This window comes from Arthrobacter sp. P1_H7 (assembly GCF_056405215.1).
In genome coordinates this window covers 56,930-112,589 of record NZ_JBFUCO010000018.1, presented here as the reverse complement: position 1 = coordinate 112,589, position 55,660 = coordinate 56,930, and the positions used below count along the sequence as shown (strand labels likewise).

General features: G+C 66.2%; 52 protein-coding genes and 1 pseudogene (2 of these 53 cut by a window edge). 29 read left to right on the top strand and 24 right to left on the bottom strand.

Going from position 1 to position 55,660, the window contains the following annotated elements; translation table 11 throughout:
- Positions 1 to 89: the end of a signal peptidase I gene (locus AC1DXI_RS17845; RefSeq protein ID WP_476939719.1), read on the top strand. The gene continues 574 nt to the left of window position 1, outside the view; only the last 89 of its 663 coding nucleotides appear in the window; its start codon lies off the left edge, out of view; it ends in the stop codon at positions 87 to 89.
- Here AC1DXI_RS17845 and AC1DXI_RS17840 read toward each other — a convergent pair.
- Positions 86 to 1,102: a response regulator transcription factor gene (locus AC1DXI_RS17840; protein WP_476939718.1), complete on the bottom strand. Its 1,017-nt coding sequence runs from the start codon at positions 1,100 to 1,102 to the stop codon at positions 86 to 88. The genes AC1DXI_RS17845 and AC1DXI_RS17840 overlap by 4 nt on opposite strands.
- A 203-nt stretch (positions 1,103 to 1,305) precedes the next feature.
- On the opposite strand from AC1DXI_RS17840, the gene AC1DXI_RS17835 reads away from it, so the two are divergent.
- Positions 1,306 to 1,776 carry a hypothetical protein gene (locus AC1DXI_RS17835; RefSeq protein ID WP_476939717.1) on the top strand — a complete coding sequence of 157 codons (471 nt, stop codon included), beginning with the start codon at positions 1,306 to 1,308 and terminating at the stop codon, positions 1,774 to 1,776.
- A gap of 28 nt (positions 1,777 to 1,804) precedes the next feature.
- Here the strand turns inward: AC1DXI_RS17835 and AC1DXI_RS17830 are convergent, their stop codons facing one another.
- Positions 1,805 to 2,701, bottom strand: a complete 897-nt coding sequence (locus tag AC1DXI_RS17830; protein WP_476939716.1) for an MSMEG_6728 family protein — start codon at positions 2,699 to 2,701, stop codon at positions 1,805 to 1,807.
- A 245-nt stretch (positions 2,702 to 2,946) separates the two neighbouring features.
- Between AC1DXI_RS17830 and AC1DXI_RS17825 the strand changes: the two genes are divergently transcribed.
- On the top strand, positions 2,947 to 3,474 hold the full coding sequence (locus AC1DXI_RS17825; protein WP_018773880.1) for a hypothetical protein: 528 nt from the start codon (positions 2,947 to 2,949) through the stop codon (positions 3,472 to 3,474).
- A 105-nt stretch (positions 3,475 to 3,579) separates the two neighbouring features.
- Here the strand turns inward: AC1DXI_RS17825 and AC1DXI_RS17820 are convergent, their stop codons facing one another.
- Positions 3,580 to 4,230, bottom strand: coding sequence for a transglycosylase family protein (locus AC1DXI_RS17820; RefSeq protein ID WP_476939715.1), 651 nt, complete (start codon positions 4,228 to 4,230; stop codon positions 3,580 to 3,582).
- 269 nt (positions 4,231 to 4,499) lie between these two features.
- Entirely contained in the window at positions 4,500 to 7,133 is a 2,634-nt protein-coding gene (locus tag AC1DXI_RS17815; protein ID WP_476939714.1) for an excinuclease ABC subunit UvrA, read from the bottom strand.
- Positions 7,134 to 7,181: 48 nt separating this feature from the next.
- Here AC1DXI_RS17815 and AC1DXI_RS17810 point away from each other — a divergent pair, with 48 nt between their 5' ends.
- A complete protein-coding gene (locus AC1DXI_RS17810; protein ID WP_476939713.1) occupies positions 7,182 to 8,234 on the top strand; it encodes an adenosine deaminase in 1,053 nt (350 codons plus the stop codon).
- Between the two features lie 90 nt (positions 8,235 to 8,324).
- Here the strand turns inward: AC1DXI_RS17810 and AC1DXI_RS17805 are convergent, their stop codons facing one another.
- Together AC1DXI_RS17805 and trxA are read right to left on the bottom strand one after the other, a co-directional pair.
- The gene (locus AC1DXI_RS17805; RefSeq protein WP_476939712.1) at positions 8,325 to 9,299 is read right to left on the bottom strand and encodes an aldo/keto reductase; all 975 of its coding nucleotides are present in this window, start codon (positions 9,297 to 9,299) and stop codon (positions 8,325 to 8,327) included.
- A gap of 394 nt (positions 9,300 to 9,693) precedes the next feature.
- The gene (trxA, locus tag AC1DXI_RS17800) at positions 9,694 to 10,059 is read right to left on the bottom strand and encodes a thioredoxin (RefSeq protein ID WP_230007315.1); all 366 of its coding nucleotides are present in this window, start codon (positions 10,057 to 10,059) and stop codon (positions 9,694 to 9,696) included.
- A 281-nt stretch (positions 10,060 to 10,340) separates the two neighbouring features.
- On the opposite strand from trxA, the gene AC1DXI_RS17795 reads away from it, so the two are divergent.
- The 4 genes from AC1DXI_RS17795 to AC1DXI_RS17780 all read left to right on the top strand — a co-directional run bounded on the left by AC1DXI_RS17795 (position 10,341) and on the right by AC1DXI_RS17780 (position 13,150).
- Positions 10,341 to 10,643 carry a rhodanese-like domain-containing protein gene (locus AC1DXI_RS17795; protein WP_476939711.1) on the top strand — a complete coding sequence of 101 codons (303 nt, stop codon included), beginning with the start codon at positions 10,341 to 10,343 and terminating at the stop codon, positions 10,641 to 10,643.
- Between the two features lie 155 nt (positions 10,644 to 10,798).
- Complete coding sequence (locus AC1DXI_RS17790; RefSeq protein WP_476939710.1) at positions 10,799 to 11,407, top strand: rhodanese-like domain-containing protein; 609 nt, start codon at positions 10,799 to 10,801, stop codon at positions 11,405 to 11,407.
- Positions 11,404 to 12,168 (top strand): sulfite exporter TauE/SafE family protein, encoded by a 765-nt coding sequence (locus tag AC1DXI_RS17785; RefSeq protein WP_476939709.1) that lies wholly within the window; start codon positions 11,404 to 11,406, stop codon positions 12,166 to 12,168. Before AC1DXI_RS17790 ends, AC1DXI_RS17785 begins: the two co-directional genes overlap by 4 nt.
- Before the next feature lie 538 nt (positions 12,169 to 12,706).
- Entirely contained in the window at positions 12,707 to 13,150 is a 444-nt protein-coding gene (locus tag AC1DXI_RS17780; protein WP_476939708.1) for a universal stress protein, read from the top strand.
- Here AC1DXI_RS17780 and AC1DXI_RS17775 read toward each other — a convergent pair.
- Positions 13,147 to 14,358: pseudogene (locus AC1DXI_RS17775) on the bottom strand (MFS transporter); the annotation flags it as partial. The gene AC1DXI_RS17780 and the pseudogene AC1DXI_RS17775 overlap by 4 nt on opposite strands.
- Before the next feature lie 68 nt (positions 14,359 to 14,426).
- Entirely contained in the window at positions 14,427 to 15,836 is a 1,410-nt protein-coding gene (locus AC1DXI_RS17770; protein WP_476939707.1) for an MBL fold metallo-hydrolase, read from the bottom strand.
- A 190-nt stretch (positions 15,837 to 16,026) separates the two neighbouring features.
- Here AC1DXI_RS17770 and AC1DXI_RS17765 point away from each other — a divergent pair, with 190 nt between their 5' ends.
- The 5 genes from AC1DXI_RS17765 to AC1DXI_RS17745 all read left to right on the top strand — a co-directional run bounded on the left by AC1DXI_RS17765 (position 16,027) and on the right by AC1DXI_RS17745 (position 20,731).
- Positions 16,027 to 16,284 carry a metal-sensitive transcriptional regulator gene (locus tag AC1DXI_RS17765; RefSeq protein ID WP_476939706.1) on the top strand — a complete coding sequence of 86 codons (258 nt, stop codon included), beginning with the start codon at positions 16,027 to 16,029 and terminating at the stop codon, positions 16,282 to 16,284.
- Positions 16,285 to 16,311: 27 nt separating this feature from the next.
- Positions 16,312 to 16,737: a DUF302 domain-containing protein gene (locus AC1DXI_RS17760; protein WP_476939705.1), complete on the top strand. Its 426-nt coding sequence runs from the start codon at positions 16,312 to 16,314 to the stop codon at positions 16,735 to 16,737.
- A 225-nt stretch (positions 16,738 to 16,962) separates the two neighbouring features.
- Entirely contained in the window at positions 16,963 to 18,696 is a 1,734-nt protein-coding gene (locus AC1DXI_RS17755) for a SulP family inorganic anion transporter (protein ID WP_476939704.1), read from the top strand.
- 165 nt (positions 18,697 to 18,861) lie between these two features.
- Positions 18,862 to 19,776: a pullulanase X25 domain-containing protein gene (locus AC1DXI_RS17750; protein WP_476939703.1), complete on the top strand. Its 915-nt coding sequence runs from the start codon at positions 18,862 to 18,864 to the stop codon at positions 19,774 to 19,776.
- 157 nt (positions 19,777 to 19,933) lie between these two features.
- On the top strand, positions 19,934 to 20,731 hold the full coding sequence (locus AC1DXI_RS17745) for an alpha/beta fold hydrolase (RefSeq protein WP_476939702.1): 798 nt from the start codon (positions 19,934 to 19,936) through the stop codon (positions 20,729 to 20,731).
- Between the two features lie 305 nt (positions 20,732 to 21,036).
- On the opposite strand, the gene AC1DXI_RS17740 is transcribed toward AC1DXI_RS17745, so the two are convergent.
- Both AC1DXI_RS17740 and AC1DXI_RS17735 read right to left on the bottom strand, forming a co-directional pair.
- Positions 21,037 to 22,908, bottom strand: a complete 1,872-nt coding sequence (locus AC1DXI_RS17740; RefSeq protein WP_476939701.1) for an alpha-glucosidase — start codon at positions 22,906 to 22,908, stop codon at positions 21,037 to 21,039.
- Positions 22,909 to 23,030: 122 nt separating this feature from the next.
- Complete coding sequence (locus tag AC1DXI_RS17735; protein WP_476939700.1) at positions 23,031 to 24,284, bottom strand: mechanosensitive ion channel family protein; 1,254 nt, start codon at positions 24,282 to 24,284, stop codon at positions 23,031 to 23,033.
- A 164-nt stretch (positions 24,285 to 24,448) separates the two neighbouring features.
- Between AC1DXI_RS17735 and AC1DXI_RS17730 the strand changes: the two genes are divergently transcribed.
- Entirely contained in the window at positions 24,449 to 25,135 is a 687-nt protein-coding gene (locus tag AC1DXI_RS17730; RefSeq protein ID WP_476939699.1) for a hypothetical protein, read from the top strand.
- Positions 25,136 to 25,329: 194 nt separating this feature from the next.
- Here AC1DXI_RS17730 and AC1DXI_RS17725 read toward each other — a convergent pair whose 3' ends face one another.
- Positions 25,330 to 25,494: a hypothetical protein gene (locus AC1DXI_RS17725; RefSeq protein WP_476939698.1), complete on the bottom strand. Its 165-nt coding sequence runs from the start codon at positions 25,492 to 25,494 to the stop codon at positions 25,330 to 25,332.
- A gap of 88 nt (positions 25,495 to 25,582) precedes the next feature.
- Between AC1DXI_RS17725 and AC1DXI_RS17720 the strand changes: the two genes are divergently transcribed.
- Positions 25,583 to 26,074 (top strand): hypothetical protein, encoded by a 492-nt coding sequence (locus AC1DXI_RS17720; protein ID WP_476939697.1) that lies wholly within the window; start codon positions 25,583 to 25,585, stop codon positions 26,072 to 26,074.
- Between the two features lie 20 nt (positions 26,075 to 26,094).
- On the opposite strand, the gene AC1DXI_RS17715 is transcribed toward AC1DXI_RS17720, so the two are convergent.
- Positions 26,095 to 26,370, bottom strand: coding sequence for a YegP family protein (locus tag AC1DXI_RS17715; protein WP_476939696.1), 276 nt, complete (start codon positions 26,368 to 26,370; stop codon positions 26,095 to 26,097).
- 230 nt (positions 26,371 to 26,600) lie between these two features.
- Between AC1DXI_RS17715 and AC1DXI_RS17710 the strand changes: the two genes are divergently transcribed.
- The 3 genes from AC1DXI_RS17710 to AC1DXI_RS17700 all read left to right on the top strand — a co-directional run bounded on the left by AC1DXI_RS17710 (position 26,601) and on the right by AC1DXI_RS17700 (position 28,833).
- Entirely contained in the window at positions 26,601 to 26,918 is a 318-nt protein-coding gene (locus AC1DXI_RS17710; protein WP_043436330.1) for an acylphosphatase, read from the top strand.
- 133 nt (positions 26,919 to 27,051) lie between these two features.
- Positions 27,052 to 27,387, top strand: coding sequence for a cupin domain-containing protein (locus AC1DXI_RS17705; protein ID WP_476939695.1), 336 nt, complete (start codon positions 27,052 to 27,054; stop codon positions 27,385 to 27,387).
- Between the two features lie 69 nt (positions 27,388 to 27,456).
- Positions 27,457 to 28,833, top strand: coding sequence for a diacylglycerol/lipid kinase family protein (locus tag AC1DXI_RS17700; RefSeq protein WP_476939694.1), 1,377 nt, complete (start codon positions 27,457 to 27,459; stop codon positions 28,831 to 28,833).
- A 37-nt stretch (positions 28,834 to 28,870) separates the two neighbouring features.
- Here AC1DXI_RS17700 and AC1DXI_RS17695 read toward each other — a convergent pair whose 3' ends face one another.
- Positions 28,871 to 30,526 (bottom strand): PucR family transcriptional regulator, encoded by a 1,656-nt coding sequence (locus tag AC1DXI_RS17695; RefSeq protein ID WP_476939693.1) that lies wholly within the window; start codon positions 30,524 to 30,526, stop codon positions 28,871 to 28,873.
- A gap of 107 nt (positions 30,527 to 30,633) precedes the next feature.
- On the opposite strand from AC1DXI_RS17695, the gene AC1DXI_RS17690 reads away from it, so the two are divergent.
- The 6 genes from AC1DXI_RS17690 (at position 30,634) to AC1DXI_RS17665 (ending at position 36,932) form a co-directional block, all read left to right on the top strand.
- On the top strand, positions 30,634 to 31,908 hold the full coding sequence (locus AC1DXI_RS17690) for an alpha-hydroxy acid oxidase (RefSeq protein ID WP_476939692.1): 1,275 nt from the start codon (positions 30,634 to 30,636) through the stop codon (positions 31,906 to 31,908).
- A gap of 78 nt (positions 31,909 to 31,986) precedes the next feature.
- Positions 31,987 to 32,889, top strand: coding sequence for an ABC transporter substrate-binding protein (locus AC1DXI_RS17685; protein ID WP_476939691.1), 903 nt, complete (start codon positions 31,987 to 31,989; stop codon positions 32,887 to 32,889).
- Between the two features lie 6 nt (positions 32,890 to 32,895).
- A complete protein-coding gene (locus AC1DXI_RS17680) occupies positions 32,896 to 33,915 on the top strand; it encodes an amino acid ABC transporter permease (RefSeq protein ID WP_476939690.1) in 1,020 nt (339 codons plus the stop codon).
- Entirely contained in the window at positions 33,912 to 34,679 is a 768-nt protein-coding gene (locus AC1DXI_RS17675) for an amino acid ABC transporter ATP-binding protein (RefSeq protein ID WP_018773900.1), read from the top strand. Before AC1DXI_RS17680 ends, AC1DXI_RS17675 begins: the two co-directional genes overlap by 4 nt.
- Positions 34,680 to 34,763: 84 nt before the next feature.
- Entirely contained in the window at positions 34,764 to 35,366 is a 603-nt protein-coding gene (locus AC1DXI_RS17670; protein WP_476939689.1) for a class I SAM-dependent methyltransferase, read from the top strand.
- A gap of 204 nt (positions 35,367 to 35,570) precedes the next feature.
- On the top strand, positions 35,571 to 36,932 hold the full coding sequence (locus AC1DXI_RS17665) for an MFS transporter (RefSeq protein WP_476939688.1): 1,362 nt from the start codon (positions 35,571 to 35,573) through the stop codon (positions 36,930 to 36,932).
- On the opposite strand, the gene AC1DXI_RS17660 is transcribed toward AC1DXI_RS17665, so the two are convergent.
- Positions 36,835 to 38,022 carry a sigma-70 family RNA polymerase sigma factor gene (locus tag AC1DXI_RS17660; protein ID WP_476939687.1) on the bottom strand — a complete coding sequence of 396 codons (1,188 nt, stop codon included), beginning with the start codon at positions 38,020 to 38,022 and terminating at the stop codon, positions 36,835 to 36,837. The genes AC1DXI_RS17665 and AC1DXI_RS17660 overlap by 98 nt on opposite strands.
- 302 nt (positions 38,023 to 38,324) lie before the next feature.
- On the opposite strand from AC1DXI_RS17660, the gene AC1DXI_RS17655 reads away from it, so the two are divergent.
- Positions 38,325 to 38,744, top strand: coding sequence for an ester cyclase (locus AC1DXI_RS17655; protein ID WP_018773913.1), 420 nt, complete (start codon positions 38,325 to 38,327; stop codon positions 38,742 to 38,744).
- A 143-nt stretch (positions 38,745 to 38,887) separates the two neighbouring features.
- Here the strand turns inward: AC1DXI_RS17655 and AC1DXI_RS17650 are convergent, their stop codons facing one another.
- From AC1DXI_RS17650 to AC1DXI_RS17635, 4 genes are all read right to left on the bottom strand, one after another.
- On the bottom strand, positions 38,888 to 40,132 hold the full coding sequence (locus AC1DXI_RS17650; RefSeq protein ID WP_476939686.1) for a flavin-containing monooxygenase: 1,245 nt from the start codon (positions 40,130 to 40,132) through the stop codon (positions 38,888 to 38,890).
- Positions 40,133 to 40,304: 172 nt separating this feature from the next.
- The gene (locus tag AC1DXI_RS17645) at positions 40,305 to 40,610 is read right to left on the bottom strand and encodes a hypothetical protein (protein WP_476939685.1); all 306 of its coding nucleotides are present in this window, start codon (positions 40,608 to 40,610) and stop codon (positions 40,305 to 40,307) included.
- Between the two features lie 577 nt (positions 40,611 to 41,187).
- On the bottom strand, positions 41,188 to 42,261 hold the full coding sequence (locus tag AC1DXI_RS17640) for a glycerophosphodiester phosphodiesterase family protein (RefSeq protein ID WP_476939684.1): 1,074 nt from the start codon (positions 42,259 to 42,261) through the stop codon (positions 41,188 to 41,190).
- A 183-nt stretch (positions 42,262 to 42,444) separates the two neighbouring features.
- Positions 42,445 to 42,927, bottom strand: a complete 483-nt coding sequence (locus tag AC1DXI_RS17635) for an SRPBCC family protein (protein ID WP_476939683.1) — start codon at positions 42,925 to 42,927, stop codon at positions 42,445 to 42,447.
- A gap of 379 nt (positions 42,928 to 43,306) precedes the next feature.
- Between AC1DXI_RS17635 and AC1DXI_RS17630 the strand changes: the two genes are divergently transcribed.
- Positions 43,307 to 43,687: a VOC family protein gene (locus AC1DXI_RS17630; protein ID WP_476939682.1), complete on the top strand. Its 381-nt coding sequence runs from the start codon at positions 43,307 to 43,309 to the stop codon at positions 43,685 to 43,687.
- 195 nt (positions 43,688 to 43,882) lie between these two features.
- On the opposite strand, the gene AC1DXI_RS17625 is transcribed toward AC1DXI_RS17630, so the two are convergent.
- The gene (locus tag AC1DXI_RS17625; RefSeq protein WP_476939681.1) at positions 43,883 to 44,776 is read right to left on the bottom strand and encodes a potassium channel family protein; all 894 of its coding nucleotides are present in this window, start codon (positions 44,774 to 44,776) and stop codon (positions 43,883 to 43,885) included.
- Between the two features lie 235 nt (positions 44,777 to 45,011).
- On the opposite strand from AC1DXI_RS17625, the gene AC1DXI_RS17620 reads away from it, so the two are divergent.
- Positions 45,012 to 45,710 (top strand): hypothetical protein, encoded by a 699-nt coding sequence (locus tag AC1DXI_RS17620; protein WP_476939680.1) that lies wholly within the window; start codon positions 45,012 to 45,014, stop codon positions 45,708 to 45,710.
- A gap of 162 nt (positions 45,711 to 45,872) precedes the next feature.
- Here the strand turns inward: AC1DXI_RS17620 and AC1DXI_RS17615 are convergent, their stop codons facing one another.
- Positions 45,873 to 48,194, bottom strand: coding sequence for a hypothetical protein (locus tag AC1DXI_RS17615; RefSeq protein WP_476939679.1), 2,322 nt, complete (start codon positions 48,192 to 48,194; stop codon positions 45,873 to 45,875).
- 775 nt (positions 48,195 to 48,969) lie between these two features.
- Between AC1DXI_RS17615 and AC1DXI_RS17610 the strand changes: the two genes are divergently transcribed.
- Positions 48,970 to 49,488, top strand: coding sequence for a cupin domain-containing protein (locus AC1DXI_RS17610; RefSeq protein ID WP_476939678.1), 519 nt, complete (start codon positions 48,970 to 48,972; stop codon positions 49,486 to 49,488).
- Between the two features lie 54 nt (positions 49,489 to 49,542).
- Here AC1DXI_RS17610 and AC1DXI_RS17605 read toward each other — a convergent pair whose 3' ends face one another.
- From AC1DXI_RS17605 to AC1DXI_RS17595, 3 genes are all read right to left on the bottom strand, one after another.
- Positions 49,543 to 50,703: a flavin-containing monooxygenase gene (locus AC1DXI_RS17605; protein WP_476939677.1), complete on the bottom strand. Its 1,161-nt coding sequence runs from the start codon at positions 50,701 to 50,703 to the stop codon at positions 49,543 to 49,545.
- A gap of 237 nt (positions 50,704 to 50,940) precedes the next feature.
- The gene (locus tag AC1DXI_RS17600; RefSeq protein ID WP_476939676.1) at positions 50,941 to 52,629 is read right to left on the bottom strand and encodes a LuxR C-terminal-related transcriptional regulator; all 1,689 of its coding nucleotides are present in this window, start codon (positions 52,627 to 52,629) and stop codon (positions 50,941 to 50,943) included.
- A 207-nt stretch (positions 52,630 to 52,836) separates the two neighbouring features.
- The gene (locus AC1DXI_RS17595; protein ID WP_476939723.1) at positions 52,837 to 53,565 is read right to left on the bottom strand and encodes an ArsR/SmtB family transcription factor; all 729 of its coding nucleotides are present in this window, start codon (positions 53,563 to 53,565) and stop codon (positions 52,837 to 52,839) included.
- Between the two features lie 271 nt (positions 53,566 to 53,836).
- Here AC1DXI_RS17595 and AC1DXI_RS17590 point away from each other — a divergent pair, with 271 nt between their 5' ends.
- Complete coding sequence (locus tag AC1DXI_RS17590; RefSeq protein WP_476939675.1) at positions 53,837 to 54,487, top strand: DUF4352 domain-containing protein; 651 nt, start codon at positions 53,837 to 53,839, stop codon at positions 54,485 to 54,487.
- 97 nt (positions 54,488 to 54,584) lie between these two features.
- On the opposite strand, the gene AC1DXI_RS17585 is transcribed toward AC1DXI_RS17590, so the two are convergent.
- On the bottom strand, positions 54,585 to 55,660 hold the 3' portion of the coding sequence (locus tag AC1DXI_RS17585) for an alpha-amylase family glycosyl hydrolase (protein WP_476939674.1). 547 nt of this gene lie beyond the right edge of the window; the window shows 1,076 of its 1,623 coding nt (coding positions 548–1,623); its start codon lies beyond the right edge, outside the window; its stop codon occupies positions 54,585 to 54,587.

The window sequence follows — 55,660 nt, the reverse complement described above, 5'->3', positions numbered from 1 at the left end:
AGCCGCTTGCCCAGTCGGTACTCCTCTACGGCGCTTCTGCCCTGTTCGTCGTCGTCGTAATGACGGCGATCTGGCGGAAGCCGCGCTAACCGGCGGAGGCGTGATCCTGGATTCCGCGCAGGTCGGCGGGATTGCCCGCTGCTTCCACCGGGGCCATGCGGTAGCCAACGCCGCGCACCGTGCGGATGAACCGCGGTTCGCGGCCTTTGTCGCCGAGTTTCTTGCGCAGGTTGCCGACGTGCACCTCCACGAGGTGCTCCTCCCGGGGCCATTCGTTGCCCCAGACCTGGGTCAACAGGGCCTTCCGGGTCCACACGCGACGCGGTGCCCCGGCCAAGGCCTCCAGGAGATCAAATTCGGTGCGCGTCAATTCCAGTTCGACACCATGAAGGGACGCCACCCGGCCTTCTGCCTCGACGACCAGCGGGCCGTGCCTGAGGACGCCGTTGGCATCTGAGTGCAAGCCGGAACCTGTGGCTGCAACGGACCCGGGCGACTGCTCCCCGGACGCTGCGGGCACGGCGGCGCTGGCCGGCAAGGAGACCGGGGGGACGGCGCCGACGTCGCTCGCACGACGGCGGGGAGGCCCCCCAGGAGCGCCGGGCGCCCCGGGCGTACCGGACGCTGTGTCGCGGTGGGCCGAGTCGCCGGGCGCGGGCGGTGCGAAAGCGGCCGGCATGAAATCCGTTGCGCGGCGCCGCGGCGTGGGGCGTTGCGCGGTTGGCCGGTGGCGCCGCATCACTGCCGTTACACGGGCCTGGACTGAGCGCGGGCTGAACGGCTTGCGGATGAAATCATCCGCTCCGATCTCCAGTCCCATCACCTCGTCGATCTCATCCGACCGGGCCGTGATCATGACGACGTAGGCGTCGGAGAATTTGCGCAGCCGGCGGCACACCTCCACGCCGTCCAAATCTGGAAGCTCCAGCTCCAGCGTGACAAGGTCCGGGCGGTGTTCCTGGATCTTCAGGAGGCCTTCGGCACCGGAACCGGCCTCAAAAACAGTGAAGCCCTGCAACTGAAGTGTCCGGCAGATGAGGAGTCGCACGTCGCCGTCGCCATCTACAACCACAGCGCGGAGCTGACCCTGTGAATCCAACATAACCCCAGCTTCTAAGACCAAGAGACCCGTGAGTAGCAACCACCCCATGCGTCACGGTGTGTGACACAAGCCACAGGCGTAACACTGGAGTTCAGGCTAACAGGTTTTCTTGAGCAAAAGTTGAAGTTTAACCCGGCCCGGTGTTGAAGCTCGGCTGTCAGAGTTGAAGCAACGATCAACTGCACGGAGAGAAAGTGCCACCAGTGAACCTCGCCAAGCGCTCTGCGGCAGCCCCGCGGGTCTCGCCCGGGTGGTTGGCTCATCGGTCCGGGCTGCTGGCCGCCCCTCTGGCTGTTGCCGTGGTGCTGGGGGCTCCCGGGCTGGCCTCCGCGGCGTTCACGGCCCGAACCGCCGCCGCCCTGAACGTGGGCACCTACACGGTCCCGGCCCCGGCATCCATCAACGGCACGCTGGAATGCACCACCATCCAGGGGAAGAAAGGTGCAGCCATCAGTTTCACGGGCTTCGCCGCTGTAGCCCGGGCCACGGCGTATACGGCGACGTTGACCTCTCCCACCGGGCCCCAGGCAGTGACCGAGATTGCCCCCGAGGACACGACGCATGAGGTCAAGGTTCTCAGCAAGGGCAACGGCAAGGGAACCTACACGTTCACTTTCTCCGCCCGGGTAGGCCCATGGACCGGGCCGGAACTGCAGCAATCTGTCACCTGCTGAACCGTGTGCCGGCGGTGCGGGCTTTTGGCTACCTCGCCGGGATCGGGAAGAAGGCCCGCGGGTCCTGCATCAGTGCAGGGTAATCGAAGGCGGAGCGGTCCACGATCTCGTCGACCTGGAAGTTGCGCGCGAACTGGCCATCAACCGTGATCGGGCGGCCCAGGACCTTGCCGACGGCGAAGGCGGCGCCGTCGTTGACCGGGATGGCAACCACGGAGTTGCCGGGCAGGGTGGTGAACGCCTCTTCCTGCTGCTGGCGCTTGCGGGTGGGCTTCTTGACGAGCTGCTTCGGGGGCAGCTTGCGCACCTTGCCGGGACGGCGGGAGCCCGAGTCGGCGTAGACGAACTGGTAGTCGTCGTCCGCGGGGGCCTTGCTGCGGCCAACCGGTGGCAGGCTGACAGTCTTCAGCTGCGCGGGCTCGGTGTCGCCCAGGGGCAGGCGCAGGACCCACATGCGGTCCCCGGCAGGATCCTCGGGCACCAACTCGTGCTTGGGTTCGGGCCAGATGTACTCCAGGTCCGGGTCCGTGCCCGGGAAGACCTCTGTATAGAACCGCGGATCCTTGGCGATCAGCCGGGACCGGTGGCTGAGGTGGAAATCCGCATTGCCCAGCCATGGCGGCATCGGGATCTTGGCGGCGTAGTCAGGGTGGGCCGCCTGCGGGGCGAACTCCATGATCTTCTGGCGCGTGGTGTCCTCGCCGCCGCGGGCCGTCCATTCATCCACCATGGCCAGGCCGTACATTGTCAGCGCAGGAACGTACCCCATCCACATCCGGATCGCCGGGTGTGACTGCCAGCCGTACTCCGGGATCACCAGCGCACGCAGGATCTGCAACGCTTCGACGCGCTGCTTGCCGAGCCGCACACGGTCCAAAACCGCGGCGCTCTGCTGGAAATCGGGGAAGGGGAGGAAAGTCTGCATCTTTCCAGTTTGAGGCCACGGGTCAAATGCGCCAATTGCTGGCGCAGGCCGGTGAGGGTGCTCACATGACGGAACAGGGCAGACAGGGGTGCGAGAGAGCCGCTAAAATAACATGAACCACTCCCGCCGCCACGGAAGACACGCCCATGCCTTATTCAGCAGAGCCATATCAAGCAGAGCCTTATTTAGTAGAGCCACCAACAGTAACTGACGCACCGGCGCCGTTCGTGCCCAAGTACGGACAAATGCTCAGCCCCGACGCCCACGGAATAGTGGTGCTGGAGGAATTCACGCTGGATCCGGTTGCCGCCCGCGACGAGCAGCGCGGGTTCCGCGCGGCCATGGCTGCCGTGGCCCTCACCATGCGGCGCCTGGTGGCCCTCCGCCTCTTCATCGCCGCCGTGGCGATCGCCAACCTGCCCCTGTTCCTGCTCTCGAGTGGCTGGGAGATCTACGTCATCTCACTGACCCTGGTGGTAGCCGTCCACGCCGCGGTGTCCTGGCTGAACCGCCACGAGCCAAAGATCAAGCAGCGCAGGATGCTGGAATTGCACCTGCACCGCGAGCGCAGCGCCAACTACCGCAAAGTCCGCGACGCCGTGAAGTACGTCATCGACGCCCCGGCCCGGATGAACGAAAGCCTTTACCTTGAGCTCCTCGCCGCCAAGCGGGTAGCGCTGCACCTGGCCATGGGCACGGTGGCCCTGCTGGACACGAGCGACGACGCCGCGTGGAAAGTGCGGATTATCCGCGAAATCCCACAGGCCGCCTGAGCCCGCACGGCTTACTGAAGCACCACGACGCCGGAGCGTCCCCCTTGCGGGATCGCTCCGGCGTCGTGCTGTGTGTCTTGCTGTACGCCGAGTGCCGTAACCGCCCTATGCGGGCAGTTGCAGCACTTGGCCCGGGAACACCAGATGCGGGTTGCTGATGGTCGCCGTGTTGGCGTCGGCCAGCGCGTGCCAGCCTCCGGCGATGTTGAGCTTCGCGGCGATCGTGCTCAGGGTTTCGCCGCCCCGGATGGTGTAGGTCTGGCCACTCACGGATACCGGTGCAACGTGCCGCGGTGCAGGCACGGCTGCCTTGGGGGCGTATCTGGCGGGAGCCTTGGCTGCGAAGGGAATCGCGGCGGGCTGTCGTGATGTGGCCGCACTCTGCGGAGCCGCGGCGCCGCCGCGCAGGCCGAGCTTGGCGGCACATGCTGGCCACGCGCCCCAGCCCTGGCTGGCCTGCACTTTCTCGGCGACGGCGATCTGCTGCGCACGGCTGGCGTTTGCCGGGGACCCCGTGCCGCCATGGGCCGCCCAGGTGCTGGCGCTGAATTGCAGCCCGCCCGCGTATCCGTTTCCAGTGTTGGTGGCCCAATTCCCACCACTTTCGCATTGGGCCAGTGAATCCCACGTGGAGGCAGGGGCTGTAGTTGGTACGGCCGCGTTAGCGGCCGAGGCGGACAGTGCGACGGCGGCAATCGAAACAGCCGCCAGGGAGATGCCGCGGCGCGCGGCAGTGCCATAGGTTGAGTTTTTCATGGTTCAGATGCTCCTGAGGCCCACCAGCGCTCGGTCCGTCCCCGGACGTTTTGACGCCACTGCCCGCCCCTGACAATAGAGGTCATAGCGGTGTCTACCGGTCGGGCAGTATCTGGTGGTGGTAGCACCGGGCATGCAATACCCGGTTGCCGGGCATGGACACTAGGCTAAGTCAGCCCCGGGCCGTTATCAAGACGTTACTTTGGCTGCTTCTGCCGTTATCATCTGGTCCACATTGATGCCGACGCCCTCGAACATGCTCGCGGGGATCAGCTTCCGATCATTGCGGCCAGGTACGGAGCGGTCCGGCTCGCTGTGGAGCGCGCGATGGCGGCGGGAGTCCCGATCGCCACGATCTCGCCGCCCGCGTCGCCGCCGGCCGGGCCGAGGTCGATCACCCAGTCCGCTGCGGCCACCACATCCATGTCGTGTTCCACCACAATGACGGTGTTGCCGGCGTCCACGAGCCGGTGCAGTTGGGCCATGAGGAGCTGGACATCGGCCGGGTGCAGGCCGGTGGTGGGCTCATCCAGCAGGTAGAGGGAGTGGCCGCGCTGGGAGCGCTGCAGCTCGGTGGCGAGTTTGATGCGCTGGGCCTCACCGCCGGAGAGCTCGGTGGCCGGCTGGCCGAGGCGGAGGTAGCCCAGGCCCACCTCGCGCAGCGTTTGCAGGCTGCGCGCCGCTGCCGGCACCCCGTCGAGGAACTCGGCGGCGGCATTGACCGTCAGGCCCAGCACCTCCGCCACGTTCTTGCCCTGGTACGTCACCTCAAGGGTTTCGGGGTTGTAGCGCGAGCCATGGCACTCGGGGCAAGGGCCGTAGCTGCCGGGCAGGAACAGCAGTTCGACGGCGACGAAGCCCTCGCCCTGGCAGGTCTCGCAGCGGCCGCCGGCAACGTTGAAGGAGAAGCGGCCGGCGCCGAAGCCCCGCGCCTTGGCCTCATCCGTGGCCGCGAATTCCTTGCGCACCGCGTCGAAGAGGCCGGTGTAAGTGGCGAGGTTGGAGCGCGGTGTGCGGCCGATCGGTTTCTGGTCCACCTTGACGAGCCGGTCCAGCTGGTCGAGGCCTGAGACCGGTCCGACACTGAGCGGACCGGTGGACTCGCCGGCGTCGGCCTCCAGGTCCTCGGGGGCCTTGGCAGCGTCTGGCTCCGGGTGCAGCCGGGCGCCGACCACCTCGGCCAGGACCTGGCTGACCAGCGTGGACTTGCCGGAGCCGGAGACGCCCGTGACCGCGGTCAGCACGCCGAGCGGGAAGTCGGCGTCGAGTTCGCGCAGGTTGTGGCGGCTGATGTCGCGCAGTTCCAGCCAGCCGGCAGCTTCCCGCCGGGTGCCGCGCGCGGCGGGACCGCCGCCGTCCGCGCTGCGGCGGGCACCGCCGTCGTCCGCAGTGCCGGAACCGTCAGCCGTACCAGCCGAACCGTCCGGGAACAGGAACGGCCGGGTCACGGACGCCTCCACCTCGGCGAGGCCGGCCACGGGGCCGCTGTAGAGCACCTCGCCGCCGCCTTCACCGGCGCGGGGGCCGACATCCACCAGCCAGTCGGCGCGGCGGACGATGTCCATGTTGTGCTCCACCACGAACACCGAGTTGCCGGAGGACTTGAGCTGGTCCAGGACTGCGAGGAGGGGCTCGGCGTCGGCGGGGTGCAGTCCGGCGGAGGGCTCGTCCAGCACGTAGATCACGCCGAACAGCCCGGAGCGGAGCTGGGTGGCGATCCGGAGCCGTTGCATTTCGCCGGGGGAGAGCGTGGGCGTGGACCGGCCCAGCGCCAAATAGCCCAGGCCGAGGTCCAGCAGCACGGTGACGCGCTGCAGGAGGTCTCGGGTGATGGCGACGGCCACCTCGTTGCCCTCGCCGGAGGACTGCTTGCGGGACGCGGTCCCGGCCTCCGTGAGTTCGGTGGTGGGGCGGATGATGTCCGCCAGTTCGGTCATGGGGACGGCGTTGAGGTCGGCGATGGTGTGCCCGGCGAAGGTGACGGCGAGCGCGGCCGGGGTCAGGCCGCTGCCGCCGCAGACCATGCACGGGCCGGTTTCCATGAAGCGCAGCACCTTCTCGCGCATGGTGGCGCTCTTGGAATCGGCGAGCGTATGCAGCACGTAGCTCTTGGCGCTCCAGAACCGGCCCTTGTACGGCTTGGCGACGCGGTCGCGCTGGGGCGTCACTTCCACCACGGGTTGTTCCTCGGTGAACAGGATCCAGTCGCGGTCTTTCTTGGGCAGCTTCCGCCAGGGGGTGTCGACGTCGTGGCCCAGGTGGGTCAGGATGTCGCGCAGGTTCTTGCCCTGCCAGGCTCCGGGCCAGGCGGCGATGGCGCCGTCGCGGATGCTCAGCGAGGTGTCCGGGACCAGCGAGGACTCGGTGACGGTGTGCGCGATCCCCAGGCCGTGGCACTCCGGGCAGGCGCCGGCGGCCGTGTTCGGCGAAAATGCGTCCGAGTCCAGCGGGCCGGCGCCGTCCGGATAGCTGCCGGCGCGGGAGAAGAGCATGCGCAGCGAGTTGGACAGTGTGGTGAGGGTGCCCACCGTGGACCGCGAGCTCGGCGTCCCGCGGCGCTGCTGGAGCGCGACGGCGGGCGGCAGCCCGGTGATCATTTCCACTTTGGGGTTGTGCCCCTGCTGGATGAGCCGGCGGGCGTAGGGGGCCACGGACTCGAAGTAGCGGCGCTGCGCTTCGGCATAGATGGTGCCGAAGGCGAGGGAGGATTTGCCGGAGCCGGAGACGCCGGTGAAGGCGACAATCGCGTCGCGGGGCACGTCCACGTCCACGTTGCGCAGGTTGTTCTCCCGGGCGCCGCGCACCCGGACAAAACCGTCCGTCGGATTGCCGGGAGCGAGATCAGGAATGAGGTCCCGGCCGGCCGGGCGCGGCAAATGGGAAGCATGCTGTTTACTTTGCATTGGTTCGACTCTATCCGCTCCGGGGAGCGCCGGGCATATCCTTACCGGATGGAAACACACGACGACGGGGCTCAACTTACGGAGAACGAACCGGACGAGCCGGAGGCTGGCGAACCCCACGCGCTCCCGGTCGCCGAGCTGCACTTGCATATCGAGGGAACCCTGGAACCGGAGCTGATCTTCGCGCTGGCGGAACGCAACGGGATCGCACTGCCCTATGCGGACCTCGACGAGTTGCGCTCCCGCTACGAATTCACTGACCTGCAGTCCTTTTTGGACCTGTACTACGCCAACATGGCCGTGCTGCAGACGGAGCAGGACTTCGCCGACATGACCCGGGCCTATCTGGCCCGGGCGGCGCTCGCCGGGGTCCGGCATGCCGAGATCATGCTGGACCCGCAGGCCCACCTGTCCCGCGGGATACCGCTGGAGACGTGCGTCAACGGCGTGGCCTCAGTACTTGCCGGATCCCGTGAAGAGTTCGGCATCTCCACCCTCCTGATCGCGGCCTTCCTGCGCGACCTCACCGAGGACTCCGCGCTCGAGGTGCTGGAGCAGCTGCTTGCCATGGGCGCCCCGATCGCCGGCATCGGGCTCGATTCTGCCGAGGTGGGCAATCCGCCGGCCAAGTTCGAGCGGCTCTTCGCCCGGGCCAAGGACGCCGGGCTGCACCGGATCGCGCACGCCGGCGAGGAGGGCCCGCCGTCGTACATCATCGACGCGCTGGACCTCCTCGAGGTGGAGCGGATCGATCACGGCATCCGCTGCATGGAGGACCCGGAGCTCGTGGAACGGCTCGTGGACGAGCTCATGCCGCTGACCGTGTGCCCGCTGTCCAACGTCAGGCTCCGCGCTGTGGACACCCTGGCCGAGCACCCGCTGCCGGCGATGCTCGCGGCGGGGCTGAACGTCTGCGTGAATTCGGACGACCCGGCGTATTTCGGCGGCTACGTGGACGACAACTTCGCGCAGCTGAAATCGGTGATCGGCCTGTCCGAGTTCGACTGCGTCCGGATGGCCGCGAACTCGATCCGGTCCTCCTTCGCGAGCGAGGAACGCAAGGCCGAGCTGCTCGCCGAGCTCGCCGCGTCCGGACACTAACCCACCCAAGCAACGCGGGGTCACTACGCGCCCATCCGGAGGCCCCGGACGGGCCGTAAGTGACCCCGCGTTGGCTGTCGAACGGCGTGCTTAGACGTCGATCGAGTCCATGTGCGGGTAGCGCGCTCCGGCTGCCGCCCCGGCCGGAGCCAGTTCGTCCAGGCGGTTCAGGTCCTCGGCGGAGAGTTCGACGTCGGCAGCGCCTAGGTTTTCCCGCAGGCGGTCGACCTTCTTGGTGCCCGGGATGGGAACGATGTGCTCGCCCTGGGCCAGCAGCCAGGCCAGTGCCAGTTGCCCCGGGGTGCAGCCCTTCGCATCAGCCAACTCCTTGACCCGGTCTACGAGTTGCAGGTTGCGGTCAAAGTTCTCGCCCTGGAAACGCGGGGAGTGCCGGCGGAAATCGTCTGCCGCAAAGTCCTCGGGGCTGCGGAACTGGCCGGTCAGGAAACCGCGGCCCAGCGGGCTGTAGGGCACAAAGCCGATGCCGAGCTCGGCGAGGACCGGGAAGACCTTGGTCTCCGGCTCGCGCTCCCACAACGAGTATTCGGTCTGCAGGGCGGTGATGGGGTGCACCGCGTGGGCCCGGCGCACGGTGTCGGCGCTGGCCTCGGACAGGCCAAGGTGCCGGACCTTGCCGGCCTGGACCAGCTCAGCCATGGCCCCCACGGTTTCCTCGATCGGGACGGTCTTGTCCACCCGGTGCTGGTAATACAGATCGATGTGGTCCACGCCCAGCCGCTGCAGGCTTGCATCGCAAGCGGCGCGCACGTAGTCGGGGGAGCCGTTGATGCCCACCCAGGATCCGTCGGGACGCCGTTCGTTGCCGAATTTGGTGGCCAGGACGACGTCGTCGCGCCGGCCTGCGATGGCCCGGCCCACCAGCTCTTCATTGGTGAAGGGGCCGTACATGTCCGCGGTGTCGAGCAGGCTTCCGCCGGCGTCGAGAAACGCCTGGATGGTGGCGATGGACTCGTTGTCTTCGCCATGGCCGTAGAACTCACTCATGCCCATGCAGCCCAATCCCAGGGCCGAGACGGTGAGTGAACCGAGCGTGCGGGTTTCCATACATATCTCCTCAGTGGGAACAGTGGGAACGGTGGGACGCCCAGTCCGGCACCTGATCCGGCGCTTGGTCAGCGGCGGGACGGCGCGCGGTGGGCAGACCGCAACTCTAAGCCCATCGGGCCGGGGACACAACGGGAGGCCTGCTTCGGCTCGGTGGTCCCTGGCTCGCGTAATGCCGGTCCGGCCCAGGAGCGAAAACGGCGTGTGCCATCGGACCCAGCCAGAACGGCTGCAGGCCTCCAGACCCGCGGATCGTCAGTACGAGCGTGTGAGGGCGATCGCCCAGGCAATGGCTAGGCCGATGCTGTAATGCCAAGATTTCCCGAACCGGAACTCCGTCGGTTGGTGCTTATTCCCGGAGAACCCCGGACCGGGGCTGGGGGCCTCTTGATCCCTACGACGCCGGGGCGGCTGCCATTTTCGCCCGGACCTCGTCCATGTCCAGGTCCTTGATGGCGGTGATGAGCTGTTCCAGCCCGGCCGCGTTCATTGCCCCGGGCTGCGAGAAGACGAGGATCCCGTCCCTAAAGGCCATCAGGGTGGGGATGGAGGTGATGCGGGCGGCGGCGGAGAGGCCGGGCTCGGCCTCCGTGTCCACCTTTGCGAAGACGACGTCCGTGTGGTTGTCCGATGCCTTGCTGAACGTGGGGGCGAACATCCGGCACGGGCCGCACCAGGCTGCCCAAAAGTCCACCAGCACGATGCCGTTGCCGGTGATGGTGTCGTTGAAGGTTTTCTCGGAAATATCGATGGTTGCCATGGCAAGATATTATACCCCCGGGGGTATATCAGCAAGGCGTGGCGCCGGGTTTGCATTTATACCCCAGGGGGTATCATGATGGAGGGGGAAGGTTGCCCACAAGGGCTCCCGGACACCATGGCGGCGCACGGTCCGGGCTGTCAGCCAGGAAGCCCGCCCTGGAGGAAGTCCGCACACTCTTTCTGCGCCTGGCCCAGGCCGGCGCCGGTCTCTTTCCCGGGCAACCCCTAGTCCCGTATTTTTGCCGCTCAGCAGCCCCGTCCTACCGAAAGGTCCAGCCCATGGAAATCACCCCGCAGCAGCTTGCAGAACAACTCAAGAGCGGCAGCGATGCCCAGATCGTGGATGTCCGCGAATCCGCTGAAATCGCCGAAGGCATGATCCCCGGTGCCACGCACATTGCCCTGGGCGAACTGGCCGGCCGCCTCAGCGGCCTGGACAAGTCCCGTCCGGTCATCGCCGTGTGCCGCAGCGGACGCCGCAGTGCGGCAGCCGCGGACCAGCTGGCGGCCGCAGGCTACACGGCTTACACCGTGCCCGGCGGAATGCTTGATTGGACTGCCGCGGGATTCCCGACCGCCTGACCCACCAGACTGCCTGGGCGGCGCGCCCCCAAGCGCCGCCCGGGCTTCCATTTGCCCGGACCGTGTCCCTGATGTGGCGAACCGGGCGGTGGAGGGCGGCCTCGCGCAATAGCGGGCCGCCACAAGAAATGCTCCAGGAAATACCGAAAGAGATCATGAATTCCCTGAATACGACCACTCCTGTTCATAGCGCTCCCAAGTCCATCGATGCCTCGACCCTGAAGGCCTGGGAGGATAACCACGACGATCTGATGGTCATTGACGTGCGCAGCGGCGCAGAGTTCGATGCCATGCACATCAATGGCTCGTACCATGTGCCGCTGGCCATGCTCAGCGAACACACGGAAGAGTTCGCGGCGAAAATGGGTACCCGCGTGGTCCTCGTCTGCCAATCCGGTAACCGGGCCGAGCAGGCCCGCAAGCACCTGGACGCCGTAGGCCTGGCCAGTGCCAGTGTCCTGTCCGGCGGGGTCCCCGCCTACGCGGCCGCCGGCGGGAACGTCGTCCGCGGCCGTGGCGCCTGGGCCCTGGAACGCCAGGTCCGGATGACCGCCGGCTCCCTTGTCCTTGCCGGCATGCTCGGCAGCAAGTTCATCTCGCCCAAACTGGGCCTGATTGCCGCCGGCATCGGTGCTGGCCTGACGTTCTCCGCGGCCACTAACAGCTGTGCCATGGGTCAGATGCTCTCCAGGATGCCGTGGAACCGCTCAGCGAACGAGCCCACCGCGCACCAGGCCCTGAAGAGCCTGGACGCGAAGGCATGATCATTTCCGCGGCGGCGTTCGGGCTGATCGTCGGTGGCCTGCTGGGCCTGGTCGGAGGCGGCGGATCCATCCTCGCCGTGCCCGCCCTGGTCTATGGCGTGGGGCTGCCGCTTGCGGCGGCGATCCCGACGTCGCTGGTCGTCGTCGGCGCATCCTCCGCCGTCGCGGTGCTGCCCCGGCTGCGGAACGGGGTGAACTGGAGACTGGCGCTGATCATCGGCGCCGCAGGCACCGTGACCGCGTACCTCGGCGCGGCGGTCAACCGGCTTCTGGACCCAAAGGTCCTGCTGCTGGCTTTTGCCGCGATCATGGTCTTCGCCGGCATCCGGATGCTGATGCCGTCCACATCCGTCGGCGGCGCCTGCGCGCTGCCCGGCGGCGGCGTCAACTGGCGCAGCTGCCTGCCCAAGGCAATCGCCACCGGCGCCGTCGTCGGGTTCCTGACCGGTCTGCTCGGCGTCGGGGGCGGCTTCCTGATCGTCCCCGCACTCACCCTGGTTCTCGGACTCCCGATGGCGCTGACCGTTGGAACTTCCCTCGTGATCATCGTGATCAACTCGGCCGCCGGCTTCGCCGCCCACCTGGGTGATCTGCAGATCGACTGGGCCGTCACGGCGGCCTTCGCCGTCACCGCGATGGCCGCCTCACTCGCGGCAGGGCGGATCGGCACCGGCATCCCGGACAGGGTCCTCAAGCGTGGCTTTGGAATCCTGGTGCTGGTGATCGCCGCCTACGTCGCCGTGCAGGCGCTCCTGTCCTGAGGGGCGCCAAGGAACGTCAAAAAAGCGCCGGAGGACATGCCCTCCGGCGCTTTCCCTTCCTCAACGCCTGTGCTTGGGCGCCGGCAGGGTCCACCTACCGCCCGAACAGCTTCGCGAAGAAGCCCTTGCCCGTCGACTTTTCCTGCTCGTGCCCGCGGCAACGCTGGGAGCTCGGAACCCCGCGCATGACCTGGTCGACGTGCTGGCCGCAGCCTGCCCATGTCGTCTTCTGGCATTTCTTACATGTCACCGCACGGCACATCTGGTTGCTCCCTTGCATAAGTGGATAGTCTCATCAGTATACCCCCTAGGGTATTTATCCGGATGAAGACTTCACCGCGAGATAGAGCGGCAGCCCCGCGTGCCGGCGCCAAGGCAGCCTTCGAAAGAGTGTTTTGAGGCCGCCAACGGTGCGGGCGCAGCATCGCCACCGCGTCCGGCTCCAGCCGAGTTATCCCCTTGATTCCACTGCGCAGCGGGAGGATCGTGGGCCGTGCGGCACGACGTTGTGCCCGGCAGACGCGTAGCGGGAGGCTCGATGGCGGCAGAGGCGGTCTTCCGGGTTGTTGTTGGGGTCGACGGGTCGGACTCGTCACTGGCAGCCCTGGAATGGGCCCTTCAGGAAGCCCGGCTGAGAGCCGGGCAGGTTCACGTTGTCACAGCATGGCACTACCCCCTCCTCGGGGACGCCGCTGGCAAGGCTGAGGACCATGAAGCCTTCGGCGACAACGCCCGGAACGTGCACGCTGATGCGCTGCGGCGGGCATCCGGGTCCGGTGTTGCGGTCACCGGTGAAGTGAAGGAGGGGCATACCGCGGAGCTGCTCCTGAAGGCGGCGGCCGGGGCCGATCTCCTGGTGGTCGGATCGCGGGGTCGTGGCGGCTTCGCCGAAATGCGGCTGGGGTCGGTATCGAGCCATGCGGTGCACCATGCCCATTGTCCTGTGCTGGTGGTCCGTACCGGTGCCAGGGCGGTTCCTTAGATTGCAGGTTTGTGGTCGGTGCCGCGCATCCGGACGGCCACGAGAATTCCCGACAACGCGGTGAGGGCCGCGACGACGGCGACGGCAGCGGGGATGCCGTAGGCGTCCGCGAGCATGCCGGAGAGCAGGGCGCCGACGGCGAAGCCGCCGTCGCGCCAGAGCCGGTAGATTCCCACCGAGCGTGCGCGCCACTGCGGGTGGGCGACGTCGCCGATGGCGGCAAGCAGGGTGGGGTAGACCATGGCTGTTCCGAGACCGAGGAGAGCGGCGGCGGCGAACCAGACCCCGAAGCCGGTGCCGAAGGCAACGATGCCGAGCGCTACGGCCTGGACTAGCATGCCCCCGACGATCAGCCATTTACGGCCGTATTTGTCCGACATGGCTCCGGTGACGAGCTGCGCGGCGCCCCAGACGGCAGGGTAGACGGCGGCCAGGATGCCGATCTTCTCGATGCTCAGCCCGGCGGCGGCAAAAAGGAGCGGAAACAGGCCCCAGGCGAGGCCGTCGTTGAGGTTGTTGACCATGCCGGCCTGGCTGACCGAGGACAGGGACTTGTCCCGGAAACTGGTGAGGGTAAAGATCTCCCGGTTGCTTAGTTCCCCGTGGGCGGCCGCGTGGGCGGCCGTGTGGTTGGCGGCCTCCACTCTGGCGTAGCCTTGCGTTTCCTTCACGGCCAGAACGGACAGGCCCAGTCCCAGGGCGATGTAGGCGGCGCCGAGCAGGAACGGCCCAGGGCGGAGCCCGTAGTTGGTGGCGATGTAGCCGGTGGCCAGGGCGGTCCCGGCGACGCCGAGGTAGCCGGCAGCCTCGTTCAGGCCCATCGCCAGGCCGCGCCGGGAGGGTCCGACGAGGTCCATCTTCATGACCACGGTGGTGGACCAGGTGAGGCCCTGGCTGATGCCGAGGATCACGTTGGCGGCAACGATCCAGCCCCAGGAGGTTCCGAAGATCAGCAGCAGCGGCACGGGGATGGCGATGAGCCAGCCGGTCACAAGGACGGGTTTTCGGCCGTAACGGTCCGAGAGCGTGCCGGCGAAGTAATTGGTGCCGGCCTTGGCGAGTCCGAAGGCCACGATGTAGGTCAGGGCGGACGTGTAGCGGTCAAGGTGGAAGACCTGGTCCGCCAGCAGCGGCAGCACGGTGCGTTCCTGGCCGAGGGTGCCGCCGACTAGGGCATTGACGGCGACCAGGAGTATGAACTGGGCCAGGGGGGGGGGGGCGGGGTGCCCCGGCCGCCGCCAACGCTGTCAATTAACTACTTCGGGTCCTGCCGCAATCAGTTGCTGGAAACAGATTCCCGAGCCTGCTGCCAGGCGGCCCATCCGGCGTAGCTGCCGTCGAGTTCGACGACGTCGTAGCCGGCCCGGCGCAGGGCGCTGGCCGCGACGGAGTTCCGGACCCCGCTTTGGCAGTAGGACACGATGGTGCCTTCGGAGGGGAGCTGGTCCAGGTTCCACATCACGCGGCCGCCGCTGAGCTGGTGGGAGCCGGGGATGTGTCCGGCAGCGTGTTCGGTGCGGTTGCGGACGTCCAGGACCATCGCGGCGTCGAAACCGTCCAGTTCGTCAGGCTGGATGAGCTTGGGGGTGCTGGCGGGCAGTCCCTCGACGCTGGTGACGTAGCCGGCGACGTCGTCGATGCCGACGCGGACCAGGTGGTCCCACATTTCCTGCGCAGCGGCCTGGCTGGGGGCCAGGAGTACGAGCGGGTTCTTGTCGGTTTCGGGGTTGACCACCCAGGCGCCGAAACTGGCGGTGGACTTGCCGGAGGGGATGTTCAGGGCACCGGTGACGGTGCCTTCGTGGACTTCGGCGTTCGAGCGGGTGTCCACGAACGTCATGGTGTCGGCGGCGAGGCCCTGGGCAACGGTCTCGGTGGCGAGTTCGCTCAGGGGGGCGCGTTCGCCCATCACTGCTGGGCCCTCCCGGTTCTCGCGCTTCATCCGGCCGAAGTAGGCATGCGCATCGGGCTGGCCCTCGAGGAGTTCGGCGATGAAGCCCTCCTCGTCGTTGGCGGCCAGGTAGGGGCCCCACCAGGCGTAGAGCCGTTCGTAGCCGACCGTGCTGGAGGGGATGGCGCCGAGGGCCTTGCCGCAGGCGCTGCCGGCCCCGTGGCCGGGGTGCACCTGGACGTGGTCGGGCAGGGTCAGGAACTTATCGCGCAGGCTGGCGAATAGCTGCTTGGCGCCGGCGAAGCGGGTGTCGATGCCGCCCGCGGCCTCGTCCAGCAGGTCCGGGCGCCCCAGGTCCCCGGAGAAGACAAAGTCACCGGAGAGCAGATAGCCGGGGGTATCGGCGAACGCGCCGTCGGTGATCAGGAAGGACAGGTGTTCCGGGGTGTGGCCCGGCGTGTGCAGGGCCTTGACGGTGATGTTGCCCAGGGTGATCACGTCGTCGTCGTTGAGGCGTTCGGCCTCGAAGCCGTACTGCCAGTCGTCCCCGCCCTCGCCGGAGACGTAGGCGGTGGCGCCGGTCGCGGCGGCGAGTTCGCGGGTGCCGGACAGGAAGTCCGCGTGGATGTGGGTCTCAGTGACGGCCACGATCTTCATCCCGTTGGCCGCGGCCAGGGAACGGTACACGGCGATGTCGCGGCGCGGGTCAACAACGACCGCCTCACCCTTGGCCTGGCAGCCAATGAAATAGCTGGCCTGGGCAAGGTCTTCGTCGTAAATACGCTCGATAAGCATGGGGCTCTCTTTCGCTGGGCGGGGGAGTTTCCGGGAGGGGATTCTCCGTCGGTCTACCCACAACGATAATACCCCCGGGGGTATCTTGCAAGCGGTGTGCGGCAGGCTGGTTGCCGGCTTCCCACTGCTGGCCGTTATACCCGCCGGGGTATACAATTGGCAAAGTACCCGCCCACCTTTGGAGTCCGCAATGGAACTTGATTCGACAGAACTCACCCCCGTCATCAACCGGCTCAAGCGCGCCCAGGGACAGCTCGCCGGCGTCACACGCATGCTGGAGGAGGGGAAGGACTGCAAGGACATCGTCACCCAGCTCGCCGCTGTCTCGAAGGCTTTGGACCGGGCAGGCTTCGCCATCATCGCGACCGGCCTCGAGCAGTGCCTTCTCCGCGGGGACGCGAGCATGGATACCAAGGATCTGGAAAAGCTCTTCCTGTCCCTTGCCTGATGCCGCCACTATTACCGCAGGAGCAGCATGAGCTATACGCATGCCGTCACGGTCCCGCTGGCCTGGGAAGAGGCTGTGCAGCGCACCCGCGAGGCCCTCGCCGGACAAGGATTCGGCATTCTCTCGGAGATCGACGTCCGAGCCACGTTTGAGGCCAAGCTCGGCGCCGGTGCCGCCGAGGAGATCGGCGACTACATGATCCTGGGCGCCTGCAACCCGGCCCTGGCCAGTCGGGCACTCTCCGCAGAACCGGACATGGGCGCGCTGCTGCCCTGCAACGTCGTCGTCCGCCGGGGCAAGGACGCCGCCGAGACGACCATCCAGGCCATCGACCCGCAGACCATGGTGAAGCTCAGCAACAGCCCGGCCGTCCGCGACGTCGCCAACGACGCCGACACACGGCTCCGGGCTGCTCTGCGCACACTCAGCGGTGCACAAATCCCGGGGAACTGAAGCGCTCCCTACCTCGACGGCATCAAGATGCCCGGCCGGGCCGCCCACCGGTGCTGAGGCATCAACACTACCGTTTGGATGTCAGCCTCTGGAGTTGTTCCGGGGGGACCCGAGGTAGATAAGTTGTACGTGCACACCCGCGTTGTCAGTAGACGCCGCCACGGCCGCCGCGGTTCACCCTTGCCGGGGGATGTGCCGGGCGGGGACGGGCGGCAGAGTGCAGATATGACGAAGACTCGCGAGCGGCGCAAGGGCTGGCTGCGCCGGGCGGCGCCTGGATTCGATGCCGTCGCGACGTACCAGAAGGACTGGTTCGGCAAGGACATCATCGCCGGGGTCGTCCTGACGACGTTGCTCGTTCCGCAAGGCATGGCCTATGCCGAGCTGGCCGGGCTGCCCCCGATCACCGGGCTGTACACCAGCATCCTCTGCTTGCTCGCCTACGCGGTCTTCGGCCCGTCCCGCGTCCTGGTCCTGGGGCCCGACTCTGCACTCGGGCCCATGATCGCCGCGACGGTCCTGCCCCTTGTCGCGTCCGACGGCGACCCGCAGAAGGCGATCGCGCTCGCGTCGATGCTTGCCCTCATGGTCGGCGCCATCATGGTCCTCGCATCCGTGGCCAAGCTCGGCTTCATCGCCGACCTCATCTCCAAGCCGACGATGATCGGCTACATGAACGGTCTCGCGATCACCATCCTGGTGGGCCAGCTGCCGAAGCTCTTCGGGTTCAAGGTCGAAAGCGAAAACTTCATTGGCGACCTGGTCGGATTCGTCGAGGGCGTCGCCAACGGCGAGACCGTGGTCGCCGCGGCGGCGGTTGGCATCGGCGGGATCGTGCTGATCCTGGTGTTGCAGCGGTGGCTGCCCAAGGTCCCTGCGGTACTCGTCATGGTGGTCGCCGCGMTCGCGGCGACCACTGTCTTCGACCTGGCCGCCAAGGGCGTCTCGCTGGTCGGGGAACTCCCGCAGGGCTTCCCGCCGTTCACCATCCCCCAGGTGGACTTCGCGGACCTCGGACTGATGTTCGCCGGCGCCCTGGGTATCGCGCTGGTGTCGTTGACGGACACGATCTCGACGTCGACGGCGTTCGCCGCACGCACTGGGCAGGAAATCCGCGGCAACCAGGAGATGATCGGGATCGGTGCCGCGAACCTGGCCGCGGGCCTCTTCCAAGGCTTCCCGGTCAGCACCAGCGGATCCCGGACCGCCGTCGCAGAACGTTCCGGCTCGAAGTCGCAGCTCACGGGCGTGACGGGCGCCGTGCTGATCCTCCTCATGCTGGTGTTCTTGCCCGGGCTGTTCCGGAACCTGCCACAGCCGGCCCTGGCCGCCGTGGTGATGACGGCGTCGATCTCCCTTGCCGACATTCCTGGGACGGTTCGTCTCTGGCGCCAGCGGCGCACCGAGTTCTACCTGTGCATGGCCGCCTTCCTCGGCGTCGCGTTCCTGGGCGTCCTGCCCGGCATTGGCATTGCGGTGGGGCTGTCCATCCTGAACATCTTCCGCCGGGCGTGGTGGCCGTACGAGACCGTGATCGGGCGGGTGCCCGGCTATGAGGGATTTCATGACATCAACGTCCACCCGGACGCGAAGCACCTGCCCGGCCTGGTGATCTACCGGTGGGACGCCCCGCTGTTCTTCGCCAACGTCCGGCCCTTCCGCGACAACATCCGGCACCTGGCCCATACCGAACCCAAACCGCGGTGGATCGTCATCGCGGCCGAACCGATCACGGACGTGGACACCACCGCCGCGGACGTATTGCTCGATCTGGACGTCGAACTGAACGCGCAGGGTATCTCCCTGGTGTTCGCCGAGCTCAAGCACAGGACCCGGGAGAAGATCGAACGCTACGGATTGACCCGCGAAATCGAGCCGGAGCATTTCTATCCCACCACCGAAGCAGCGGTTGCCGCCTACATGGCCCAGACCGGCGCCAAATGGAGCGCCGAGGAGTAACCCCGGTGTTGTGCTACTCGCGGGTAGGGCCGAGTTGGTCCCTCGCGCCCCCCGCTCAGCCCTGTCATAGTGGGTCACGACACACAGAGTTAACCGGATCCGCTCGCAAAAACCATCGTTTCCTTGGCAAAATGCAGGTGGATCAATTGCTTCTAAAGGAGACCCATGGGCGCGAACACCGCGGAAAACACCAACCTTCGGCTAAAGGCCGTGCTGGATGTCCTGGCAGAGGAGGTATGGACCGGCGAGAAGCCGAACGCCGGAGCCGTACTGGGCGAGGCAATCGCACGGGTGCCCCTCAACGACCACGAACGCGAGCTCCTCAGCGGCGGCATTCCCCGCGGCCACAAGACGCTGACCACGGCCACGGGAAAGCTGGTCAAGGCCGGCTGGCTGGTCAAGGGCCGCTCCGGCTGGTCCATCACCGACGACGGCCAGCGCGCCACAGTTGCCTTCGCCGAGCCTGCCGCCTTCGCTACAGCGCTCGACGCCGGCACCCCGGTTCCGGCCGGCACCCCGCTGCCGACTGCTCCCGTGGCAAAGCAGGCGAAGCCGGAGAGGGCAGCAAAGACAGCAGCAGCACCGGCCGCCGCGGCCGCGGAAGCCCCGTCGAAAACATCCAAGGTTGCCGGCAAGGCCGCCAAGATCATCGAGGAGGCCGTGGCCCCCGTGGCCAAGGCGGTGCGCAAGCGCAAGCCCGCAGCGAAGGCCGGGCAGCCTGCAGCAGCTCCGGCAGAAGCCCCGGCGGCTGCGGCCACTGCTGTCAGCGTCGACACCATCGAGCAGCCGGACGCCGTCGCGGTTGCCGGCGACTTCAGCATTCTGCTGGGCGCGCCCGCCAACTGGGCACCGCAGTATGACGAGGTCCAGATGGAACTGGACCAGGTGGATCAGCTCTGGAAGATGGCCGCGGACATTCCTGCCGGCTTCTACTCCTTCAAGATCGCGCTGAACCGCTCCTGGGACGAAAACTACGGTGCGTTTGGCGTCTTCGACGGACCCAACCACGAAGTCCACCACGGCGGCGGCCTCCTGGTTATCCAGTACGATCACCGCACCCGGGACATCGTCCTGCCGTAGCACCGACGCGCAACCGTCCTGCCGACGCGCAAATGACCCTGCGACACCCAAATTCGGGTGTCGCAGGGTCATTTGCGTATCGCGGGCGGCCTTGCGCATCCTGAACCTGCCACGCCTGAGCCTGCCACGCCTCGGCGGTCCGACCTAGCATTGCCTCATGGAGACCGTCGAGGTTGCGGGCCTGCGCATCCGGTACCAGCGTGCGGGCCAGGGTCCGCCGCTGGTCCTGCTGCACGGCGCCTACGAAGACAGCCGCATCTGGCGGCGGCAGCTCGAGGACCTGTCGGCTGACTTCACGGTCTTCGCCTGGGATGCACCGGGGTGCGGCGGCTCCGACGATCCGCCGCCGGACTTCACCGGAAAGGACCTGGGCGACGCCCTGGCAGGATTTCTGCGGGAAGCGGTGCCCGGCAGGCCGCACCTCCTCGGGCTGTCCATGGGCTCCGGCATTGCGCTGGAGCTCTACCGGGCGCACCCGTCAGTGCCCGCATCGCTGCTGCTGGTCTCGGCGTATGCCGGTTGGGCGGGATCCCTGCCGCCCGAGGAAGTCGAGCGACGCTACGCCCAGGTCCTCGCCGAACTCGAGCAGCCGGCAGAGCAATTCATCCCCGCGTGGCTGCCCACCCTGTTCACGGAACACGCCGATCCAACGGCGGTGCAAGAAACCAGCGCCATCATGGCCGACTTCCATCCGGGTGGCATGCGGGCACTGCTGAACGCGAACGCCCACGCCGACTACCGCGACGTCCTGCCCACCATCGCGGTGCCCACCCTGCTGCTGTACGGCACGGACGACGTCCGCTCGCCGCCGAGCGTGGCGCGCGAGATGAACCGGCGGATCCCGGGCTCGACGCTGGTGATGATTCCCGACGTCGGGCACATGGCGGCCGTCGAAGCGCCCGCTGCCTTCAACGCCGAAGTTAGCCGGTTCCTGCGCGGACTCTCCGCGCGGTGACGCCCGCTAAAACCGGGTCGGGTCCGGCCGTGGCGGCACCGGGCCGGGATCCGGAATCGGGAGGGGACCGGGCGGCGTCGGGAACGGCCCCGGTTCCGGGGACGGCGTGGGCGCGGGGCCGGGAACCGGCTCGGGCCCCGGAACCGGCGGCGGCGTGACCGGACCGGGTTCCGGCGGGAACGGGTCTCCGGGCTCGGGCGGCGGCGTCGTGGGGCCCGGTTCCGGCGGAAACGGATCGGGTCCGGGGGTTGGTGGAACAGTCATTGGGTGGCTTCCTTTCTTGGGCTGGCGTTCAGGATCCTCGATCAGGCGCCGCGGCGCCGGCGCAACACCCGCAGTTCCCAGGGCCGCAGGCGCACCGCGCCCGCGGAAAGGCCGTCCCGCACCGCACCCGCGGCAGAGCCGCCGTCGGAGGCGTCGGACGGATAGTTGCCCAAGACCAGCTCCACCAGCTCCGCGTCAGCCCAGGCCTCGTCCCCGAGGTCCGCGTCGCGCTCCTCGCCGGAGAAGTTGCCCAGCACCAGCAACTCCGGAATCCCGGCGCCGTCTGGCTGACTGTCTGAGGGACTGCCGGGGGAAACGGCCGAACCGGGCCCGGCCAGCGCCCGGGTGAACGCGTAGACGTGCGGGTCATCCGGCAGCAGCATGGTGAAATTCCCGTGCGAGACCACCGGCTCCGCATGCCGCAGCGCTATCACCTGGCGGTAGAAGCTGTAGACCGAATCCGGATCATCCACCTGGGCGGCGGCGTTGATGTGGTTGGCATTCGGGTTCACCGCGATCCAGGGTGCCCCGGTGGTGAAGCCGGCATGCCGGGAGGCGTCCCACTGGACCGGGGTGCGCGCGTTGTCCCGGTTCAGGGGCGCGAGGGCGGCGAGGACCTCTGCGTCGGTGTGGCCCAGGTGCGTGGTGGCTTCGCGGTGGTGGTTGAGGACCTCGATGTCGCGGTAGTCGCTGATCGCGCCGAACGTCATGTTGGTCATGCCCAGTTCTTCACCCTGGTAGACGTAGGGCGTGCCCCGGTGCAGGTGCAGGATGCCGGCCAGCATTTTGGCCGACAGCTCGCGGTATCGGGGGCTGTCGTCGCCGAAGCGGGATACGCCGCGGGCCTGGTCGTGGTTGCCCCAGTACAGGCTGTTCCAGCCGGTCTCGGCCAGGCCGTCCTGCCAGCGGCCCAGGGTCTGCTTCAGCTCGGTGAGCAGGAGCTTCTTGGGCCGCCACTTGTCGCCCTCCTCCTGGTCCAGTGCCACGTGCTCGAACTGGAACACCATGTCCACCTCGGCCCGGGCGGGGTCGGTGTACAGGATGGCGTCCGCCACGGTCACGCCGGGCATTTCCCCGACGGTGAGCAGCTCGCCGGTGCGGTTCGCGAAGACTTCCCGGTGCATCTCCTGCAGGAACTCGTGCATGCGGGGGCCGTCGATGTAGAACGGGGAGCCGTCGCCAAAGAGCTTGCCGTCGGCCACCGGCCCGTCCGGGAGCGAGGTGTCCTTGGAGATGAAGTTGATGACGTCCATCCGGAACCCGTCCACGCCCCGGTCCAGCCACCAGTTCATCATCTCGTAGACCGCCGCCCGGACCTCGGGATTCTCCCAGTTCAGGTCCGGCTGCTTCTTCGAAAAGATGTGGAGGTAGTACTCCCCGGTGGCCTGGTCGAACTCCCACGCGGGCCCGGAGAACGCCGATCCCCAGTTGGTCGGCTCCGCCGCCGTGCGCCGTGGGGAGGCTCCGGCGTCGACGTCCCGCGGCGGCCGCCACCAGTACCAGTCGCGCTTCGGGTTCTCCTTCGAGGACCGGGATTCCACGAACCAGGGGTGCTCGTCCGAGGTGTGGTTGACCACCAGGTCCATCACCAGCTTCATGCCGCGCGCGTGCAGCCCGTCGGTCAGTTCCCGGAGCTCCTCGAGGGTGCCGAAGAGCGGGTCCACGTTCCGGTAGTCGCTAATGTCATAGCCGTTGTCGTCCTGCGGGGAGGTGTAGATCGGGGAGAGCCAGACGACGTCGACCCCCAGCCGCTGGAGGTAGTCCAGCCTGCCGATGATGCCGCGGAGGTCGCCGATGCCATCGCCGTTGGAATCGGCAAAGCTGCGCGGATAGATCTGATAGACGACGGCGCGCTGGAACCAGTCGCCGGCAGTCGCCTTGGGTGGTTCCGTGGGGGCTTCTTCGACCGTCATGGGGACTCCTCAGCTGGTCCGGCAGACAATGGGGCAGCGCGTTGCTGACCCGCCAACGTCTGATTATTGACCAGTTGGCGGGGGCTGGGAAGACCTGTCCGGTCGCAACCGCCCGGCCCCGGCTAGTTCTGCGAGGCGATGGCGTTGTCGCGGTCCTCGAAGACGTCCTCGCCCGGTCCGGAGAAGGCCTTGGAGCGCTGGATCGCCTCGATGGACCCGGTGAACAGCTGGGAGTCGTGGGGATCCGGGTGCCGGGGGTGCTCGGCCGTAGCTGCAGCCTTGCCGGGGCGCGTGGACCCCGGGACGGCGTCGGACGCTGTGCCTGAGGCGGATCCGGCCAGCGCCGACGGCAGCGATTCGAGGCGGACGTGGGGGAGCGCCGTCGGGTGGTCCTGCTGCAGGAACAGCACCAGTTCCTCGCGGATCAGGCAGCGGAGGTCGAACAGGGAGGCGCTGTCGGCCGCGCTGACCAGGATGCGCACGCGGACAAAGCCGGCGGTGGCGTCCGTGATCTGCAGGATCCCCACGCGCTGGTCCCACAACGGCGTCTCGGCCAGGACCTTCTTCAGCTCACCGCGCATCGCCTCGACGGGAGCGCGCCAGTCGAGGTCGAACTCCACGGTGCCCATGACCTCGGACTGCCGCCGGGTCCAGTTCTCGAACGGGGTGGTGGTGAAGTATGTCGAGGGCAGGATCAGCCGGCGGTCATCCCAGATGTGGACCACCACGTAGGTCAGGGTGATCTCCTCGATCCGGCCCCATTCCTTCTGGACCACCACCACGTCGTCCACCCGGATCGCGTCCGTGAACGCGAGCTGGATGCCGGCGAAGACGTTGACCAGCGAGGTCTGCGCGGCGAGGCCGGCGACAATCGAGATCACGCCCGCGGACGCAAGAAGCCCGGCGCCGAGCGCCTGGATCGCGGGGAAAGTCAGCATCATGCTGCCCAGGGCCACCACCACGATCAGTGCGACGCCGATCCGCCGGGCCAGGATCACCTGCGTCCGCAGCCGCCGGGCGCGGCGGTTGTCCGCCACATCCACCCGGTACCGGGTGAGCACCATTGCCTCGATGATGAGCAGCATGGCGACGGCCAGCCAGGCCAGCGAGCCGATGAGCGCAATCAGCAGTAAATGGTCCAGGCCGTGGCGCCATTCGAGATCCCCGCCGCTGGTGGCCAGCGCGATCCGGACGGCGATCAGGCACAGCGTCAAGCGCAACGGCAACCGGGCCACGCGGGAGGTCTCGCGCAGTTCGGGCTTGCTGCGGTTGAGCCGGAGCACAATCTTGCGCACCAGCCAGGACAGGACTAGGCCGGCAACCACGGCGAGGGCCATGGCCAGGAACGGCATTGCTTGGGTGAGGAACTCTTGCATTACTTAAGCTCTAGCAAGCTTCCACGGGCAATTGAAATCGCCCGGATGTCAACGTGGGTCTCCTCACGCCGCTGCAGGAGCCGGCGGGCCCGGCAGGTTCGGGCACGTTGCGGCCGCCCATTCCGGGACTTTTGCCTCTTGATTTTGCTGACGAACGCTCCACAATGGTCGAACCACTTGAATCCCAGGGGGAGGGTGACATGCGTCGACTCGCGGCGTTTGGCACGGCAGCATCGACCGGCTTCTTGGTTGCGGGACTGCTCGGCGCCTGCGGTGCGTCGGCGCCCGGCACGCCGGTGCCGACGGCGGCGGACTGGCAGATCTTCAAGACCCCGGACGGGAAGCTCGAGTTCGATTACCCCGCCGAGTGGACCGTCAAGGACCGCGGTGCCGAGGCCGCGGCCGGCGGCGTGTTCCTCGAGGTCCTCAACGCCGGCGGCAAATCGCTCGCCACCTTGAAGACCAACGTGGCCCCTGGCGCGGAATGCACGCAACGGATCCCCTACTCGGTGCTCGATTTCGTGCCCGTTCCGGCGTTGGACCAGCAGGGCGTCACGCCGCACTTCATCTTTGAGTTGCGGCTGTATCCGGCCGAGAAGGACCCCGCGAAGGCCAACGTCATGGCCTACGGCATCAGCTCCGCGCCCAAGCCGTCCGGGCCCGATGCCTGCCCGATCTTCCAGTTCTTCACCTGGCCGCCGAGCGGAGCGTCGTTCGGGGGCGTCTATAACCCCCTCGACACCACCCCGGGCAACGAGCCCTTTGTCGACACCCCGGAGGCCTACCTGGAGACCTCCGAATACCAGGACATCCGGAAGATGATCACCTCCCTGCGCCCGGCGGGGCAGTAGGGCCGGCCCGGGCTCATGGCAGGGCGACGGCTCACACTGGCTACGGTTCTGGCTCCGTTTGTGTCAGCGCTGGTGCTCGCGGCCCTGCTGCTGGCCGGCTGCGGGTCACCGGCGGCGCCCCCTGCGACATCCGGCGCTGCGCCGGAGACAACGTCCGCAGGCCCGCCTGCCGGCGACCCTCGGTCGGGAAATGATCAGTCGGGAAACACCCAGTCGGGAGACTCTTCGCAGGGGACAGAGGGAACCACGCCGTCGGGGGCAGCCACGGACACGGCATCGGGAACGGCTCCGGGGAGCACCGCGGCGGCAACCCCGACGACGTCGGCGGTCCCGCCGTCGTCCGGCTGGAGGACGTTCACGACGTCGGACGGGACGCTGAGTTTCGACTACCCGGCCGCGTGGGCGATCAGGGACCCTGCGGGGGAGGCGCCGCTGGGCGGTGAGTTCGTGGACGTCGTGAACGCCGCCGGGAAGCAGATGGCCGCGCTGCGCACGAACATCGTGACGGGCGCCGAATGCGGCGATCAGCAGCCCTACCTGCTCATCGACTCCCAGCCGATGCAGGCGCTCGCCGAACCCGGTGCGGCGGACCAGAGCCCGCCGCGCTACGTCTTCGAGGCCCGGGGTGACTTCAGTGCGGCGGAGGCTTCGCCGCCCACTTACGCGTCGTACGGCATCACCATGATGCCGGAGGAGACCGGGACCACGTCGTGTCCGATGTTCCAGCTCTTCCTCTGGCCGCCCAGTGGCGCGTTGTTCGGCCAGGCGTACGACCCCGCGAAAAACGCGACGCCGGGGGACCCCGGGCTGCCGTACCTGGAGAAGGCGAAGCTCTACGCCACCACAGCTGAGTACCAGGACGTCCGGAAGATGATCACGTCGCTGCGTCCGGCGGACAAGGGCACGGCCACGGGCGCCGTCACGGAAACGGCGAAGTAGCTGGGTTAGACGTCGCTGGGTTAGACAGCGGGCAGGTGCCGGTGGCGATGACGGTGTTCGCGGACCGCAGGTGTCGGCGGGGCGTTCCTGCTGCCGCGCTGCCCGGTCCACGGGTTGCTGCTGACCTCCCGGATCAGCCCGGTGCCGGCGCACTCGCGCACGGCCATGATGCCGTTTGCCGCCTGGCGTTTGTCGTCGAATGCTGTGGAAATGGCCAGCACGGTTCCGTCGGCGGCGAGAAGCCGGAACCGTACATTGGATTCCGCGTCGGTGAAGATTTCGAACTGTCCAGCCATTGTCTTGTCCTTGTCTGGCGGTGGTGACCGCCGGTGGAGGGTAAGAGCACTTCTTTGTGCTGTTGCCGGGTCTTCGACAAATCGCTCCAGTGCCGGTAGCCAGCCTTCCGCGGAGGGCGGCGCGTGAAAAGAGGCAAAGGTCCCTTGGTGTCTGGCCGGTGAGACTAGGCAGGCATGACTGAATTTTGCAGGACGAAACCGGGCGCCCGGAGGGGAGCTACATTGGGAGCATGGCTGGCAAACATCCTGTGCAGTTTCCGGCGGATTCCGGCGAGCCCGTGCGACTGAACGCGCGGGTTTCCGGTGTGGTCCAGGCGGTCGGCTTCCGCTACTGGACGGTCCGGAAGGCCGAGGAACTGGGGCTCAGCGGCACGGTCCGGAACAACACCGACGGCTCCGTGGGCATTGTGGCCGAGGGACCGCAGTCCGTGGTGCTGGAGCTGCGGCGCTGGCTGCGCTCGCCGGAGGCGCCTGGCCGGGTGGAGGACGTCGAAGAGTCGGTCTCGGCCGCGACGGGGGAGTTCGGCGGATTCGACGTGGCGTACTAGGGCTGAAGCTGTCCGGCGGCCCGTCCGGAAGCCGTCCGGTGGCCCGTCCGGAAGCTGTCCGGTGGCGGTTCCGGAAGCCGTCCGGGGCGAAGGACCCTCGGCAGCGCGGCCTGAGGCGAGTAGCCTGTGGCCCATGCAGAAAATATCGATCGATGCCCTGGCCAGGCAGCAGATCGCGGTTGCCCTGGCGGCAGGGAGCGGACGGGCAGCGGACACGGTGTTCGGCGGGCATGAGAAAGTTCTGCGCCAGACCGTCATGGCGTTCAGGGCCGGGACGCAGCTGAGCGAGCACCAGAACCCCGGCGAGGCGACCGTGTTTGTGCTCCGCGGCTGTGTGCGCCTGCGGGCCGGCAACGAATCCTGGCAGGGCAAGACCGGCGATCTGCTGATCGTGCCCGAGGGGCTGCACAGCCTCGAAGCCGAGGAAGACTCGGCGATCCTCATGACCGTGGCGAAAATCAAGACCTGACGGCACAGCCGCAGGCGGGGAGACCGGTCGAAGCGACTATAGGGGCCGGATTACCGCAAGGAGCAGGACATGACTGTCATCCCTTTCGACGAGGTCCCACAAACCCGGCGGTGGTGGGCACGGGCCGCTTATCTCGCGGTCCTCTGCGCGGTGGCCGTCTCCCTGATCGCTGCGGGTTTGGTAGGCACCATTGCACTGCTCCTGACGAGCGCCGGCGGCGTCGTGGTGACTGTGGCGACGTTCTACTGGTTCCTCATCAGCCGCGGTGTGGTGCGCTGGTGTGCGCTGGCGCTGGGCGTTCTCGCCCCGCTGGTGGTCGTTGTCCTGCTAATCCAAGCCGGCCTGCTGTTGGAGGTCCTGATCAGCCTGGCGCTGGTGGTTGTTGCCCTGGCCTGTGCCCGCGCCGCACTCCGGGAGCCCCGGGAGGGCTCGGCGATGGCCGAGTATCCCGCCCCCACATGGAAGCACGCCTTTCTGGTGATGAATCCGCGGTCCGGCGGTGGCAAGGTGGTGAAGTTCGATCTGCAGCGTAAGGCGGAGGAACTCGGCGCCGAGGTGGCACTTCTTGAGGGTCCGGGACCCGTGGACGTCGATGCGTTGGCCCGGCAGGCGGTGGAGCGCGGCGCCGATCTGCTCGGCGTCGCCGGTGGTGACGGCACTCAAGCGCTGGTGGCCGGCATTGCGGCCGAGCACAACCTTCCGTTCCTGGTGATCAGCGCCGGTACCCGCAACCACTTCGCCCTGGATCTCGGGCTGAACCGGGAGGACCCGACGGGTTGCCTGGATGCCCTCCGGGACGGGGTGGAGCTTCACGTCGACCTCGGCAAGATTAACGGCCGCACCTTCGTCAACAACGCATCCTTCGGCGTGTACGCCGAGGTGGTGCAGAGCCCGGAGTACCGCGACGACAAGGCCGGTACAGTGCTGCAGATGCTTCCGGACCTGATCAGGGGCGACAAAGGCGCGCGGCTTCGCGCCCAGGCGGACGGTGTGACGGTGGACGGCCCGCAGGCGGTCCTGGTCAGCAACGGTCCTTATGGCAGCAACGACCTCGCCGGTCTGGGCCGCCGCACCCGGCTGGACCGCGGCGTCCTCGGTGCGGTGGCGATATCTGCGGCCAGCACCCGCGAAGCGGTGGGTCTGCTGCGTCGCGCGACGAAGCGTGGCCTGACCCAGGGCACCGCAGCCCAGGTGGTTGTCAGTGCCGACGTGCCCGAGATCCCGGTCGGAGTTGACGGCGAGGCTCTGCTGATGAGCACCCCGGTACGGTGCACCGTCGAACCGGGCGCTCTGCGGGTGCTCGTCCCGCGGAACCGGCCGGGCGTCCTCCAGGCCCAGCCATCCCTGGACTGGGTGCGGCTCCGCGAGTTGGCGTGGGGGCGGCACCCGGCCGCGCTGGCCGCGCCTGCATCCGCCGTTCCTCCGCCCGCCGGCGGGGGGTCGTAGCCTTGGCAGATCTGGCCTGAAGCGTGGACGACGGCGACTAGTTGTGCCGGGCCCACAACTGCAGCCACACGAGCAGGCGCGTTTCGGCGTCGTCGAAGTCTATGCCGAAGAGCGGCTCCACCCGGGATAAGCGGTACCGGACCGTGTTGACGTGCACATCCAAGGACTTGGCGGCGTCGATCGCGTTTCCGCCGCAGCTGAGGTAGGCGTAGATGGTCTCCTCAAAGGATTTCTTGTGCTGTTCGTCGTACGCCGCGATGCTGAGGGCGTGCGCCCCGGGGAGTTGGCCGGCGGCCGTCAGCGCCGAGACGAACTGGCGCAGCAGCAGACGCGAGCCGAGGGAGTCGTCGTCGGCCACGATGTCATCGGAATCGGCGGCGATGCGCCCTTCCGCGACGTTGCGCACAAGTTCGGACAGGACCAGTTCCGCGTTGACCCTGGAGTCCTCGAGCCGGTCGATCGTCGCCGCGGCGCCGAGCGCGGCCAGGACCGGGCGTGCGAGCAGCCGGCGCGCATTCTGCACAATTTTCAAAATCGCGGTCCGCTGGAATTGGCGTGAAGATTCGGTGGTTTGCGGCAGGACGATGTACACGATGTTGTCCGAGAGCCCGCAGACAGCTGAGGGCAGCCGGATGGCGCAGGCGGTCCGGATGGTGTCGAAGAGCCGGAGGCGGGACTGCAGCGTTTCGGCCGCGATGGCCTCGGACGGCCAGATGCCCAGGGCCGCAACCCGGATCGACGGCGCCGAGATCCCGAGCCTGATGGCGGCCAGTTCGGCGCGTTTGGGATCGAACAGCAGCGGCTGGACCAGATCGATCTGGCGGGTCAGGTTCGAGACGTAGGTGGTGCGTTTGTGCAGGATGTGGAGCGCGGCCACGTTGGCGGCTTCGCGCAGGATCCGGCTGGCGTCCTCGTTGTGGTGGTCCGCCAGTTCAAGGAGCCAGAGCGAGCCCAGAACGGAGTCGCCGGCCCGGATCGCGATGGCCGTGCGCCGGAGCGAGGGATCCTGCGTGGCCACATCCAGCGCATCGGTGGCGGCATGGACCCGGCGGTAATCGTTGTCCGTTTCCACCGTATGCGGCACCTGCAGGCTCAGGATGGAACTCCTGCGCGTCTCGTCAATGGGCTGGTCCGGGAGGGTCGAATACGCCAGGATCGTCTGCTCGGGATCGGCGATCGCGATGGCGCCGCCGGCCTGGGCAGCCACGGTGTTGGCGAGGTCGAACAGGTCCCCGGGCCGGATGTCCACCAGGGTCCGCCCCGATTGCCGGTGCGGGACCACGGCGGCGTCCATGATCTCCGCGAGCTGGTTCCAGGGCACCGAGTCGGAGGCCCGGAAAAGCGCCATCCCGTTGTCCCGGGCGGCTGCGCGCAGGACTTCGTCCGAGGTGCCGTTGGATTTGTACACGATCGCCACGTAGCCGGCGTCGCTGAGCTCCCGCACTTTTGCGCCCAGGCGTTTCCCGGAAAGGGACAGACCAATGGCCAGGGCCACGGCTCCCGGGAACCTGGCCGCCCGGGCCGTCGAGTCGTAGAGAACAGAGCCGGCGACAATCTGCCGGTCATCGGACGGCATTTCCACGAGGCTGAGGATTTCCGAGCCCGCCGAGCGGGCGACGTCGGCCAGCGTGGGCAGCGCGTGCGTCTCCACCTCCGCTGTCGTCACCGGGACACCGACGATGCGGTTTGGCATTCGCTACTAATGATTGGCCCCTCAATTTGTCGATAACTCCATGGTGATGCAGAGCGTCATTTCCTACGCTGAACCATAACGCAGGACAGTTCAACGGAAGGCCGTCATTGAAAATCAGCGAAGCCAGGCAACTCGTCCAGGTGAAGGCCCCCGTCCTGTCCCGCCAACGGCGCGTGCTGGCGGGCGCCTACAACGTCGAGGAATTCCGGAAAGCGGCACGCAAGGTCCTTCCGGCCGGGATTTTCGACTATCTCGACGGTGGTTCCGAAGACGAGGTGACGCTCCGCCGCAACCGGGCCGTCTTCGATGCCTGGGCCCTCATGCCCAGCTGGGGCCCGGTGTCCGGACCCGATACGACCACGACCCTGCTCGGAAAAGAAAGCGCGCTGCCGCTGACCTTGACCCCCACCGGGGCGACCCGGCTGTTCCATCCCGAGGGCGAACTGGCCGTCGCGGCCGCCGCGGACCGGGCCCGCATCCCCTATGGGCTGGCAGGGCTGAGTACCGTGCCCATGGAAACCATCGCAGAGCACCATCCCTCCCTTGACCGCTGGTTCAACTTCGGGCTCACTTCCGACGCCCAGGCGATGAAGAACAAACTGGCCCGCTGCAAGGCGGCCGGATTCAACACCTTGATTGTCGGCGTCGACACGCGGGCACTGGGCTCCAGGGAACGGGACCTCCACAACGGATTCACCGCCCCGCCCGCGCTCACGCTGTCAACCATCGCGGACATCGCCCGGCGCCCTTCCTGGTGGATCAACTTCCTTCGCGCGGACGGCATCAGCTTCCCGAACCTGGATCCGCAGAGCCCCGCCTCCTCCTCCGTGGTGACCCCGACCATGTGGCAGCACATCCTGGGCCACTCGGATGCCAGCAGCGGCTGGAAGGAACTTGAGGCCCTGCGGCAGGCCTGGCACGGCAAAATCGTGCTCAAGGGCTGCGTCAACCCGGCCGACGTCGCGAAGGCCTCACGTATTGGCCTGGACGCCGTCCAGCTGAGCAATCATGGCGGCCGCCAACTCGATCACATGCTGAGCCCCATGGACGTCCTGCAGGAATCGCGGCAGCGGGTGGGCGATTCGATCGAGATCTACGTGGACTCCGGCATCCGCCGGGGGAGCGACATCCTCAAGGCGCTGGCATTGGGAGCCGATGCCTGTTCGATCGGCCGAGCGTACCTGTACGGACTGGTGGCGGCCGGGTCGCAGGGCGTGGGACGCATCATTGACATCTTCGGGGACGAACTGCGGCGTACGATGACGTTAGTGGGCGTCTCCAGCATTTCCGAGTTGAAAGCCCGGGGCGGGGAAATTCTTCGGGACATTCGTCATTCCGGAGAGCTTCTTGAGACGAGAGCGTCGGAAAGCACGAATTCATGAGTTCTGAATAAGCAGTCACGCAGTGCCCTCCCGCAGCGTTGCGGGAGCCTAGAGAATCCCTGAACAGCTAAGGAAACCATGCGCACCCGATACCTACTTCCCGTTCTGACCATAGCCACGGCGCTCTCGCTCTCGGGCTGTGTCAACAACAGCGAACCCGCCGCTACCGGCTCGGCATCAGGTACCGCTGACGCCATCGACGTACAAAAGAATGACTCCATTGCCGCCTCGCTCCCGGAAAAAATGAAGAGCGCCGGCGTGCTCAACGTCGGCATGGCCAACAACTACCCGCCCAATGAGTTCAAGGACGATAACGGCGAACCGGCAGGCTGGTCAGTGGACCTCACCAATGCCCTGGGCAAGGTTATGGGGTTGAAGGTCAACTTCGATATCGGCACCTTCGATAACATTCTGCCGGCCGTGAAGGCAGGGAAAGATGACATGGGAATGTCGTCGTTCTCCGACACGCTGGAACGCGAAAAGCAGGTGGATTTCGTGAATTACTACTCGGCCGGCATCCAGTGGGCTTCCCCCAAGGGCAAGAATGTGGACCCGAACAACGCGTGCGGGCTTAAGGTCGCCGTCCAGGCCACCACGTATGAGGACACGCATGAGGTGCCGGCCAAGTCGAAGGCGTGCACGGATGCAGGCAAGCCGGCCATCACCATTTTCAAGTACGACGCGCAGGACCAGGCAACCAACGCCCTCGTGGTGGGGCAGGTCGATGCGATGAGCGCCGACTCTCCCGTGACTCTGTATGCGATCTCCAAGACCAAGGACAAGCTGCAGACCGCCGGCGACGCCTTTGAGGTGGCGCCGTATGGGATGCCCGTGGCCAAGGGGAGCGAATTTACCCCGGTCCTGCAGAAGGCGTTGCAGGCTCTGATCGACGACGGCACGTACAACAAGATCCTGTCCAAGTGGGGCGTCGAATCCGGTGGCGTCAAGACAGCAGCTCTCAACGTGGCAGCCAAAGGGTGATAGCAAATGAGCGAGCCGGAATCCGACCGGATGATTGAGTCGGAACCTGACAGGAAGCCTCGGACCCGGGGCGGACAGGACACGGACAACTCGCCGGCAGAGGCGATAGTCGCGATCCCGCTGCGGCATCCGTGGCGGATCGTGATTGCCGTGGTTCTGCTGCTTGGGCTGGCAGTCTTTGTCCTGGACGCTGCCCAGCGCTCGGACTATGGCTGGCCGGATGTGGGCAAGTACATTTTTGACCGCCGGATCAGCCAGGCCGCGTGGGTAACGTTGTGGCTGACCATCTACTCGATGATTGGCGCGATCGTCATCGGCCTGCTGCTGGCCATCATGCGGCTCTCACCAAATCCGGTGCTCAAGAGCGTTGCCTGGCTGTACATCTGGATCTTCCGCGGAACCCCTGTCTATGTGCAGTTGGTGTTCTGGGGCATCGTGGCCCTGATCTACCCGGTGTTCACGCTGGGGATTCCGTTCACGACGCCGTGGGTCACCGTCCCGAACGAGGTCTTCACAAACCTGTTCATCACCGCCGTGATCGGGCTGGCCTTGAACGAGGCCGCCTACATGTCTGAAATCGTGCGTGCCGGCCTGTTGTCCGTGGACGAGGGCCAGGCGGAGGCTTCCACGGCCCTGGCCATGTCCTGGGGCCAGACCATGCGGTATGTCGTGGTTCCGCAGGCCATGAAAATCATCATTCCGCCGACGGGCAACGAAGTGATTTCAATGCTCAAGACCACCTCCCTGGTGGCCGCGATCCCATTGAGCATCGACCTCTACGGGGTGTCCCGGGGCATTTCAGCCGTGACGTTCACTCCCGTCCCGCTGCTGATTGTGGCCTCGCTCTGGTACCTGCTCTTCACCTCCGTCCTGATGGTCGGGCAGCACTTCATAGAAAAGCGGTTCTCGCGCGGAACCGGACGGATCAAGTCAGGCAAAGCACCCGCCGCGCCCGAACCGGCGCCGACGGCCGGACCTGGCGCGCCGGGTACACCGCTCGGCACAGATTTTGGAGGTAAGGGATGACGGGCGTGCCAATGGTTCTTGCGGAGAAGGTTTCCAAGAATTTCGGATCCAACAGGGTCCTGCGCGGTATCAGCCTGGAGGTCGATCCCGGGGAAGTCCTCTGCATCGTGGGGCCCAGCGGCTCGGGCAAGTCGACGTTCCTGCGGTGTATCAACCACTTGGAGGTGGTTGACGGCGGAAGGCTTTCGGTCGATGGGCAGCTGGTGGGCTACCGTCAAAAAGGCGAGAAGCTCTACGAACTCAAGCTCAAGGAAGCCGCTTTCCAGCGCCAGGAAATCGGAATGGTCTTCCAGCGGTTCAACCTGTTCCCGCACCTGACCGCGGTGGAGAACATCATTCTTGCGCCCATGCGGGTGAAGAAGATTTCCAAGGCCGCTGCCACGGCAAGGGCCATGGAACTGCTGGAGCGCGTGGGGCTGGGGGACAAGGGCGACGCCTACCCGGCGCACCTTTCGGGCGGCCAGCAGCAGCGCGTGGCCATTGCCCGTGCCTTGGCCATGGACCCCAAGCTGATGCTCTTCGACGAACCGACCAGTGCCCTGGACCCGGAGCTGGTGGGCGAGGTCCTCGATGTCATGAAGGGACTGGCCAAGAGCGGCATGACCATGATTGTGGTGACCCACGAGATGGGGTTCGCCCGCGAGGTGGCCGACACCCTGGTCTTCATGGACGACGGCGTGGTGGTGGAGGCCGGGGCTCCCCGCCAGATCCTGAACGATCCGCAGCACGACCGGACCAAGGCGTTCCTTTCCAAGGTGCTGTGACATCGCGGGCTGACCGCGCGGCGGTGCGCCGTGGCCTCTCCGGCGGCGATGGCTTCACCGCCGCGCCGGTGCAACACTGAATCCGTGGAGGGACTCGAGGACAGCAAGATCTGTGCGGACTACAACGCCGCCCAGGCAACCCGAGGGGTGCGCACGCTGTGCCTCGACGCCATGGCCGTCGCCGGTCCGGGGAACGGCCGCCGTGCCATCGATCTGGGCTGCGGCGCGGGCAAGGAAACACTGGCGCTACTCGACGGCGGCTGGCGGGTCCTCGCCGTCGATTCACAGCCGGACACCCGGGACCAGCTGCTCGTAGCTGTGCCCGCCGCGCTCGCCGAACAATTGGACGTCGAGCTAAGCCCTTTCGAGGACCTTCCACCGCTCCCGGAGGCGGGGCTCATCCTGGCCAGCTATTCGCTGCCCTTCGTTCATCCGGAAAACTTCGTCCGTGTTTGGCGGATGCTGCTGGGGGCGCTGGGCCCTTCCGGCGTCATTGCCGTGAATCTGTTCGGCGAGCGCGACTCCTGGGCCGCCATTACCGAATGGAACTTCCACACCGAAGCCGAGGCCAGGACCTTGTTCAAGGGGCTGGATATCCTCACGTTCGAGGTCTACGACGCCGACGGCCAATCCTTCCGCGGTCCCAAGCACTGGCACATTTTCGACGTCATCGCCCGGAAACCCTGACGCCGGAGCCCGGCCAGATCCTGGCCCGAGTCGTCACACAGGGCATACTTTCCAGTCCGGGGCGCGTACTCATCGGCGGTTTCCATAGATTTCAGGATGGCGTGGGGGCCAAAGTGTGCCCGGCGTGACGCACCAACCGGTCCGCCACGGCGGCATGAGTCGTCTGGTTCGATTTCGGCCGGCGTCGTAGGACAGACTGTTGCCGTGAGCAACTCTCCCCGTGCAGGCCTGGCCGTCGCCGGACTCAGCCTCGGCACGTCGCTGAACCCGTTGAATTCCTCGATGATCGCCGTCGCCCTGGTGGTGCTGCGCGAGGACTTCGGGCTCGACGTCGCCACGGTCACCTGGGTGATCACGGCGTTCTACCTCACCTCCGCGGCCGGCCAGCCGCTGATGGGCCGGCTCGCGGACCGCTTCGGCCCGCGGCGGCTGTTCCTGCTGGGCATGGCCCTGGTGGCAGTGACCTGTGCGCTCGCGCCCTTTGCGCCGAACTTCGCGCTGCTCTGCGTGGCCCGCGCCTTCATGGCCCTCGGCACCGCGACGGCGTACCCGAGCGCCGTCGTCATGGTCGCCGCGCTTGCGCGGGAGGCGAACGTGAAGTCCACCCGGCCGCTGGGCCGGATCCAGATGGCGAACACCTCGGCGGCCGCCGTCGGGCCCGTGGTCGGCGGCCTGCTGGTGAGCCTGGTCGGATGGCAGGCGCTGTTCCTGATCAACGTCCCGCTCTCGCTCCTGGCGATCGTCGTGGTCCGGCGCTTTGCCCCCGCCGACGGTGTCCGGGAACGCGGTCGGGTGTCGGAGCTTCTGCGCGACTCGGACCTGCCCGGGATTGGGGCCTTCATCGGCGCCCTGGTGCTGGTGATGATGGCGATGCTGAATGTGCTGCCCGCCTACCGCTGGTGGCTGCTTGGCGGCGGGCTGGTCCTCGCGGCGCTGTTCGCGTGGCGGGAGCTGCGGTTCAGCCCGCCCTTCCTGGATCTGCGGCTGCTGGGCCGCAACCGGCCGCTGCTGCTGGTCTACTTGGGCTTCGCACTGTTCAACGGCGTCTACTACTTCGCGTTCTTCGGGCTGCCGCAGCTGCTGCAGACCGCGGGTGGCTACAATCCCGGCGTCGTGGGCCTGCTGATGCTGCCGCTCGCCGCGATCTCCGTGGTCGGGACGCCGTTCGCGGTCCGCGCGATCGACCGGTTCGGCGTGCGGCGGGTGCTGATCGCCGGCGTCGTGCTGCTCCTCGTCGCGTCGGCGGCCATGTGGCTGCTGACGGTGTCCCTGGCCGTCCCGCTGGTGCTCGCGCTGACCGCGCTGCTGGGTGTGCCGTACTGCGTGGTCGCCATTGCCTCGAGCCAGGGCATGTACGTCTCCACCCGGCCGGAGGAGCGCGGGGTGGCCGCCGGGATCTTCCAGACCTGCCGCTACCTGGGCGCGATCAGGGCCACCGTGCTGATCGGCATCTTCTACGGCAGCGGGGTCACCCAGGCGAACTGGGGGCTGATGGTGTTCGTGATGCTGGGGCTGGGCGCGGTGGTGTTTGCGGTGTCGCTGCGGTGGCGGGAGCGGCGGGGCTGAGGTCCGGCGCTGCGGGCGCCAACGACGTCTCCCCGCCGGATAGGCCCTGACAGTCCAACTGAAACTGCCGCAGGGCGTCGGACCGGGACGGGTGTTTGAGCTTCTCCATCGCGGTGACCTCAATCTGGCGGACGCGTTCCCGGGTCATGCCGAACGCTTTCGCGACGGCGTCCAGGGATTTCCCTGCCCCGCCCGTGATACCGAAGCGCATCGCGATGACCCGGGCTTCCCGGGCCTCGAGCGTGCCGAGCACGGCATATACCTGAGCCTTCATCTGTTGATGGAAGAGCGCATCGGTTGCGTCCAGGTCGGAGGAATCCAACAGCTGTTCGGCCAGGGCTTCGGTCCCGCCCTTGCCGTCGGGCACCCACGAGTCCAAGGAACAAACCGGCCGGTCCACGGAAAGCAGACACTCAACCTTCCCGATCGGAATTCCGGTCAGTTGGCTGAGATCTTCTCTATTGCAGACGGTCCCTGTCATGGCGGCCGTCCGTTGCGCTGACCGCATCTTCTGCAGTTGGTCGACAACGTTCCCCGGCAGCCGGATGAGGCGTGCCTGTTCAGCCAGCGCCCTGAGGATGCCGCCGCGGATGAACAAGGTGGCGTGGGTGGAGAATCTGAAACCCATGGTGAAGTCGAACCTGCAGACTGCTTTGAGCAGTCCCAGGTTTCCTTCCTGGATGAGGTCCTGAAAGTCGAGGCCCCGGTGGGTGCAGTGCTTGGCGATCGACACTACGAGCCGGAGGTTGGCGTGGAGCAGCGCGTCGGCGGCACGCTTGCCCAACGCGACGATGGTCCGAAGGTCAGCTGTGTCCTGGCCGGGCCGCGATGTGCCATCCGCCAAGAGCCGTTCCGCGAAAAGGCCCGCCTCGATTTCTTGCGCCAGTTCCACTTCCTGCTCGGCGGTGAGCAAATCGTATTGGCCCAGCCGGCGCAGGTAGTCAGAGGCGGCGTCGTCGGTGACACCGCCGCCGGCTGCCAGTTGTTCCGGCGCGCCAGGGTCATTTGGATCGGACGCTTCGGGGACCCAAGCACCTGCCGCGGGCAGGGAAGGTGCCCTGCCGATTGCCTCGTGGATTGGGTCAGCCATGTCATCCCGTGCCGGACGGTTCATGCTCGTGAAGGCAGACTACGTGGCCGGTGTGACAATATTCGGGGGGATGGGCTAGACCTGCAAAAGCGGTAGCCAACGCATCTTGACAGCCTTGAAACCCCGGAATATCTTCTGCCTTAACGGGTTGATTTGCCCGTTTCACACTGCTTTTTCACACTGCTTCCCAAAGCCGGCGCTGCCCGAAACGGGCAGTCTGGCGGGCGTCTGCGCGTCCGGCAGGCGCACTACGTACGCTGGGGGGATCTAAATTCCGGTCTCTCGCCTACAAGGAGTCGGAAATGTCTGAAGGTGTTGGATTGATTGAGCGGTTTTACAAGGAAGTCATAGAGAGCGGAAACCTCGCCCTCGTTGATGAGCTGGCCGCGGACAGCTATGTGGATCACGAAGAGGCCCTGCCTGGGCAACCGCCGGGCAAGGATGGCGTCAAGTTCTTCGTGAACACGATGCGGACGGCGTTCCCGGACATCAAGGTCAAAGAGATCGAGCCCAAGGTGGTCGCCGGAAACCTGGAGGCGTGCCATGTGATTCTCACGGGTACGCATCGTGGGGAACTGGCCGGCATCCCGGCAACGGGCAAGAGCGTCGAGTTCGATTGCACTGACATCATCCGTGTCGAGGACGGAAAAGTGGCCGAGCACTGGGGCACGACGGACAACCTGAGCCTCATGCAGCAGATTGGTGCCGTGGCCGTTGCCTGATCCAGGCGACAAACAACAGGGCCGGCGCGCTCGCGGCCGGACTGCGCTAAAAAAACCGCGCAGCAAAAAATGGCTGTCCACGTTCCCCTCGGGGAAACGCGGACAGCCGTTCGACGTCGACGACGGTTCGATCAGAGGGGTTGTCAGCGCCCGGCGATGTGCTCCGCAATGTACTCGGCGTCGCGTCCCACACCGGCCACGATCGCCGAGCTGTGCCCGGTGAGCCACGGCAGGCCCACGGCGTAGAGGCCCGGGTATTCGGTGACGCCGCGGCTGTGGCGGGGGTAGTTCCATTCGTCCAGTACGGGGATGTCGAGGATGCCGAAGTCGAGCCGGTGTCCGGTGGCCCACAGGACGGACGTGACGCCTTCCGCTGCCAGGTTCAGCCGCGCCGGCTCGGAGGGAAGCCAGTCGTCGGCGGGCCGGGGTTCAGCCTCCGGCGCTTCGATCCCAGCAGCGGCAATGTACGCATCGAGCATTGGTCGGAGGCGCTGGCTGAAGCCGGCCTCAATGGTGGCGAGGCGTTCGGCGAGGTCATCGCTGAAAACGAGGACGCCGTCGTCCGCTGCCTCCAGGTGGCCGTGCAGCCTGATACCGCGGCGGCCCAAATCCCGTAGATGGATGTCATGGCCGCCGTGGGCGCCGGACAACAGCGGGTTGCAGGCAAACCGAGCCGCCGGTGAGGGCAGCCGTTCCACGGTAAGTCCGTTCAGCCCGTGCTCGGGGCCGTGCAGCCCGAGCTGCATCATCCAGAAGAAGGTGTCCTTGCCGCGGTACCGCCGCGGCGCCTCCGGGCAGGTGGACACCGCCAGATGGACAACGCGGTCGGCCGCCAGCAGCTCCTCGGCGATCTGGCCGCCCGACTGGCCGGTGCCCACAATCAGCACAGCGCCGTCCGGCAGTTGGTCCGGGTTGCGGTACTCGTCGGTGTGAAGTTGCACGATGTGCCCCGGCAACCGTACGGACAACGCGGGGATTTTCGCTTTCTGGAACCCGCCGGTGGCCAGCACCACGTTGCGCGCTTGCCAGCTGCCCCGGGTTGTTTCCACGTCGAAGGCACCGCCGTCCGCGGCGGCGATGCGCGTGACGTCGGTGCCGGTGTGGACCGGAGCGCCGATGGCCTCCGCGTAGTGCCGAAAGTAGTCCACCACGGCATCGCGAGGCATAAAGGCGTCCGGGTCCGGACCGGAGTAGGGCATGCCCGGCAGGGACAGCGAGAAATTCGGGGTGTTCAGGTAGAACCCATCCCACCGGTCCTGCCAGGCACCGCCCAGGGCGGCGCGCCGTTCCAGTACCTGATGCGCGACGCCGGCCCGGTCGAGCCAGTAGCTCATGGCCAGTCCCGCTTGGCCCCCGCCCACAACGAGCGTGTCCTCTTCAGCGTCCATCTCCGCCCACCACCTTGATCAGTGCACCATGCGCGAGGAACACGATCCCGGGAGAATGCTGGCCCGCGGAGGTCTCCATGCGAGGAGCTTACGCCGGGTCCGGGTCTAATTACATGGGATTTAGGAGGCACAGAATGGCCGTGGTTCCGGGGTTGGCCGGGGCCTGACTGGCTCAGGCAAGCTCGGCGCAGATATCCCTGCTCGTTCCGGTGGTCTCCAGTGAAAGGAGCGTGGAGCCGTCGGTGTCCAAGGTGTACACGATACGGCCGTAGTACTGGGTGGTGCTCGGTCCTTGGGGGTTGTCGGTGGGAAACAGGACGATCCCGGCTGTTCCGGTCTCGGTGACGGTGGAAGTTCCATCTGCGTTTCCGACTATGCTGCGGTTCGAGCCGGTGGGCCGGATGGTCACGGATTTCAGGGTCGTCAGGTTGGTGTACGTCAGGGTGTATCCCCTGCCCGTCTGGAAAATGCGCACCACCTCGCCGTTTCTATCTATAAATGTTCTGACGTTCGCATTCGAACCGGTTCCTTCAACGCGCAGAGGGAAGTCTGCGCAAGCTTGTCCCGCGGGCAAGTCAAATGGCCCGAGATCCGGAACAGGGCCCCCTTTTTCCGGAGGGGCCGCAATTGCTGCCGGCGACACGGCGAGCAACCCGACGGCAAGGAGAATGGATGGTGTGATTCGACGAGTCGTGGTGAGTTTCATGGGTATCTCCCCAGGTTGTTGTCGGCCGGCTTTGGCCGCAGATAATACGGAAGATGCGTACCAAAAGGGTCCGCTTTTTCGTCGCGTTACGTCGGTGTGCTTTTTCACGGCCGTAAGGAGGCCCAAATTACAGGGGCTGTCGGTTAATGTGAAAGGTCCTGGGCCCCTTGATGTGTTGCCGTTAATGTGTAATGGCACCAGGCAAAGCGGTACCGGAAGAAGCCGGTGACGTATTGAAAAAATGAACGGGAAATCACTGGATCCTTCGCACTCCGGGGGCTCCTGTAACCGGTCCAATTAAAGGCAAACGGGGCGGCCACAAAGAGTGGCCGCCCCGTTTATCGAGGTGCTAGCTCGCAGCCGCGTACGCCTTGGGGAGCTTCAGGCCGCGCTCGTCCATGACGGTGCGCAGGCGGGTGGGGTAGTCGGTAATGATGCCGTCCACGCCGAGGTCCATCAGCCGCGTCATGTCCGCCGTGGTGTTGACAGTCCAGGGGATGACGGGCAGGCCCAGTTCGTGGGCTTCCTTGATCATGCCCGGGGTCACGGAGGCGAAGGCGGGCGAGATGACGTCGTAGCCCTGGGCAGCCGCGGCTTTGGCGAGCGAGCCGCCATAGGTGTCGATGTCGATGCCGCCGAGGTTGGGGCTGGCGCCGGGCTGGCCGACCTCGAGCCAGGCGTCGCCGCTGGACAAGGCGACGAGCGGCAGCTGCGGGGCGATTTTCTTGGTCAGGTTCAGCGAGGACCAGTCGAACGACTGCACGGTGCTGCGCCCGGCCATCCCGGCGGTGGAGATTTCCGTGACCACGGCCTTGGTCAGGGCCACCATGCCCTCGCCGCCGGACTTCCCGTCCTCCACCTTCGTCTCGATGTTGAAGCGGACCTTCTTGGCGTCGGCGTCGCGCACCAGCCCGAAGACGTCCTTGAGCTCGGCGATCCGGTTGCCCTCGATGACGTCCTGCTCCGGGTATCCCTTGAGCTGGGTGAACCCGCAGTCCAGGGTCTTGATCTGCGCGAGCGACAGCTCGGCCACCCGGTCACCGACATACGGGAAAGCCGTGTCGCCGGGAGTCACCGGAGCGGTGTCGCGGCACTTGTCCGCCTGGATGGTGTCGTCATGCCAGACGATCACCTTGCCGTCGGAGGTCAGGTGGGTGTCCAGTTCCAGGGTGGTGACGCCGAGCTTCAGCGAGTTGGCGAACGCGGCCAGGGATTCCTCAGTCCACTCGCCGCGGCCTCCGCGGTGCGCCTGCAGGTCAAAGGAGCCGTTGCTCTCGTTGGTCTTGATTGCCGTTGTTGCGGCAGCCGTTCCGGCAGCGTTCGACGACGGCGAGCCAGCTTCGGGGTTTGAAGCGGCGACGGCGGGGCTCGCCAGCGAGGCGATGAGCGCGGCAGCGGCCACGGCTGTCAGGGGTGTGCGCATGGTGATGGTTCCTCCCGGGTGACGTTACCGGCGTCGTGCCGGCGACCCGACCACCGTAGGGAGGTGAGGTGGACAGTTATCTTCGGGCGGTTGGACCGGGAATGAACACCAGGAAGACGAGCTCCGCGAGGATGTGGGAGACGCCAATGGGACTGTGCAGATCTTCCGGAGCAGACGGGTTCCTCAGGTGCCGCTACCCAAGACCGCCTGCAATTTCTCGAACGATTCGGTCCAGCCGTTGCGGTGCAGTTCGAGGCGCTCGTCCGTCAGGAACGGCCCCTGCGAGAGCACCAGGCGCGTGCCTGTGCCGGTACTTCCGAGCGAAAGGTCCACAACAGTTTCCCGGTCATCCGGCGCCGGTTCCTCCCAACGGAAGGTGTACACCAGGCGCCATGGAGGGTCGATTTCCAGGAACCTTCCGGAGAGGTGGAAGGGTTCGCCGTCGAGCGGGGTCATGGCGAAGCGGTAGCGGCCGCCTTCGGCGAGGTTGACGTCGGCCGCAGGGATGATGAAGCCGTGCGGACCCCACCACTTCACCAGTTCGGCCGATTCCGTCAGCATCCTAAAGACTTCCTCCGGGGGAGCAGCGAGCGTGCACTCCAAGTTCAGGACCAGGCCGCCAGTTTCCTCATTCCCGGTTGCCGCATTAACGGACTCCGCATTCATCCTTCAACTCTGGCATCATGCGGCCACCGGCGGAAGTGGACCGGCGGCCGCCGCCCGTCACGCCGCAAGCGTCAGCAGCGTGCCTTCCGTCACGGCCTGTTGGATCGGCGCCTTGTAGCTCCCTGTTCGAAGAGCGTCCCTTCAGACCAGCCCAATGCCAGTCACCCCTGTTTCCGCAAGACCAAATCGGTCCATAATGGCCACATAACTTCGGGGACCCCTCACGCTGGTGATGGGTGGCGCGGCGTTGAAGAGTCCCAGGTGGCTGCCCCCGGCTCGGCGCAGGGGCGGTCACGGGCTCCGGACAGGTATTCCGGGGACCGAAACCGGGGGGAGCATCGCCATCGCTGCGGTCATTAACGCACTGAAGGGAATCATCATGATCAAGGATTCAAACATCATCGCTGTCCTCCCCGCGAAGGACATCAACAGGGCGAAAGAGTACTACCGGGACAAGCTGGGAATCGAACCCTCCGAATCCATGGAGGAGGGCAGCGTGATGTACAGCTGCGGCCAAGGAACCCGCTTCCTTGTCTACCAGACAGACAATGCAGGGACCGCGAAGAACACCCAGATAGGCTGGGAAACGGACAATCTCGAACGCGAGATGGAAGAACTGCGGGGCCGCGGCGTCGTCTTTGAAGACTACGATTTTCCCGGCCTGAAGACGGAGAACGGCATTGCCACCGCATCCTGGGGGAAGGCAGCCTGGTTCCTGGACAGCGAGGACAACATCTTCAACATCTCGCAGCGCACATAGGCCGGAGTCCGGTACCGATCAACGACGCAAAGCGTCGCTGGCACCGGCTACGAAGCCGGAGAGAACCGGCTCCCGCCACCAAAGCGGGAGCCGGTTTCAGCGCCAGGCTGGCCGGCCTCGAGCCAGACGTCGCCGCTGGACAGGGCAAAGAGCGCGGTCAGAACGGCAGGGTAAGCAGTATCGACTGCCCGCGCGCTAGTTCGTGTCCCGTTCCCCCGGCCGCCGGTGCCGGTGGTGCAGCTCGTAGCTGTCGAACACGTCGGAAGAAGTGGCTCCGGAATGGCCGAATTTGCCTCGAAGGACGTCCGCGAGTCCCTCCAGCGCCGCGTGGAGCATCCGTCCAGCGAACTGCAGTTCAGGGCTCTCGCTGCGCTGGGCCTGGGATGCCAGCTCCTGGGCGTAGGCCACCGTGGCGGGCAAGGAGCCGCGCTGCTCAATTTCACGGAAGTAGTAGGTTTCATGGAACGCAAGCAGGTCTATGCTCACCGTAGCCACGTTTCCGGCAATTGCCTCCAGCAGTCCGGTAGCGTGACTGGGATCCATGGCCAATACACCTGCCGGACCTGCGGCCTCCCGGAACAGGGTCAGCTGGTGGGCAAGGGCACGGCGGCGGTTCAGGGCCGGGAACGTCTGCAGGATCCAAGTCACTGTTGCTGTCAGCAAGCCGAAACCGGTGACGGCCTCGAGGGCGACAACCAGCCGGAGCAGTGGTTGCGTTGCCACGATATCGCCAAACCCCACGGTGGAAAGAGTGACCAGGGAGATGTAGAGGGCTTCGGCAAAGTCGGCCCGCAGTGGAACTCCGGCTCCGTAAACAAAGCCGTCCGTCAGATGGGGCAGGTATAGCAGAGCCCAGCCGATGGCCGCCAAGCCTGCCCAGGCACCAATGACAGCGGCCATCGCCAAGGGTGCTGCGATGAAGGAGCCCCGGCCCCGCAGTTTTCTCGATACAAGCCAGAATCCGCGCATGATCGCCCGGCCCAGAGGACCGGAACCGTGCGGATAAAGGAGTGTGCGAAAGACGTCAACGAGCATCAGCAGAACCAGCCCGGCCCCTAAAACCGTCCAGAGCGTGTCCTCGAAGTCCATGCCTCATCTTAGAGGCGACCCTTACTGAGGAGCAGCCGCACGGTCCGGGCAACGGGCCCGCAGGATAGTCCCCGACGGGCGGGTTCCCCAGTTGCTCGCAGACATCGCCGAAGCAGATGGCGAGCACTTTGGGTGCCTAGCGTGCGACCATCAAAGTGCCGCAGCCCGTGGGTGTGCCGGCTGTATCGGTTCGCTCGCGCAGAGTGGGCCGGAAACGACGTCAAGGGGGAGCGTTGTGAGTAGGGGATCTCGGCCGAATGAAAGTTCGCTGCCGCGCTGGGCCAGAACCGCCGTCGTTGTCTATTTGTCGGTGGTGGTTGCCGTTGTTGTCGCCGCGCTGCTTACCGCAGGCTTCGAACTGGCCCTGGATGCCAGGTTCAAGGAGGGCCTGCTGCTCGTCATGGTGGTTCTGACACTGCCCGTTTCGGTTGGCTATTTCATCATCGGCACTTTTGGCTCCGGGGGTGAGTTGGGCCTGATTACTGTCCTCTACTATTTGGGATACGTCCTCCTTGCGGTGGTCAACGCGGGTGTCTTCCGAAGGATTGTCCTCAGCACCCGGAAGCGCGCACGGGTGCCGGGCGCCGGCATGCCCGGCGCCTCGCCTCATTATCCGGGCGTGAAACTGCGCGGGGTAACCCCGGACGCCAGAAAGCTTTGGTGGACCGTTCCGCTGGCAGTTTTGCTGAGTCTTCCGCAGTGGATGGTGGCGAGTTTGGCCTGGTGCGGGATCAGCGGCTGCAGTGGCGGAGGTTTCGGCGTGGCCACCGGTACCGAATGGGTCGCGGTGATCCTGAGCGTCGTCAACGGGGTCATCGTGGCAGTGGCCGTGTTCGCAGTGCGCTGGCTGTATCCCACCAGGAAGCGTGCCCTCATTGCATTGGCGGCCGGGACGCTGTTCGGCCTGGTGGGCGCTGCTGTCACCCACGGGTAGTGGCCGGGGTCAGCTCGGCGTGGCAGTGTCATTTCGATGCGGGAGCGGTCCACCCGCTGGCGAGCCTCGGCATGTTCGACGGCGCGTTCCACCTCAGCGGGCAGCCTCGCATCCGCTTTTGGCACGTCCCACAACCGGGCCTCCGGGTCGGACGGAGGATCCTTAAGTCTGTTCCTCCTGCTCCAGTGATCCTGCACCATCTGCGGAGGCAAGCCAAGAAAGGATTAATCTTCCGTAGGGCACTGACTCTTGGTACTGGCTATGATCCTGCGGCTTAAACTTTTTGATACAACCTGGGTAGGGATCCCAGTCTGATATGCGATGGTCGATATCGTTCTCGGAGTCTTGGAACACGTGGAATCCCAGATAGTCCGTGCGCCGATAGAAGTTCTGCCAATGTTGTCCGCTCCGCAACAGGCTCACAAGGGACCCCTCGGGCGGAGTAAATCCACCCACGGGCGGCTGCGGCGGTGCGTCTGGGACCGCACTGCGGAAGTCCGGCCGAGTGGTTACCTGATGACCAAGTACTGCGGGGCCGAGCAGGTCCGGGAAGAATCTGCCGAACCATGCCCGCAGTTGCGAGCCGTAGGACACAAACCTGATTCGTGCGAGCTGTGCGTCGGGCAGTTGAAGCATCACGGCAGCCAGGATGGCTGACCCGAGGCTGTGTCCCGAGAGGATGATGCAGTCGTATTTCGCTGCGGCCTGCATATCCGTCTCCTTGCACGGCGTATTTGACCCATCCGCATTCCTCGAGCAGGTCACCCCCGTTAGGCCGCCACTGATTCTGTCCAACAATTCAGGTACAACACGCTCTCCGTAGCATGGAGGGCTGAATGGGTGCGCAGCGCGAGGCCAGAACGTGGCCAGATCCCAAATCACGCCCACGGCCCGCAGCAAGTCCTCATGGAAGATGCCCAACGCTATGAGGACAAGGAGGGTGAGCCCGGAGAAGGCGGCCAAGATGACGCCCCATTGAACGAGTACTGAGAAGAACGGTTCCTGTCCGCTAAGCATGCCCAGGGTAGCCAGCAATCCCATACCCAATGGCACGAGTACGAGGGCACCCAGGAGCGCCTCTGCACGGTGAATGACGGCCGCAAAGTACCTGGAACGGGTCGCCCTGCCGAGCAACGCGGTCTCGTCGGCCCAAGGCTCCGTCTGTTGATCCTCTTGGGCCAGGTCCCTTATGTCTTGGGCACCATCACGGTGGAATCTGAGGAGCAGAATCACGGCGACAACAACGGCTATCACCAGTCCCGGCAGGAACAGCATGGCGAACCAAAGAAAAGGGCTGGGTACCACCAGGGTGTTGCTGACTTCGGCAGAAGTTTCATGGGGCGTGGACGGGTTCAAAAGAGCGGGATTTAGGCGTCCGTCCAGAATCGCGGCCGACAATAAGGTAACCACTGATGAATACATGACGCCGAGGAAAACAGCGAATGAGAGGAGATACGCCGGGGCCAGCCCAAACCACGCCCAACTGAGGACCACGCCCTTGCGGGATCTGTAATGGACCAGAGCGCCGACGAGAATCACGACCACCAGGAGGCAGGCAACGGCCAGGAAATTATCCCTGCTGATCGTTGGATCAACGATCTGCAAAGTCATGAAGGCGGCGAGAATTATGCCTGTCACCCATGCGAACCAAACCGCCGAAAGGACAGCGGCGAGCAAGTACACGAAGGTAAAAAGGCAAGCCGTGATGACGAGTTGAAAGTCGGAACTCAGCGGCAGTTGCCCGCTCTGATCCAAAGTTTCATGGCCATTCAAGAGCCAGCCGATGTTGGCTGCAAAAGCTGCGGCCGCCATCACCAGCAGCACCCACGTCCCAAATCGCCGTGTGCGCTGAAGTTTCACAGAAGGACCATGCTCTATCTGGTCCTGGACGCCGAGGGCTATCCACAGAAAGACTGCCAGCAGCACAATTCCGGCGGATGTCAGCGGGATGGGCAGCGCCCACGAACCGCCTGATTCAAGGGCATGGACGGGCGCCGCGCTGGAGATGGCGAGCACGCAGAGCCCACACGCCACGTGAAGTCTCAGGAGAGAGTTCGTCCTGTCCTTGCCTTCCCAGAAGGCAGGCCGGCGCAGGATCTGATGATCGTGGACGTGTCCGTCCGGGTACGTGTGACGGGGCGTTCGTGCTTCTGTTTTACGGATCGACTGCCGGCTAAGTGCCACCAGGACGCCCAGCCCTGCAAGGGGAATTACTGACGCAACGGCAATCCGCTCGACGGCGCGGGGGCTGTTGAAGACGGGCGTAAGGAAGCTGATGCTGGCACACCAGGATGTGCCATGACGAAAACACTGCCACGCAACAAGATCGACTGCGATGCTGCAGATAGTTGCCAGCAGGAGGCAAGTAAGCAGAAGGCCCGCCCACCGGATAAGGACCGCGGCCACATACTGCCGGCGTCCCGCCGTGGACAGTCCGGGCCGGGACCACATGGCCACGTTGACAAAGGCGAACGGGGCCAGCAAGAGCCACAAACTTCTCCCGACGCTCTCGAACCCCCGGGCCCCGGAGGTTAGCCTGCCCCAGAAATAAGCCTCCACATGCAGCTGCCGCCTGCCGTCCAGGTTCGGATCGGCCCCCGTCCCGGCGTCGCTTACTCCTTGACGTGCCTTGCTGGAGCAGTAGAAGCCTGTCCTTTGATCAACGGTGTCCGTCCCAACTCCGGGAGGAGCAGGTTCGCAGGGCCGCTCGGCGCCCTGGGGCACTCCCAGACTTTCCCAGGGACGGGTTCCCCGGACGCCATGAACTCGCACTTCCAAGAAATGAAGCGGGTCACTGGCCATGGGATCGCCTCAGGCTCTGCTGGCCGAGTAGGGCCACTCTTGCAGTGGCTGCCGATGCCGCGTGCCTTTGCCCGGAAGCGTGGCTGGGATCAGCAACATTCTCGTTTCGCGCCGACCTGACCGGGCGGCTGGGGCTAGCAGATGTGGAAGACATTCCAGGCCCCCTCCGAGACCTTCCGACGTCGATCGGCAAGACGAATTCTTCGTCCAGCGGCCGCCCCTCACGGTACCGACTAGTTAGCTCCGGATTGCGAAGCGTGTCAACAGTGCTTGTGCTGACCCAGTCGCGGCGGCCGGGCCCGTCTGGGGCCGGAAGAGGCGTCCGCGCCTTAGCCTTAGTCCCGCCGGTGTTGTGTCGGTTCCGTCCTGTAGTGGGGTGGGACGCCAATAACTGCACGGCATTGATCGGATCGGGATCCTGAGTAGCATTGCAGGCACTTCCAAGCTGAGGAGCGTCATGGACAGGTTCGAGGATACGACCGCGCCGGCAACCGCCGTACAGGGCAGGGCGTACAAACTTGCAGCCGACGAGGGGACCGCCCTGTGGTTCACGAATGCATTGGTCTTGGTCAAGGCGTGCGGCCCGGAGACGAAGCAGCGCCTGACCATTGTGGAGATTCTGCATCCGGCTGGCTACGCGCCACCGATGCACCGGCACCTGGTTGAGGATGAATCCTTCTACGTTATTTCGGGCACGGCTCTGTTCGAGAGCGACGGGCAGCGCTTCACCGTGCAAAAGGGAGATTTCGTCTTTCTTCCCCAAGGTTCCACCCACACATTTCTTGCCGGACCGGAAGAGCCCTTCCGCAGCCTCGTGATCACCGTGCCGGCCGGCTTTGAAACCTTCGCGGCCGAGGTAGGAGCGCCGGCAGCGCGCAGGGAACTGCCGGCACCTGAACCCATCGACGGCCCGGCACTAACCGCGATCGCTGCACGCCACAACATCGAGATCGTCGGGCCGCCGCTCACCACCTGACAATGGCGAGATTGTCCCCGACTTGAATTCGACAACGACATCCCGACACGTGCGTTATGCCGCCAACCCGCTCGGGACCTCCACTGCGTGCTGCGGAGCCCGGGTGGCGGCCAGCCGCTTCGCCAGGTATTTGGCGTCCCGGCACACGCCGGGGAGGGTATCCGACGCCGCTGCGAAGATGAGGTCTTTCCCTAGCAGGTAGAGGCCCGGCAGGGCGTCCACGATCCCGCGGTGCTGCTGCTCCCGCCAGTTCGCGGGCAGCGCCGGGATGTCCAGCCACGGGTAGGCCTCGGTGAAGCCGGTGCACCAGATGACGTTTGCCACCGGAAGGCGCTGACCGTCGTCGAGTATTACTGCGCCGTCCTGGACTCCGGTGACCCGCGGTACCAGGTGGACGCCGGCGGCGCCCAGGTCCGCGAGCTTGGTGCGGATCAACGGCGAAGCCATGCCAGCAATCTTGGGCAGGGCCTTGCGCCCGACCGGCGTGTTGGTGTTCAGCACGTGCATCCCGGCGAAGCGGACCACCGGGATGAAGAAGCGGGCTGCCGTCCGGCCGTGCCGGAACGGGATCTCGGCACTCGGCTTGCCGGCCAGCCAGGTTTCATGCGTGCGGCTGGTCTCCAGGGCGATCTCCGCTCCGGAGTTGCCCACCCCCACCACCAGGACGGGACCGGGCTTGAGCTGGGTCGGGTTCTGGTAGTCGCGGGAGTGGAGCTGCACGACGCCGGACGGCAGTTCCGCCGCAAAGCCCGGCGTCTTGGGCAGCTGGCAGGCGCCGGTGGCGAGGACGACGTTCGCCGCCGTCCACCGCTGCGTCCCGGCCGTGACATGGAACCGCTGCCCGTCGTGGCTCAGCCGGGTGACGGCCGTGTTGGGCCGGACAGGCAGGTGAAACCGTGAGGCATAGTCCTCCAGATAGTCCGCCTGCTCGTCCTTGGTGGGGAAGGCGAGGGGGTCGCCCGGGAAGGGCCGGCCGGGCAGGCCGTTGTACTTGGCGGGGGTGAACAGCCGCAGCGAGTCCCAGCGGCTCCGCCACGCGTCGCCAACCCGTGCGCCGGCGTCGAGAATGACAAAGTCCCGGTGCTGCTGCGCCAGGTAGTAGCCCAGCGCCAGGCCGGACTGCCCGGCGCCGATGATGACGGTGTCGACGGCGGCAGGGCCGACTTTGCCGGTGCCGACGGCGCCGCCGGTGTCAGTTGCTGGTGTGGTGTTCATGGTGGTGCCTCCTTGCTGATGCAGGTGCAGTTGGGTGTTATGAACACTCCGGAAGCGCAGGTACCAGCAGGGCCTTGAGCAGCATGGGCAGATAGCTCACCGCAAAGAGGCCGGTGGAAACCATTCCTGCGAGCACTGAAACGTTCATGCCATTAACGCTATTTTTCGTCGCGTCGCGGCGAATCGGGCGAATCACCCATTTCCCATGGGTCGGGGAGAACTCGGGAATGGGTAATTTTATGCAGGGCGGGAGGTCAGGGCGAGTCCGTGCTGGTAGGCGTAGGCCGTGACAGCGGCTCGGGAGGTCAGGCCCAGTTTGGTGAAGATATTGCTCAGATGCCGGGCCACTGTTTTTTCGCTGATGAACAGCTCGGCAGCGATGTTTCGGTTGCTCAGGCCGGCGGAGACGAGCTGGACCACCTCGGTTTCCCGGGCGGTGAGCGGCCCGGCGTCGGCTGCGTGATGAGCGTCGTTCTCGGAGGCTGGCAGCGGGGTTGTCCGGGCGTCCGGCGCAAGGGGCGCCGATTGCTCAAGCTCCGATAGCGCCGGCGCGGCGCCCAGCTCAGAAAATACTGCCCGGGCGGCCTCACGCTCCAGCTGGGCGGATTCCTCATCTCCGAGCGCAGCGAACAGCCTGGCCATGAGGGCGCGGCAGCTGGCCGCTTCGAACGGGGCATCGAGGCTGAGCCAGCGCGACCACGCGCGGCGAACCAGGACCAGGGCAGCCGCAGCGTCGCCTTCGTGGAACAGGACCGAGGCCTCCGACTGCTCGGCGAGGGCGTGCAGCATGGGCATGTCGATCGAGGTGCAGAGCGAGGCCAACTCCTCCATGGCGGCCCGTGCTGCCCGTGCGTCGCCTGCTGCCAGTTCTATTTCCACCCGGGCGGCGAGCATCCGGCGCCGGTAGTCGGGGGCGGCACCGTCCATGGCCTGCCGTAGCAGGGACTGGGCCTGGTCGGGCCTGCCTTGGGCCAGGCGCAGGAGTGCCAGCCCGGGTTGCGGCGGGAAACCTGTCTCCTGGGCGTGCAGGTAGGAAGCTTCGGCGGCGTCGAAGTCGCCCCGGAGCCGGTGGATTTCGCCCTGTTCGTAGAAGCCGCCGTAGGCGGCCATATGGTCGCCGTGGAAGGCGAGGTCCTGCGCGGTTTTGGCAGCGTCGATCGCCTCGGTCCAGGCGCCGTGCAGCCGGTACAGCTCGGCCCGGTGCATCTGGCACTGGCCGCTGAAGGCCACCACGTTCTGTTGCGAGTCGCACCACCTGTCCAGTGCCCGCGTCCACTCGTGGGCGCGGCGCAGGTCAAAGGCCAGATGGCAGGTTTCGATCATTGCGCAGTAGATGATCCCGGCGGGGATGGGGGAGATTTCCCCGACGGTGACGGCGACCATGGCTTCGTCAAGCAGGGCCAAGCCGCCGTCGAACTCACCCAGCATGATCTTTGCCTGCCCGAGGCCCAGCGTACCGAGGGCCGCCGAGTCAGCGTCGCCGCGTGCCCGTCCGAGGCCGGCGGCCCGGGTGAAGGCTTCCGCGGCGGTGGCGCCGTTGCCTTGGTAGAGGGCGTCCAGCCCGGCAGGGATGGACAGCAGGCCCTCGAATGGGCAAGGCTCGGGCAGGTCCTCGACGATCCGGTGGGCGCGGGCGAGCCAGCCGGCGCTGCGGGCCGGTTCGCCCAGCAGGATGAGGTTCAACCCGGTCCAGACGGCGCAGCGGGCGGCGGCGGAGTAGTCGCCGTCGGCGAGGTATTTCAGGTGCGCCCGGGCCAGGATGTCCACTCCCTCGGAGCCCCGGCCGGTGAGGATGACGGAGGTGGCCAGCTGTTCCAGATCGCTGGCCGGAAGTTCGGCGTCGTGGTCGGCAGCGGTGTACTGCCCTACAGCGTCCGGCCAGCGCCGCGCGGCGTAGGCTTCCCGGCCGTGTGCGAGTGTAGACATCGCGCCTCCCCGTTCCCGGCGGCGGGTCTGAGCCTGTCGGCGCTGCCCGGCCCGGCACTCGCGGAACCGGTGGTGGGCGGCGCGGCCCGTCATCTGCTTTTCAGGCTACCGCCGGGGTTAGGGGGCGGCAAGGTGCGGAGACCAAGCGCCAACGGGCCCGAGTATTTCACCACGACGGCGGCGCCCTTGTTGCCCACGCCGGCCGCCTCAGGTGTACATGAGGGAGCCGGGAGTGGTGAGGAGCTCGCCGGTTTCAAGCCAGGTCTTCAGGCCGGAGAGAATCATCGGCCAGCCGCCGTAGAGCTGTTCGTTGGCGCCTTCGCGGAGCTGGTCGTGGGTGACGGTCAGGCGGCAGGAATCGCCCACCGGTTCGATCTCCCAGATAACCCGGGACGTGCCTTCGTCCCTGACGTCCTCGCCCCAGAGCGCGCGCATGCTCTGGACGAGCCGGCGGGGCGGGTCCACTTCCAGGTTCTCGCCTTCTCCCAGGGGTTCCCCGCCCTTGGATGCCATCTCGAACCGGGATCCCGGCGTCCAGTCCGAGGTGATGACGGACCCTAACTGGTATTTGCTGCGGATCCCGCCGTCCGTGATGGCCTCCCTGAGCCGCTCCGGAGTGGTCTTGATGTAGATTTCGAAGATTTTTTCCATGGGACATTCCAATCTGGTTTTGAGGTCGCTGAGGCCAGCGGCCCATGGTTCGGCATATTTGCTCACCCAGCGGTCGTGGACCAGCCGGATGGGTACCGGATTCAGGAAGTGGAGTTTCTCGCGCCCCCGACGGCGGGTCACCACCAGGCCGGCGTCCTCCAGGACCTTAAGGTGCTTCATCACGCCGTAGCGGGTCATCTGGAAGCGGGCCTCAAGGGCGTGGAGGGTCCGTCCGTCGTTCCTGAATAGCTCATCCAGGAGATCGCGGCGGGTGGCGTCGGCCAGGGCCGTCGGTGATGCAGCTCGTAGCTGTCGAACACGTCAGGCGACATGGTTCCTGAATGGCCGAATTGACGTAATAATTCCCGGTCCCGGCGTCCCATCAGAGAACCCTCACCGGAAGTTCCCAGCCAATACTCATGTTTCCCGTCTATGTGGTTATAGTTCCTCGTGGGGGATTGATCTGTCTGGTATGGCACAGGGCTACATCTCAGTGACACCGCATGGCGGAGAAGCCGCCCAGGGAATCGGCCAAATAAGTAAGACAGGAACTGCCATGACAGAGAATCAAACTATTCCGGACGCCAAACGTGACGGCAAGGCTCAGGCCGCCGCGGACAAGGCATATCGCAAGGCATCGCGGCCTTGGTTCAAAAAGAAGCGCTTTCTTTTGCCTCTGATCCTTCTCGTGATTATCATCATTACCTCGGTTTCCAACGGCGGAAAGAAAGACTCCTCTGCTGCCATCTCTCCTTCCACAGACGCTTCGGCCGCGGCGCCCGCGGCAGCAGCTGCGGCGCCGGCAGCAGCGGCTTTCCCGGGCGCCAAGGACAGTGACGTTGTTGGAAAAGCCGGTGCCGCCCTCAAGGTCGGCGACGCCACTGTTACGTCTGCCCCAATCGCGAAGGGTGACGCAACATTTGGGAAGACCATTTGCACGGCAACGACAATGAGCAACGGGTCGAAGGAAACGATTTCCTTCAATGCGTTCGACTGGAAGCTCCAGACTCCGTCTGGCACTATCCTGAATCCTGGCTTCACAGGCAGCGATAACACGCTTAACTCCGGTGAGATCGCTCCGGGTGGTAAGGCCAGCGGCGACGTGTGCTTTGACAACAAGAAGGCCGAAGCAGGCAAGTTCGTCGTCCTCTACGAGCCGGTCTTTTCATTCTTCTCCGATCGGGCCGCTTGGATTAATTCCCTCTAAGCATCATGACGGCAGGGCCCCCGAGTTCACTCGGGGGCCCTTTTTGGGAAAGTCCAACTCCCAAACAAGAATTAGAGAAATTGTTTGGGACAGAGCCTCAGTCCAGCAGCACCCACACGGCGTTGTTCGGCTGCAGCCAACCAGCCTCCTCGAGCGGTGCGGCGCTGAGCAGCACCGTCCCGGCCGGGAGTTTGGCCGATTCGGTTCCCATTGCGACGGCGACGAGGAAGGACGCGTTGCGTTCGCAGATGAGCAGGTTTCCGGCCTCGACCCGCCAGTTGCCGCCGTCGTCCGCGGTGAAGACCTCGTTCTTCCACAACTGCCGGCGCAGCTCCAGGGCCGCCTTGGTCAAGTTCAGGGTGGACTCTGGGTGCTGTTGCTGGCGCTCGATGGCTTGGGTTCCCCAGTCGGCGGGCACCGGCAGCCACGGATCCGCGGCGTGCTCATCGAGAGAGAACCCGTGGTTCTGCGCCGCGGCGTCTGTCCATGGCAGGGGCACGCGGGCGCCGTCGCGGCAGACGCCGCCGCGGGCCCACATCGGATCCATGCGGGCATCCACCGGGACGTCGACCTCGGGCAGCCCGAGCTCCTGGCCCTGGTAGATGTACGCGGCGCCGGGCAGTCCGAGCAGGGCCACGAGTGCGGCCCGGGCCCGGAGGGAACCGAGCTCGCCGCCGCCGAAGCGCGTGACGGAGCGGACGATGTCGTGGTTTTCCAGTGCCCATGTCGGGGCGGCGCCGTGGAGCTGCCGGGCGGCCTCGAGTTCGTTGCCGACGGCGGCCCACGCCTCCGCGTCCCAGCCGAGCTTCACGAACGCGAACGCGAAGGCCTGCTGCATCTCGTCCGCGCGGGTGTAGCGGGCAGCGCGGGCCGGTTCCAGGTTGACCTCACCCACCAGCAGCCGGTGCGGCTCATACTTCTCGGCGAGCGTGCGCCAGCGGCGGTAGACCTCGTGGACGTCCTCCTGGTCCGAGACCTGCGGGTTGGACCGCAGCCCGTCCACCACCCCGCCCGTGGAGGGAGAGTCCGGCAGCCCGTCGGCCTTGAACAGCGCGTGCGCGACGTCGATCCGCAGCCCGTCCACGCCCTTGTCGAACCAGAAGCGCAGCACGCCGTCGAAGTAATCGCCGACGGCGGGATTGCGCCAGTTCCAGTCCGGCTGCCCGGCCGAGA

Coding starts and splice junctions, on each gene's coding strand:
- AC1DXI_RS17730 (WP_476939699.1), top strand. CDS start 24,449: ATGGTCGAACCACTTGAATCCCAGGGGGAGGGTGACATGCGTCGACTC.
- AC1DXI_RS17735 (WP_476939700.1), bottom strand. CDS start 24,284: ATGCAAGAGTTCCTCACCCAAGCAATGCCGTTCCTGGCCATGGCCCTC.
- AC1DXI_RS17640 (WP_476939684.1), bottom strand. CDS start 42,261: ATGCGCACACCCCTGACAGCCGTGGCCGCTGCCGCGCTCATCGCCTCG.
- AC1DXI_RS17655 (WP_018773913.1), top strand. CDS start 38,325: ATGTCTGAAGGTGTTGGATTGATTGAGCGGTTTTACAAGGAAGTCATA.
- AC1DXI_RS17795 (WP_476939711.1), top strand. CDS start 10,341: ATGGAAATCACCCCGCAGCAGCTTGCAGAACAACTCAAGAGCGGCAGC.
- AC1DXI_RS17820 (WP_476939715.1), bottom strand. CDS start 4,230: ATGAAAAACTCAACCTATGGCACTGCCGCGCGCCGCGGCATCTCCCTG.
- AC1DXI_RS17680 (WP_476939690.1), top strand. CDS start 32,896: ATGAGCGAGCCGGAATCCGACCGGATGATTGAGTCGGAACCTGACAGG.
- AC1DXI_RS17605 (WP_476939677.1), bottom strand. CDS start 50,703: ATGAACACCACACCAGCAACTGACACCGGCGGCGCCGTCGGCACCGGC.
- AC1DXI_RS17765 (WP_476939706.1), top strand. CDS start 16,027: ATGGAACTTGATTCGACAGAACTCACCCCCGTCATCAACCGGCTCAAG.
- AC1DXI_RS17625 (WP_476939681.1), bottom strand. CDS start 44,776: ATGGACTTCGAGGACACGCTCTGGACGGTTTTAGGGGCCGGGCTGGTT.
- AC1DXI_RS17660 (WP_476939687.1), bottom strand. CDS start 38,022: ATGGCTGACCCAATCCACGAGGCAATCGGCAGGGCACCTTCCCTGCCC.
- AC1DXI_RS17740 (WP_476939701.1), bottom strand. CDS start 22,908: ATGACGGTCGAAGAAGCCCCCACGGAACCACCCAAGGCGACTGCCGGC.
- AC1DXI_RS17590 (WP_476939675.1), top strand. CDS start 53,837: ATGACAGAGAATCAAACTATTCCGGACGCCAAACGTGACGGCAAGGCT.
- AC1DXI_RS17840 (WP_476939718.1), bottom strand. CDS start 1,102: ATGTTGGATTCACAGGGTCAGCTCCGCGCTGTGGTTGTAGATGGCGAC.
- AC1DXI_RS17610 (WP_476939678.1), top strand. CDS start 48,970: ATGGACAGGTTCGAGGATACGACCGCGCCGGCAACCGCCGTACAGGGC.
- AC1DXI_RS17715 (WP_476939696.1), bottom strand. CDS start 26,370: ATGGCTGGACAGTTCGAAATCTTCACCGACGCGGAATCCAATGTACGG.
- AC1DXI_RS17780 (WP_476939708.1), top strand. CDS start 12,707: ATGGCGGCAGAGGCGGTCTTCCGGGTTGTTGTTGGGGTCGACGGGTCG.
- AC1DXI_RS17675 (WP_018773900.1), top strand. CDS start 33,912: ATGACGGGCGTGCCAATGGTTCTTGCGGAGAAGGTTTCCAAGAATTTC.
- AC1DXI_RS17790 (WP_476939710.1), top strand. CDS start 10,799: ATGAATTCCCTGAATACGACCACTCCTGTTCATAGCGCTCCCAAGTCC.
- AC1DXI_RS17685 (WP_476939691.1), top strand. CDS start 31,987: ATGCGCACCCGATACCTACTTCCCGTTCTGACCATAGCCACGGCGCTC.
- AC1DXI_RS17760 (WP_476939705.1), top strand. CDS start 16,312: ATGAGCTATACGCATGCCGTCACGGTCCCGCTGGCCTGGGAAGAGGCT.
- AC1DXI_RS17750 (WP_476939703.1), top strand. CDS start 18,862: ATGGGCGCGAACACCGCGGAAAACACCAACCTTCGGCTAAAGGCCGTG.
- AC1DXI_RS17710 (WP_043436330.1), top strand. CDS start 26,601: ATGGCTGGCAAACATCCTGTGCAGTTTCCGGCGGATTCCGGCGAGCCC.
- AC1DXI_RS17830 (WP_476939716.1), bottom strand. CDS start 2,701: ATGCAGACTTTCCTCCCCTTCCCCGATTTCCAGCAGAGCGCCGCGGTT.
- AC1DXI_RS17630 (WP_476939682.1), top strand. CDS start 43,307: ATGATCAAGGATTCAAACATCATCGCTGTCCTCCCCGCGAAGGACATC.
- AC1DXI_RS17705 (WP_476939695.1), top strand. CDS start 27,052: ATGCAGAAAATATCGATCGATGCCCTGGCCAGGCAGCAGATCGCGGTT.
- AC1DXI_RS17770 (WP_476939707.1), bottom strand. CDS start 15,836: ATGCTTATCGAGCGTATTTACGACGAAGACCTTGCCCAGGCCAGCTAT.
- AC1DXI_RS17700 (WP_476939694.1), top strand. CDS start 27,457: ATGACTGTCATCCCTTTCGACGAGGTCCCACAAACCCGGCGGTGGTGG.
- AC1DXI_RS17785 (WP_476939709.1), top strand. CDS start 11,404: ATGATCATTTCCGCGGCGGCGTTCGGGCTGATCGTCGGTGGCCTGCTG.
- AC1DXI_RS17635 (WP_476939683.1), bottom strand. CDS start 42,927: ATGAATGCGGAGTCCGTTAATGCGGCAACCGGGAATGAGGAAACTGGC.
- AC1DXI_RS17745 (WP_476939702.1), top strand. CDS start 19,934: ATGGAGACCGTCGAGGTTGCGGGCCTGCGCATCCGGTACCAGCGTGCG.
- AC1DXI_RS17810 (WP_476939713.1), top strand. CDS start 7,182: ATGGAAACACACGACGACGGGGCTCAACTTACGGAGAACGAACCGGAC.
- AC1DXI_RS17825 (WP_018773880.1), top strand. CDS start 2,947: ATGCTCAGCCCCGACGCCCACGGAATAGTGGTGCTGGAGGAATTCACG.
- AC1DXI_RS17815 (WP_476939714.1), bottom strand. CDS start 7,133: ATGCAAAGTAAACAGCATGCTTCCCATTTGCCGCGCCCGGCCGGCCGG.
- trxA (WP_230007315.1), bottom strand. CDS start 10,059: ATGGCAACCATCGATATTTCCGAGAAAACCTTCAACGACACCATCACC.
- AC1DXI_RS17650 (WP_476939686.1), bottom strand. CDS start 40,132: ATGGACGCTGAAGAGGACACGCTCGTTGTGGGCGGGGGCCAAGCGGGA.
- AC1DXI_RS17695 (WP_476939693.1), bottom strand. CDS start 30,526: ATGCCAAACCGCATCGTCGGTGTCCCGGTGACGACAGCGGAGGTGGAG.
- AC1DXI_RS17805 (WP_476939712.1), bottom strand. CDS start 9,299: ATGGAAACCCGCACGCTCGGTTCACTCACCGTCTCGGCCCTGGGATTG.
- AC1DXI_RS17600 (WP_476939676.1), bottom strand. CDS start 52,629: ATGTCTACACTCGCACACGGCCGGGAAGCCTACGCCGCGCGGCGCTGG.